The 57,671-nt window shown below is 34.7% G+C and carries 46 protein-coding genes, 6 tRNA genes and 1 rRNA gene (1 of these 53 running past the window's edge); 19 read left to right on the forward strand and 34 right to left on the reverse strand.

The features are described 5' to 3' along the window. From CF599_RS10940 to CF599_RS10955, 4 genes are all read right to left on the reverse strand, one after another. Positions 1 to 584, reverse strand: a 16S ribosomal RNA gene (locus CF599_RS10940); the annotation flags it as partial. 650 nt (positions 585 to 1,234) lie between these two features. Beyond that, positions 1,235 to 2,431: a porin gene (locus CF599_RS10945; protein WP_121966071.1), complete on the reverse strand. Its 1,197-nt coding sequence runs from the start codon at positions 2,429 to 2,431 to the stop codon at positions 1,235 to 1,237. 46 nt (positions 2,432 to 2,477) lie between these two features. Continuing rightward, positions 2,478 to 3,824, reverse strand: coding sequence for an anaerobic C4-dicarboxylate transporter family protein (locus CF599_RS10950; protein WP_121966072.1), 1,347 nt, complete (start codon positions 3,822 to 3,824; stop codon positions 2,478 to 2,480). Positions 3,825 to 3,931: 107 nt separating this feature from the next. After that, on the reverse strand, positions 3,932 to 5,002 hold the full coding sequence (locus CF599_RS10955) for a type II asparaginase (RefSeq protein ID WP_121966073.1): 1,071 nt from the start codon (positions 5,000 to 5,002) through the stop codon (positions 3,932 to 3,934). Positions 5,003 to 5,656: 654 nt separating this feature from the next. On the opposite strand from CF599_RS10955, the gene CF599_RS10960 reads away from it, so the two are divergent. Beyond that, the gene (locus tag CF599_RS10960) at positions 5,657 to 7,579 is read left to right on the forward strand and encodes a PQQ-binding-like beta-propeller repeat protein (RefSeq protein ID WP_121966074.1); all 1,923 of its coding nucleotides are present in this window, start codon (positions 5,657 to 5,659) and stop codon (positions 7,577 to 7,579) included. 53 nt (positions 7,580 to 7,632) lie between these two features. Here the strand turns inward: CF599_RS10960 and CF599_RS10965 are convergent, their stop codons facing one another. The 3 genes from CF599_RS10965 to CF599_RS10975 all read right to left on the reverse strand — a co-directional run bounded on the left by CF599_RS10965 (position 7,633) and on the right by CF599_RS10975 (position 9,160). Continuing rightward, positions 7,633 to 8,010, reverse strand: a complete 378-nt coding sequence (locus CF599_RS10965; RefSeq protein WP_121966075.1) for a DUF2752 domain-containing protein — start codon at positions 8,008 to 8,010, stop codon at positions 7,633 to 7,635. Positions 8,011 to 8,023: 13 nt separating this feature from the next. Continuing rightward, positions 8,024 to 8,371, reverse strand: coding sequence for a CD225/dispanin family protein (locus CF599_RS10970; protein ID WP_121966125.1), 348 nt, complete (start codon positions 8,369 to 8,371; stop codon positions 8,024 to 8,026). A gap of 204 nt (positions 8,372 to 8,575) precedes the next feature. After that, positions 8,576 to 9,160 (reverse strand): cell wall assembly protein, encoded by a 585-nt coding sequence (locus CF599_RS10975; protein ID WP_121966076.1) that lies wholly within the window; start codon positions 9,158 to 9,160, stop codon positions 8,576 to 8,578. Positions 9,161 to 9,573: 413 nt separating this feature from the next. Between CF599_RS10975 and CF599_RS10980 the strand changes: the two genes are divergently transcribed. Beyond that, positions 9,574 to 9,984, forward strand: a complete 411-nt coding sequence (locus CF599_RS10980; protein WP_121966077.1) for an NUDIX domain-containing protein — start codon at positions 9,574 to 9,576, stop codon at positions 9,982 to 9,984. 602 nt (positions 9,985 to 10,586) lie between these two features. Here CF599_RS10980 and CF599_RS10990 read toward each other — a convergent pair. Continuing rightward, positions 10,587 to 11,168, reverse strand: a complete 582-nt coding sequence (locus CF599_RS10990) for an alkylphosphonate utilization protein (protein ID WP_121966078.1) — start codon at positions 11,166 to 11,168, stop codon at positions 10,587 to 10,589. 324 nt (positions 11,169 to 11,492) lie between these two features. On the opposite strand from CF599_RS10990, the gene CF599_RS10995 reads away from it, so the two are divergent. The 8 genes from CF599_RS10995 (at position 11,493) to CF599_RS11035 (ending at position 24,535) form a co-directional block, all read left to right on the forward strand. Then, positions 11,493 to 12,137 (forward strand): hypothetical protein, encoded by a 645-nt coding sequence (locus CF599_RS10995; protein ID WP_121966079.1) that lies wholly within the window; start codon positions 11,493 to 11,495, stop codon positions 12,135 to 12,137. Positions 12,138 to 12,181: 44 nt separating this feature from the next. Further along, positions 12,182 to 13,849 (forward strand): formate--tetrahydrofolate ligase, encoded by a 1,668-nt coding sequence (locus CF599_RS11000; protein ID WP_121966080.1) that lies wholly within the window; start codon positions 12,182 to 12,184, stop codon positions 13,847 to 13,849. Positions 13,850 to 14,209: 360 nt separating this feature from the next. Continuing rightward, positions 14,210 to 14,932 carry an OB-fold-containig protein gene (locus CF599_RS11010; RefSeq protein WP_121966081.1) on the forward strand — a complete coding sequence of 241 codons (723 nt, stop codon included), beginning with the start codon at positions 14,210 to 14,212 and terminating at the stop codon, positions 14,930 to 14,932. A gap of 39 nt (positions 14,933 to 14,971) precedes the next feature. After that, complete coding sequence (locus tag CF599_RS11015; RefSeq protein ID WP_121966082.1) at positions 14,972 to 17,047, forward strand: flotillin family protein; 2,076 nt, start codon at positions 14,972 to 14,974, stop codon at positions 17,045 to 17,047. 173 nt (positions 17,048 to 17,220) lie between these two features. Next, positions 17,221 to 22,062 (forward strand): DNA repair ATPase, encoded by a 4,842-nt coding sequence (locus CF599_RS11020; protein ID WP_121966083.1) that lies wholly within the window; start codon positions 17,221 to 17,223, stop codon positions 22,060 to 22,062. 96 nt (positions 22,063 to 22,158) lie between these two features. Continuing rightward, positions 22,159 to 23,316: an MFS transporter gene (locus CF599_RS11025; RefSeq protein WP_121966084.1), complete on the forward strand. Its 1,158-nt coding sequence runs from the start codon at positions 22,159 to 22,161 to the stop codon at positions 23,314 to 23,316. Positions 23,317 to 23,448: 132 nt separating this feature from the next. Continuing rightward, entirely contained in the window at positions 23,449 to 24,150 is a 702-nt protein-coding gene (locus tag CF599_RS11030; protein WP_121966085.1) for a MotA/TolQ/ExbB proton channel family protein, read from the forward strand. Further along, positions 24,140 to 24,535, forward strand: a complete 396-nt coding sequence (locus CF599_RS11035; RefSeq protein WP_173835546.1) for a biopolymer transporter ExbD — start codon at positions 24,140 to 24,142, stop codon at positions 24,533 to 24,535. The genes CF599_RS11030 and CF599_RS11035 overlap by 11 nt, the downstream gene beginning before the upstream one ends. A 56-nt stretch (positions 24,536 to 24,591) precedes the next feature. On the opposite strand, the gene CF599_RS11040 is transcribed toward CF599_RS11035, so the two are convergent. The 7 genes from CF599_RS11040 to CF599_RS11070 form a co-directional block, all read right to left on the reverse strand. Further along, positions 24,592 to 25,518: an energy transducer TonB gene (locus CF599_RS11040; RefSeq protein ID WP_254050284.1), complete on the reverse strand. Its 927-nt coding sequence runs from the start codon at positions 25,516 to 25,518 to the stop codon at positions 24,592 to 24,594. A 169-nt stretch (positions 25,519 to 25,687) separates the two neighbouring features. Continuing rightward, complete coding sequence (locus CF599_RS19520) at positions 25,688 to 25,855, reverse strand: hypothetical protein (RefSeq protein WP_158221780.1); 168 nt, start codon at positions 25,853 to 25,855, stop codon at positions 25,688 to 25,690. 98 nt (positions 25,856 to 25,953) lie between these two features. Further along, positions 25,954 to 26,901, reverse strand: a complete 948-nt coding sequence (locus tag CF599_RS11045; RefSeq protein ID WP_121966088.1) for a hypothetical protein — start codon at positions 26,899 to 26,901, stop codon at positions 25,954 to 25,956. 252 nt (positions 26,902 to 27,153) lie between these two features. Continuing rightward, positions 27,154 to 30,198 carry an SbcC/MukB-like Walker B domain-containing protein gene (locus tag CF599_RS11055; protein WP_121966089.1) on the reverse strand — a complete coding sequence of 1,015 codons (3,045 nt, stop codon included), beginning with the start codon at positions 30,196 to 30,198 and terminating at the stop codon, positions 27,154 to 27,156. A gap of 6 nt (positions 30,199 to 30,204) precedes the next feature. Then, a complete protein-coding gene (locus tag CF599_RS11060) occupies positions 30,205 to 31,422 on the reverse strand; it encodes an exonuclease subunit SbcD (RefSeq protein WP_121966090.1) in 1,218 nt (405 codons plus the stop codon). A 202-nt stretch (positions 31,423 to 31,624) separates the two neighbouring features. Then, positions 31,625 to 32,329, reverse strand: coding sequence for a DsbA family oxidoreductase (locus CF599_RS11065; RefSeq protein WP_121966091.1), 705 nt, complete (start codon positions 32,327 to 32,329; stop codon positions 31,625 to 31,627). Positions 32,330 to 32,494: 165 nt separating this feature from the next. Next, positions 32,495 to 33,691 (reverse strand): MFS transporter, encoded by a 1,197-nt coding sequence (locus CF599_RS11070; protein ID WP_121966092.1) that lies wholly within the window; start codon positions 33,689 to 33,691, stop codon positions 32,495 to 32,497. A gap of 100 nt (positions 33,692 to 33,791) precedes the next feature. Here CF599_RS11070 and CF599_RS11075 point away from each other — a divergent pair, with 100 nt between their 5' ends. After that, positions 33,792 to 34,574: an AraC family transcriptional regulator gene (locus CF599_RS11075; protein ID WP_121966093.1), complete on the forward strand. Its 783-nt coding sequence runs from the start codon at positions 33,792 to 33,794 to the stop codon at positions 34,572 to 34,574. 98 nt (positions 34,575 to 34,672) lie between these two features. On the opposite strand, the gene CF599_RS11080 is transcribed toward CF599_RS11075, so the two are convergent. From CF599_RS11080 to CF599_RS11105, 6 genes are all read right to left on the reverse strand, one after another. Beyond that, a complete protein-coding gene (locus tag CF599_RS11080; protein ID WP_121966094.1) occupies positions 34,673 to 35,188 on the reverse strand; it encodes a hypothetical protein in 516 nt (171 codons plus the stop codon). A 132-nt stretch (positions 35,189 to 35,320) separates the two neighbouring features. Then, positions 35,321 to 37,357, reverse strand: a complete 2,037-nt coding sequence (locus CF599_RS11085) for a dihydrofolate reductase (protein WP_121966095.1) — start codon at positions 37,355 to 37,357, stop codon at positions 35,321 to 35,323. 87 nt (positions 37,358 to 37,444) lie between these two features. Next, positions 37,445 to 38,008 carry a DUF1572 family protein gene (locus tag CF599_RS11090; protein ID WP_121966096.1) on the reverse strand — a complete coding sequence of 188 codons (564 nt, stop codon included), beginning with the start codon at positions 38,006 to 38,008 and terminating at the stop codon, positions 37,445 to 37,447. A 358-nt stretch (positions 38,009 to 38,366) separates the two neighbouring features. Further along, positions 38,367 to 39,119, reverse strand: coding sequence for an NYN domain-containing protein (locus CF599_RS11095; protein WP_121966097.1), 753 nt, complete (start codon positions 39,117 to 39,119; stop codon positions 38,367 to 38,369). Between the two features lie 88 nt (positions 39,120 to 39,207). Next, positions 39,208 to 39,645 carry a MoaF N-terminal domain-containing protein gene (locus tag CF599_RS11100; protein WP_121966098.1) on the reverse strand — a complete coding sequence of 146 codons (438 nt, stop codon included), beginning with the start codon at positions 39,643 to 39,645 and terminating at the stop codon, positions 39,208 to 39,210. A 65-nt stretch (positions 39,646 to 39,710) separates the two neighbouring features. After that, a complete protein-coding gene (locus CF599_RS11105) occupies positions 39,711 to 40,292 on the reverse strand; it encodes a Crp/Fnr family transcriptional regulator (RefSeq protein ID WP_121966099.1) in 582 nt (193 codons plus the stop codon). A gap of 282 nt (positions 40,293 to 40,574) precedes the next feature. Here CF599_RS11105 and CF599_RS11110 point away from each other — a divergent pair, with 282 nt between their 5' ends. Continuing rightward, entirely contained in the window at positions 40,575 to 42,974 is a 2,400-nt protein-coding gene (locus CF599_RS11110) for an outer membrane beta-barrel family protein (RefSeq protein ID WP_121966126.1), read from the forward strand. 107 nt (positions 42,975 to 43,081) lie between these two features. Here the strand turns inward: CF599_RS11110 and CF599_RS11115 are convergent, their stop codons facing one another. From CF599_RS11115 to idi, 12 genes are all read right to left on the reverse strand, one after another. Further along, complete coding sequence (locus CF599_RS11115) at positions 43,082 to 44,029, reverse strand: alpha/beta hydrolase (RefSeq protein ID WP_121966100.1); 948 nt, start codon at positions 44,027 to 44,029, stop codon at positions 43,082 to 43,084. A gap of 20 nt (positions 44,030 to 44,049) precedes the next feature. Further along, entirely contained in the window at positions 44,050 to 45,528 is a 1,479-nt protein-coding gene (gene cls / locus CF599_RS11120) for a cardiolipin synthase (protein ID WP_121966101.1), read from the reverse strand. A 147-nt stretch (positions 45,529 to 45,675) separates the two neighbouring features. Beyond that, positions 45,676 to 45,749, reverse strand: a tRNA-Thr gene (locus CF599_RS11125). A gap of 36 nt (positions 45,750 to 45,785) precedes the next feature. Continuing rightward, a tRNA-Thr gene (locus CF599_RS11130) sits at positions 45,786 to 45,859 on the reverse strand. Positions 45,860 to 45,901: 42 nt separating this feature from the next. Further along, positions 45,902 to 45,975, reverse strand: a tRNA-Thr gene (locus CF599_RS11135). Positions 45,976 to 46,017: 42 nt separating this feature from the next. Then, positions 46,018 to 46,091, reverse strand: a tRNA-Thr gene (locus CF599_RS11140). Positions 46,092 to 46,134: 43 nt separating this feature from the next. After that, positions 46,135 to 46,208: transfer RNA gene (locus CF599_RS11145), tRNA-Thr, on the reverse strand. Between the two features lie 41 nt (positions 46,209 to 46,249). Next, positions 46,250 to 46,323, reverse strand: a tRNA-Thr gene (locus CF599_RS11150). Positions 46,324 to 46,404: 81 nt separating this feature from the next. After that, positions 46,405 to 46,668, reverse strand: coding sequence for a hypothetical protein (locus CF599_RS11155; RefSeq protein ID WP_121966102.1), 264 nt, complete (start codon positions 46,666 to 46,668; stop codon positions 46,405 to 46,407). A 65-nt stretch (positions 46,669 to 46,733) separates the two neighbouring features. After that, positions 46,734 to 47,702, reverse strand: coding sequence for a type I phosphomannose isomerase catalytic subunit (locus CF599_RS11160; protein WP_121966103.1), 969 nt, complete (start codon positions 47,700 to 47,702; stop codon positions 46,734 to 46,736). A 109-nt stretch (positions 47,703 to 47,811) separates the two neighbouring features. Further along, positions 47,812 to 48,225, reverse strand: coding sequence for a 6-carboxytetrahydropterin synthase (locus CF599_RS11165; protein WP_121966104.1), 414 nt, complete (start codon positions 48,223 to 48,225; stop codon positions 47,812 to 47,814). Positions 48,226 to 48,230: 5 nt separating this feature from the next. Beyond that, positions 48,231 to 48,758 carry an isopentenyl-diphosphate Delta-isomerase gene (gene idi, locus CF599_RS11170; RefSeq protein ID WP_121966105.1) on the reverse strand — a complete coding sequence of 176 codons (528 nt, stop codon included), beginning with the start codon at positions 48,756 to 48,758 and terminating at the stop codon, positions 48,231 to 48,233. Positions 48,759 to 49,066: 308 nt separating this feature from the next. On the opposite strand from idi, the gene CF599_RS11175 reads away from it, so the two are divergent. Then, positions 49,067 to 49,303: a hypothetical protein gene (locus CF599_RS11175; protein ID WP_121966106.1), complete on the forward strand. Its 237-nt coding sequence runs from the start codon at positions 49,067 to 49,069 to the stop codon at positions 49,301 to 49,303. Between the two features lie 1,089 nt (positions 49,304 to 50,392). Further along, positions 50,393 to 51,526, forward strand: a complete 1,134-nt coding sequence (locus CF599_RS11185; RefSeq protein WP_121966107.1) for a DUF6266 family protein — start codon at positions 50,393 to 50,395, stop codon at positions 51,524 to 51,526. Between the two features lie 210 nt (positions 51,527 to 51,736). Here CF599_RS11185 and CF599_RS11190 read toward each other — a convergent pair whose 3' ends face one another. Then, complete coding sequence (locus CF599_RS11190; protein ID WP_121966108.1) at positions 51,737 to 53,932, reverse strand: ATP-dependent DNA helicase RecQ; 2,196 nt, start codon at positions 53,930 to 53,932, stop codon at positions 51,737 to 51,739. An 89-nt stretch (positions 53,933 to 54,021) separates the two neighbouring features. On the opposite strand from CF599_RS11190, the gene CF599_RS11195 reads away from it, so the two are divergent. The 5 genes from CF599_RS11195 to CF599_RS11215 all read left to right on the forward strand — a co-directional run. Continuing rightward, the gene (locus CF599_RS11195) at positions 54,022 to 54,987 is read left to right on the forward strand and encodes an SIS domain-containing protein (protein WP_121966109.1); all 966 of its coding nucleotides are present in this window, start codon (positions 54,022 to 54,024) and stop codon (positions 54,985 to 54,987) included. A gap of 33 nt (positions 54,988 to 55,020) precedes the next feature. Next, the gene (gene tatC / locus CF599_RS11200; protein ID WP_121966127.1) at positions 55,021 to 55,830 is read left to right on the forward strand and encodes a twin-arginine translocase subunit TatC; all 810 of its coding nucleotides are present in this window, start codon (positions 55,021 to 55,023) and stop codon (positions 55,828 to 55,830) included. A gap of 18 nt (positions 55,831 to 55,848) precedes the next feature. Continuing rightward, positions 55,849 to 56,589, forward strand: a complete 741-nt coding sequence (lptB, locus tag CF599_RS11205) for an LPS export ABC transporter ATP-binding protein (RefSeq protein WP_121966110.1) — start codon at positions 55,849 to 55,851, stop codon at positions 56,587 to 56,589. A 232-nt stretch (positions 56,590 to 56,821) separates the two neighbouring features. After that, complete coding sequence (locus CF599_RS11210; protein WP_121966111.1) at positions 56,822 to 57,607, forward strand: polysaccharide biosynthesis/export family protein; 786 nt, start codon at positions 56,822 to 56,824, stop codon at positions 57,605 to 57,607. A 4-nt stretch (positions 57,608 to 57,611) separates the two neighbouring features. Beyond that, positions 57,612 to 57,671, forward strand: partial view of a polysaccharide biosynthesis tyrosine autokinase gene (locus tag CF599_RS11215; RefSeq protein ID WP_121966112.1) — the beginning only. It continues 2,340 nt past the right edge of the window; the window shows 60 of its 2,400 coding nt (coding positions 1-60); the start codon lies at positions 57,612 to 57,614; the stop codon falls past the right edge of the window.

Raw genomic sequence — 57,671 nt, forward strand, 5'->3', positions numbered from 1 at the left:
ATCAAACCGCCTACGAACCCTTTAAACCCAATAATTCCGGATAACGCTCGGATCCTCCGTATTACCGCGGCTGCTGGCACGGAGTTAGCCGATCCTTATTCTTACAGTACCGTCAAGTCTCTACACGTAGAGAGGTTTCTTCCTGTACAAAAGCAGTTTACAATCCATAGGACCGTCATCCTGCACGCGGCATGGCTGGTTCAGAGTTGCCTCCATTGACCAATATTCCTCACTGCTGCCTCCCGTAGGAGTCTGGTCCGTGTCTCAGTACCAGTGTGGGGGATCTCCCTCTCAGGACCCCTAATCATCGTCGCCTTGGTATGCCGTTACCATACCAACTAGCTAATGATACGCATGCCCATCTTATACCGATAAATCTTTATTAATTAAATGATGCCATTCAATTAAACCATGGAGCATTAATCCGAATTTCTTCGGGCTATTCCCCTGTATAAGGTAGGTTGCATACGCGTTACTCACCCGTGCGCCGGTCTCTAGAAAGCAAGCTCTCTATACCCCTCGACTTGCATGTGTTAGGCCTGCCGCTAGCGTTCATCCTGAGCCAGGATCAAACTCTTCATCGTATATTTTTAATTTCGTAAATTAAAAACTATAATCCAAATCTTCCGATTTGCCTTACTCTCTTATTTGTATGCTGTCAATCCAATATGTTTATGAACGTTGTCTTCTATTCCTTATCTCACTTGTTTTTCAAAGCGAGTGCAAAAGTAAATAACTTATCTTGATTAGCCAAATTTATTTTGAGAAATTTTACTTTCTCTTTTTTCGCTAACCCTGCGTATTTACTGAAGCGGAGTGCAAAGATACTACCTTATTTTCTACTTATCCAAATTTATTTTTATAAATTTTTAAAAGCTTATTTTTAAGTAATACTTGCTTCACTTTTGTTTATGATCGTCTGCTTTTTGATTCGTTGTTACCGTGGCAACTACTTCTCTAATGCGGATGCAAAAGTAGCATCTTTTCCCTTACTTGCAAACTTTATATTGCCTTTTTTTGAAAGTATTTTCTAACTTACTATTATCAGTAGTTTTAGCTATGAAAATTTTTTTAGTCTTTTTAGTTTTTATCTTGTGGATGTACTTCTGACAGGGGTTTGGGGGTTTTAGTCTATATATAAGTTTGTATTCTTATATATAGAAGAGCACATCCCAATAAAAAAGAGGTACCTATTAAATAAATAGATACCTCTTTATATAAGGAGTGTATATTATTATAAAACTAATAAAGGAGCTACTAATCCTATAGATATACGCCCTGTATTATAATTCTCTAACCCAAATTTATCTTTAGCCAAAGAAGAATAATTATAATACTTACCTATATAAGATACATAGAACCTAACATTAATATCCTTAAATGGGATATACTGTACAGTTGGAATAAATCCATAACTAGTTCTCATACGATCCATACCACTGTTATCGCTTTCTAAATTCTTTCCGTAAGCATTACTAGTCATCAAAGTAAGAGATAGATTAACCTTAGGTGAAACCAAATAGTCAGCTCTAATCCAGTTATCCATATAAGCAACATTCTCGCTTACCATCCCCTTGTTCCCATCATCATCAACAACTATTTTATTATTAACCATACTCGTAATCATCCCTTTTCTATCTAGATCTTCTTTACTATATTGGAAGTCATACATTAAAGTCAACTTATCATCTTGGTATTTATTACCAAGAGATATATAGTTCATTGCTTTATTCTTTGCTTCTTGGAAATAGCTATAACTATAGTTTGTTTCAAACTTACCATCAAAGAAAGTACCTCTCCAGTTCCCCACTAAAGCTAATGGCATCTTTGCTTTCTCTAGATTAGAAATATCATATCCTACATATTGCTCTTCAAATGTCTTTGTACGAGAATTCAATGCTTGAAATCCAAATGAATGACCATTTTTCAATTTATGTGTAATACCTACCCCTGTCAAAAAATTATCTGCATGATTAAGTAGATCATTATACTCTAAGATGTCAATAGGATTCATATCAAACTCGTATCCACCCCAATCAGCACTCATCTTACCCATATCTAATCTAGTATTAGGTGTAAGATAAATACCAATAAATGCCATATCTGTTCCTCTAGTAATATGATCACGACTACCTATCTCAGATTGTTGTGTATATCTATCACGGAATCTAAAATAAACTCTCTCGTGAATCTTACCTTTAATCTCTAAACGAAACTGATTATTATTAAACTCCGAATTAGTGAAAGTTCCATTATCGAAATAATTATCAAATCCAAAACGGGTATTAAAAATAACATCTACATCCTTTAATAAGTTTTGTTTATTAAGAGGGATAATTGGTTTAGATATAGAATCTAAAGTTGTCTGAGGTTCTTGAGCAAAAACTCCGACTTGCGTACATAGCATTAATGCTAAAATAACTCTCTTCATTGCGCTTTTTTATAATTATTTATTTGTCTTTCATTTTATTTAAAACCTATAACAGTACAGCACCAAGTAAAAAACCTGCAGCAACGGCTGTACCTATAGCTACTAATCCCGGAATCATAAAACTGTGGTTTACCACAAACTTTCCTATCTTAGTACTTCCTGTTCTATCAAAGTTGATAGCCGCTAATAATGTTGGATAACCTGGCAACACGAAATCCGAGTTCACAGCAGGGAATATTGCTATCAACGCCGGATGAGGCAACCCTAATGCTATCCCTAACGGCATCATCGTCTTCGTAGTAGCCGCCTGACTAAACATCAAAGCTCCTAGTATAAAAACTGCTATTGCGAAAGTCCAAGGATGAGCAGATACTATCTCAGTCATAAATCCTTTAATCACCACTTCATTATGCCCCATAAATGTTGAACTCATCCACACCACACCAAAAACAGATACAACTGCTGTTGCCATTGATGTAAACAAACTCATTTTAGTAACTTCTATAGCGCTCGTTTTAGTAATAAGCATCATTAATGCAGAAGCCGTAAGAGTAACCATACTAATCACACCTACCATTTGCAATTCTCCATTTGCCTTTAAAACTAAACTTGCTGTACCGGCTTCAAATGTTGGTAACAACTGTGGAAATGCTCCTGCTAATACAATCATCAGTACAGCAATAGAAAAAATCACAACAGAAGTCTTTGCTCCTTTTCGAAGAACTTTCTCTTCACCAATATCTTCTGAATCTAAGCTTCTAGCGAACTCAGGATCTTTCATCTTCTCGATAAATATTGGATCGTCTACTAATTCTTTTCCTTTCTTTAGAACAACTAAACAACCTATAAATATTCCAATAAGACATGCTGGAATACATATTTTCATAATATCAATCAGAGCCCCTGGATAAGCTAAGATAGTCGCCCCGGCAAAAGCAGCAGTTGCTGCACTCATCGGACTACCCGTTATAGCTAAGTGAGAGGCTATAACAGATATACTCAATGGACGCTCAGGTCTAATTCTTTTCTTAGCAGCTACCTCTGAAATAATCGGCAATAACGAATAAAGTAAATGAGCCGTCCCTGCGAACAAACAGAAAAAATAAACTGTAAAAGGGGCTATAAAAACAATATTCGAAGGATTACTACGAATCACTTTTTCGGCTAACTTTACCAAATAGTCTAATCCTCCACAGGCCTGTAGCGTAGCAGCGGTAGAAACTATCGCCATAATAACTAGCATTACGTCTATAGGAGGATCACCTGGTTTCATACCAAAAACGAATACGAAAATACTCAGTCCCAGCATTCCCATAACTCCTAACCCAATCCCTTTCATCTGTGATCCGATAAGAATCATTCCTATCAGGATACTAAATTCAAGTAATAACATAACTAAACTGTATTAGTTGAGATTTTATAAATAACTAAAAAAGGAGCTCAAACTGCAAAAAGTCAGTAGCGCTCCTCTTATATTTAGTTACTACAATCCATATTTACTTAATATTTGAAAAACATATCTTGAATAACACCACTATCTTGTGTCTGTGTTAATGCAAGCATTAGAAGAATTCTCGCTTTTTGCGGATTCAAATCATCAGCTACTACAAAACCTAATGCTTTATCGTCAACTTCATTAAATAAAGTCACTCTACCTGCACCAGCTCTAGCTGCTCTACATACAATAATACCTGACTTAGCAGCATCAGCTAAAGCCTCTCCTACTGGAGCATTAAAGTTTCCATTCCCCATACCTGCATACACGATACCTTTTACTCCTTCTTCTTTAGCTGCTTTAACAGCTCTAGGGCTAGCATCAGCATATCCATAAACGATCTCTACTTGAGGTAATTTAGTTAATCCCTTAACATCAAATTTTTTATCTGGAGATCTTAATGACTTGTAATAATAACTTACTTTACCATCAAAGATTAAACCGATAGGTCCGAAGTTTCTAGATTGGAAAGTAGCCATATTAGTAGTTATCGTTTTAGTAACATCTCTAGCTGCAAATACAGCTTCATTCATAGCTATCACTACTCCTGCTTCCTTACTATTAGGAGATGCAGCTACCATAACAGCATCTAACAAGTTTCTATTACCATCTTGACTCATTGCTGTAGCAGGTCTCATTGCTCCAACTAATACAACAGGTTTTTTTGAGTTAACTGTTAATTCTAAAAAATATGCAGTCTCTTCTTGTGTATCTGTACCATGAGTAATCACAACTCCATCAGCTTCATTCTTCTCAAAAATTTCATTGATACGGTTACTTAATTTTAACCAAGTCTCTACATTCATATCTTGGCTTCCTATCTGTGCAATTTGCTCTCCTTTTATTTTACCAAGCTTATGCATTTCTGGTACAGCATTCAAAAGGTTCTCTATCGGAATTTTACCCGCAGTATATGCTGCCTTAGTAGAAGATTCACCAGAACCGGCTATTGTACCACCTGTAGCTAAAATAATCACACGTGGCTCATCTTTCGAACTATTTGTTGTCCCTTTTGATTGTGCTTGTACCTGGAATCCTAACAATACCACGAATACTAAACTAAATACCTTTTTCATTGTTTGTTGTTTATATTAAATTAAAATTCAATCATTTAAATTAACTAGATAACACATTAATCATACCAAGAAATAAATCTTCTTTTTGCCACTTACTCTTAATTCATAAAAGAAGCATATTTTGTCTAAATACTTCTCTAAACAGAAACTTTAAACAAATCAGTTATAAATTGACTACTTAACTAAATTCTTAAACCTCTGTTAAGAAATAATTTCAATAATCTAGCTTACTCATACCAAAATTCATACAATCAAATGACTCTAAATATGATATTTATCTTGTTTTTTATTTAACCTTTTTTGTAAACTAAGTACATTAAACTGTTTATTAGACAAATCAATCAACCACTCTACAAAGATTATAAAAATACAAAACTGACATAAAAATGCAGTTTTAAATACAATATTTCAGAAGAATATATAAATCTACAATAATAATTAACAATACAAAATAATAACAAACAAATCTATCACATTTACAAAAACACAATAAATACACTTTTATCCCCCCTTCAATTAAAGATATCACAATCCGGAATATTCTAGTTTCTACTAACTAAAAGCTACTACTTCCCTTCGTAATCCAAATCTATTTTTTTTATACAAATCGTAACGCATATCTTTTTTTAAGTTAATTTTGTTAAAAAATATAATATGAAGAAAATACTTTTAAGTGCTTTTGTCTTAGCAACAACTTTGACCTATGCACAACGTCAAGCTGATGTCGTTACCAAATTTGGTAACAATATTGAATCTATCGGTTTAGTACCCGCTACTGGAGATATCATTGTAAAAGACAAAGATGTTATTTCAAGTTACAATCCAACAAAGAACAAAACAACCTGGCAAATTACCAAAAAAGATTATCAAAGTGACTTTAAGTCAACTACCTTAGGTAGTATACTTACATATTTTGAAGAGGTAGCTACAGAAATAGAGGTATTACCTAACTCTCCTTATGCAAGAATAACTTTAGATAACAACGACTTAATTATAAACATCATTGATGGTACTGTTATTTACAACTCTAAAGAAGCAAAGGCTAGAATTATAAAAACAGACTTTATTGTAGAAGACAATGCTATCTTAATGCTAACAGCTAACGAGACTGCTTTTAATTTTATGTACCTTACTCCTATCGATAAAACTGTAAAATGGACAACAGAAGTCGGTACACAAGAGAAAATGTCAGCTTTTAAATCCCTATTCTCTGCTGGTACCGAATCAGAAGATCAAATATTAAAGGTAGAAAATGATCTTTACTTAACTGTCAAAGGTTTCTTGTTTCACTTAAAGACTGATACAGGAGATATCGTATGGAGAACAGATTATAAAATAAACAGTTTCATCTTATCACAAAATTTACAGAACATTATCACTATCACAAATTCATCCTCACTATTAAGTACTAAGACTGCATTAAACATAATCAGTACGAGTACGGGAGAGAAACTATGGAAAAGTGACGTCTCTACTAAATTTTTATCATACTTAGAAGACTGGAATGATCGTATCTTGGTTGCTCATAACTCAGGATTTAACTTCTACTCTTATGCAGACGGAAAGAAGATGTGGAAAAAAGATGCTAAAGGAAAATCTATTAAACGTGTTATCCCGATTGATAACAACTATCTATATATCGCAGACGTAGAGATGAACTTAGTAAATAATGAAGGCAATCTATTATGGAAGAAGTTTGTTGAAATAGCAGACAACTCCGAAGATCAAATATACTTCTTAGATAAAGTAGATAATAATAGAGTACTTTATCTGACCGATACCTATGGAAATATGGTAGACTACACTAGTGGTAAAAAGATATGGAAACGCAATATCAAATTTAATAAGAATAGACCACTAGCAGTAGGAGAAGATACTAAAACAAATGTATTCTTAGCTTATAACAATCGTAAAATATACAAATTTGATCCTAATTCAGCAGATGCACCAGAACCGATAGGAGATAAAATAGATGTACAGAATGATAAAACGATTACTAGTCTAGAAGTAATAGATGGAGTAATCTGTATCGTAGGTCAAAATGACGTTATTGGAGTTGGACAAGATGGTAATGTTATTTATGCAAATACTTATAAAGAACCTGGAGAAGCAGGTAGACGCTTATTAAAATCAGCTGCTATAGCTACTAAAACTTTTGCTAGTATTAGTAATGCAAAGCAAAGTATAACTGCTAACAGCACTTACTCTGTAACATATCGAGACAATAACGGTAAAGTCGTTGAAAGTAAAGATTATATATTCAGTGAGAAAGACAGAGAGAAAGCTAAAAAAACTATGGATGCTCAAAATTCCGTTATAACAGGAATAGACAGTGATATCATGCCTATGGTACAAAAAAGGTACAATGCTTTAAAACAAACTGCTGAATATGCTTATGTATTCGCAAGAGGTACTGATGGAGAGACTACACAGTTAGTAAAAGTTAGAAAGAAAGATGGTAAAGAAGTAGATAAGATATCTATTAGCAATAATAAACCAATCTACGAAATAGACCCTGCCACAGGAAATATCTATTATGTGTACAACAATGAATTAAGAACATTCAATGTAAAGTAATCCATATTTACAAATAAAATAAAGCCCTTAAGTCTAAGACTTAAGGGCTTTGTTTATAATATGTTTCTCAATATAAAGAAAACTAAAATAGCTACTATAAAAAAATAGGCAAACCAATTAGGTAAAGCATACTTTGCTAAGAAACTACTATTTTTTACTATATAAACCTCTACTAATGCTATATACATAAAAGCAAGTAAGGGAAAATATAAAATAATCATCACATTATACTGTAAAGCTTCTAAAATATTACCATGTAATAACGCATGAAGAGCCCGCTGTCCTCCACAGCCTGGACATAACCATCCTGTATCTTTATAGAACGTACAAGACAATCCCTCATTATTACTACTTCCAAAAAAATGGTAGTAATAGTATAAGCCCATTAATGCAATGAGTAGAAATAAAAACCTAAGTACCCATTTCTTCATTAACGAAGTCTATTTATTTTTGAGCAGAATTATATCCTTGCATAAAAGCCTCGTAAATTGCATCAACACCTCCTGTTACTAAAGAATATGCTATGTAAATCCAAGATATTAATATTATCCCAAAAGCTACCAAAGCTAACATTTTAGCGTTTTTAGCAGATTTAACAGCTGCGTCATAATCTCCTGTATTATACTTACTAGTAGATTGACTTGACATTACGATTGCAATAATACCTAAAACAAGTCCAATACACCAAATAGAGCACATCCCTAATACTGTAGCAGTAATAGATAACCCCATATAGTTATTAGGTTTTTCACGCATTTCTTGCGGTTGATTTTCAAATTGATTAAATTCCATAATATTTCTTTTAAGGCGCAAGATAATTATTTTTTTTAACATTACTGTAACAAAATAAGATACAATCCAAAACCTTATTGTAATCAAATAGACTTACACTTACTTATATAATGAATTATCTAATTCATTATCAAAAGCTTTAAAAAACTATAGAACAAAAAAAGAGAGGAACAAGTCCTCTCTTAATATCTATATAAAATAATACTATTTTACAAACTTGCTTACAAATTGTTCTAATGCCTCTCCATATTGATCTTGAGCATCTGCAAGAATATTATCCACCGCTTCTACTGTAAGAATAGGTTTTAACTTAGCCTCTGTACGAAGCCAATCTAAATACTCTTTATTAAACTCTGATGCCTCAAACTCTCCTTCATCTATTAACTCCACTAAATCAGGGAAGTAAAACTCATCCATAAATACCACAGGTTCTACGTCATAAGCAGCTATCTGTAATAATTCCTTCACATTTTTTGAAACGACAAAAGCTCCTCCTTCATCTCCAAAAACTACAACTGGGCAATTACTTAAATCTTTATTTTGTTTATCCTGTACCCAAAAAGCATAAATACTACCAGTACTGTTTGCTTCAGCAAAAGGGATAAATGAATTAACAAACTCTTCTTCTTCCGAAATAGATTCTATAATACCCGGATCTTCATCTATTAAATAAATAGCATTCGAATAATAAGATGGAACTGTCTCAGATACTTGTAGTTCTAACAGACTCTTAATTTCACTAGGTACTTTATTCCCCTTAAATAATGCAGTAAATTCTTCTTTTACCATTGTGATGTCATTTTCGCCTATTATCAGGCTTACGGATTTTAAAAAATTAAACTAATGTAATACTCTATTTCTCTATTTTGAATCACAGTACTACTTTGATACAATAAAGATAAAATATTTTTTTAATGAAAAACATATTTTAAAAACAATCTTATACTTTTTTTAAAGTTTTATATTGCTCTAATACTTAATTCATCTATTTGGCAGTAAAAATAGTAAACTTCATTAAATATAACGCTAATTATTTAAATATAAATAACTCTATATTTCACTTTTATACAAAATACTCATCCTTATAACGAAATTACACAACCAAAATCAGTACTTGAGAAGCTATTCTACTAATTAACACCTCTATAAGTCTAAATGTCTAATCACAAGAATGTATATTTGTCTACCAAAAACACACATTAATGACTAAACCTAATATCCTATATCTAGCTTCTGCCCTAATCACAGATAAAGACAATCGCTTATTAACAGTTCGTAAAACTGCATCTACCTATTATATGATGGCTGGTGGCAAGATAGAAAAGGGAGAATCACCCGAGCAGACATTAATCAGAGAGCTAAATGAAGAATTAAACCTTACTATAACTTCTGAAGACATTATACTATTAGGAACACATAGCACCACAGCCGTCAATGAGCCTGACACAATAGTCACTGCTCACATCTATCATTTAATAGTAAGTAACACAGATCTACAACCTGCAGCTGAAATAGCAGAAGTCAAATGGCTAACAAAAGACACCTATAAAAACACCAAACTGGCGCATCTATTAGAAGAATTTAGCATTCCTAAATGGCTTGATTTGCAATAAAATATATTATTCTAATCAACGAATTTATCCTTACTACACCCTGTTTTAGAATAGCTAAACTATATGTAACTTTATCACCTATTATAAGTATTGTTCTTATATATAGTGAAACACCACATTAGCATACTTTCTACCTAAGATTATACTACTAAATTACTGATCAATATTTAACCCAGAATCCGCATTAGTCAAATACTACAAAGCAATTCTACTTTATAGTTCTTTCATTAGCTCTACAACCATACTATAGTATGCTTTTATCACTAATTCAGATCTATTTTGTATAATTACTTTTCGTTTATTTGTCTATCGCTGATTTTGGGTTTAATTCAATAGCAAATTCACCACCTTTTCTTGCTACTTATCCATAATTCACCAAATATACCATAGTACTAACAGTAGTAGTGGACCTGTTTACACATACATTATTCACGTTAGCAAATTGACAGCATCGTGTATCCATAGTGACTCCATTAAAATAACCTTTTTAATGGAGTCACTATGGACTCATTATGGACTCACTATGGACTCACCCAAACCAAAATACAAATAAAAAACCTCTTAGCTTAACACTAAGAGGTTTATATATCGTTGGTAATTAACTATGCTTGCTTCTTTACAAATTTGGTTAAGATTACGATTTGTTGACCGTCTATCTTTCCTTCTATTTGCTCTGTATTATCGTGTACTAAACGGATATTACGAACCGCAGTACCTATTTTTGCGTTAAGGGTAGATCCTTTTACATCTAGATCCTTGATTAAAGTTACTGTATCACCACCTACTAAGATATTCCCATTACAGTCTTTGTGTAAGTCTACACTTCCATCACCTGTATGGTCTCCTGTAAGCTTAGCGAACTCTAATAATTCATCGTCTAAATACATCATCTCTAAACTATCTGCTGCCCAACTCTCATTGCGGAAACGGTTAAGCATACGCCAAGCTACTACCTGTACAGCTGAGAACTCACTCCACATCGAAGTAGTTAGACATTGCCAATGTGCTGGATCTAACTCTGCTCTCTTCTCGATTTGTTCTAAACAAGTATCACAAATATAAATCTCCTTATCTGCTTCATTAGCCGCTGCTGGTGGTACATCATAAACATTTAAATGCCCTGTTGCCTCACATAATTCGCACTTATTACCACTTCTTTCTTTTAATTGCGCTTCAGTTTTCATTTATAAAATAATCTATTATTATAGTTACAAAGATATATGTTATTATTTAGATATAAAAAATAATAAAACACTTCAGTTATTAAATCAATTTCAACGCATAGCTATCAATTTAATAAATTACTTAATTTTTTAGAAGCAATGTAAAATTAGGTGTTGCAAATTATCTTAAACTTTAAAAGACCTGTTTTTCATTACACATTTCCTTATAATTTATACCACACGGTTTCATATTAGTAATAAGTTCATCAAATAAACAAAATAGATGTCATTTTTATAAAAATCTTATCTTTACTCTTCAATAACCTACTCTTAAAGAATCAACTTATGAAAAACATAATTTTATGTCTATTATTCTCTTTGTTCTTATTTAGTTGCAAAAACAAAGAAGAGCAATCAGATAAGAAACCAATAGAAACATATATTCCTTACGAAATAATTAATTCTGATATTACGGAATATGGAAACAAAATACGTTACAAATTAGATTTAGTTGTATTAGGAGATGAGCAAGCTAGTGAAGAAGAATTGAGACATCTACTTTACTTTTTTTACAACTCATCTATTGAAAACAATAGTGATAATCCAGCTAAAACACCTAATGTTTTTGATATAAAAATATATGAGAGCAAGGAACATCTACAAAGTGGAATGGCTCAATGGATAGGGTGGCTTTCTAAAGCCAAAAACGATACATCGCCAGATATATATATTCACTTACCAAAAATAGTTGCTGAGCAAAACATCGTTACACGCTTAGAAGAAAGTCAAAGGAAAACAATTTGGTATGAATTAATAAACAGTCAAGACAAGGCAATTGAAGAAACTGAAAAGAAAAATCTTTCACTTGACGCCGAAAAAAGATTAATGAAGCAATATAGGGAAAAACTAATCAATCGTTATAAAATTACAGAAGAAGAACTTTCGAAAATAAGTACGGAAGCTGCTGATAAAAACTGGCCTTTCCCATAAAGAAAAAAATCAATCACACATAATAACACAAACTATCCGTATAAATGAAAACAGATATCGAAATCGCTCGCGAAAGTGAGTTGAAAAAAATACAAGATGTAGCACAGTCTATCGGTGTGAATGAAGAGTCTCTAATTCCTTATGGGAAATATATGGCTAAAGTTCCATTAGAAGAGATGCATACAGAGAATATCAACAAGTCTAACCTTATATTAGTTACCTCTATCACGCCTACTAAAGCAGGTATTGGTAAGACTACTGTATCTATAGGACTGGCATTAGGATTAAATAAAATAGGTAAAAAAGCAATCGTAGCACTACGAGAACCATCTTTAGGTCCGTGTTTTGGAATGAAAGGTGGTGCTGCAGGTGGTGGATATGCACAAGTATTACCGATGGAGAATATTAATCTTCACTTCACAGGTGACTTTCACGCCATCACTTCAGCTCATAATACGATCAGTGCCTTATTTGATAACTATATCTATCAGAATAGATCTGCTGAAAACGGAATCAAAGAGGTGCTATGGAAAAGAGTACTTGATGTAAATGATAGAAGTTTAAGATACATCAATACAGGTCTAAGAGGAAGCGCTAATGGGGTACCTCAAGAATCGGGATTTGATATTACTCCTGCGTCAGAGATTATGGCTATCCTATGTCTATCTACAGATATTAACGACTTAAGACGTCGTATTGAAAATATCCTATTAGGATACAGATATGACGGAAGTATGTTTACTGTAAAGGATTTAGGTGTAGCAGGTGCTATCACTGTGTTATTAAAAGATGCACTTAATCCAAATTTAGTACAGACTACGGAGAATACAGCTGCCTTTATACACGGAGGCCCATTCGCTAATATCGCCCACGGCTGTAACTCTGTTATAGCTACTAAGATGGCGATGAGTTATGGGGATTATGTGATTACTGAAGCAGGGTTCGGGGCTGATCTTGGAGCTGAGAAGTTCTTTGATATCAAGTGTCGCAAATCAGGTTTACAACCAAAACTTACTGTAATCGTTGCTACTGCACAAGGTTTAAAAATGCATGGTGGTATAGCTATCGAAGAGATTAAACAGAAGCACGTAGAAGGTATCCGCAAAGGGCTGGAGAACTTAGCGAAGCACGTAGAGAATATCAAATCTTATGGGCAGAGCATAGTAGTTGCTTTTAATAAGTACGCGACTGATGATGCAGAAGAATTACAAATAGTAGAGCAATACTGTAAAGATAATCATATTGGTTTTGCGATAAACAACGCTTTCGCAGAAGGTGGTGAAGGTGCTAAAGCATTAGCTGAAGTAGTGGTCAACACTATTGCCAACAATCCAAGTAAAGCACTTCAATTCCCTTATCAAGACAGTGACACGATAGCAGTGAAGATAGAGCACATCACAAAAAAGATATATGGCACAGCTCACGTAGAATTTGCTCCTATGGCTAAGAAAAAATTAGCACAGCTTAAAAACACGCCTATGGATCACTACCCTGTGTGTATAGCTAAGACACAATATTCCTTCTCATCTGATGCGACAGCTTACGGAGTAGCAAAAGACTTCACTATAACAATCAATGATATCGTTATTAACAGAGGAGCAGAATTTATCGTAGCTATAGCAGGAGACATTATGCGTATGCCTGGGCTTCCAAAAATGCCTCAAGCTACTAAAATAGCTCTAGTAGATGGATTAATAGAAGGACTTAGTTAACAACTAACTTAAACCCAAAATCTACATTAGCCAAATACGACAAAGCAATTCTACTTCATAGCTCTTTCATTAGCTCTAAAACCATACTATAGTATGCTTGTATCGCCTAATTCAGACCTATCTTGTATAATTACTTTTCGTTTATATGTCTATCGCGGATTTTGGGTTAAATATACAGTTTAAAGCGAAACAGCAATGTTTCGCTTTTTTTGTTAATACGCGTATCCAAAAGAGATAAAATTACACGAACACACTATAATCCATAACTTTTATACATAACAATAAATTATTTTAAACTATCTTTGGTTAGATAATTTATCTGAATTTTATATTAAATAACACTATACGTTAAGACAAATAATGACAGAAATTATTCATCATTTATTTAATCCCTTGCCTAACGCTATAATGAGTGTTCTTATGGGGATAAGCTTCGTTTATTGGATAATGTCAGCTGTATTAGGAGGTTTTGATGGTTTTGATATTGACATGGATGTCAATCCTGAGATAGATATCGATGTAGACATTGACGCTGATGTAGACACAGATTTTGATTTACAACAGAATCACATAGATGTCATTCACGATAAGGAAGTAGATGTAGCTGATCACATAGATATAAGACAACCTAGCTTCTTTATGCAGATACTTGAGTTTATGAATGTCGGTAAGATTCCCTTTATGATAATCCTTACCATTTTTAAGTTCTTTACTTGGGCAGGTACTCTATTAACGACAACAATACCTAAGGTAGTCAATATGGGCTTTTGGTCTGTAGTCATTCTTATTCCTCTTTCATTCTTAGCGATCATACTTACACATTATGCTACACTACCGCTAGTGAAGTTCCTAAAAAACACAGGATATCACGGCGAGCTTGCTATTGATTTTATAGGGAGAGAAGGAATAATGTTATCAAGTATTGCTGAGAGTAAACACGGTAATATGGAGATTGTAGTCGATCAAGATCCAATAAAAATATTAGTTACAAGTCTAGACGGTAGTCAAATAAAATATGGAGACAGAGTCATTATCACAAAAAAATCAGATACAGACAATGTATTCCAAGTAAGAAAAACATAATAACACAATATCATTATTAACTATAAACATTAAAAAGCGATGGGAGAGTTTGGTTTTGGAACCTTAATAGCTATTATTATTGGTGCACTTTTTCTATTAGTATTATTATTTTTTGCAATTCTTGCATCATTCTATAAGAAAATACCACAGGGTAAAACAATCGTTAGAACAGGGGTTGGGGGAACAAAAGTTGCTTTTAATAAAGGGATTTATGTAGTACCTGTATTTCATAAAATGGAGATTATGGATATCTCTGTAAAAAAACTACAAATCGATAGAATGCAGAATGAAGGTCTTATCTGTAAAGATAATATCCGTGCAGATATAAAAGTAGCTTTCTTTATCCGAGTAAATAAATCTATGGAGGATGTGATCAACGTAGCTCAAACATTAGGATGTGAGCGTGCAAGTGATGTAGAAACGTTGCGTAACATATTCGAAGCAAAGTTCTCAGAAGCTTTAAAAACAGTAGGTAAGAAATTTGAGTTTATCGAATTATATGAGGCTCGTAGAGAGTTTAGAGAAGAGATTCTTAATATCATTGGCAAGGATTTAAATGGATATATCCTTGATGACTGTGCTATTGACTACTTAGAACAAACTAATATTTCGTTCTTAGACCCTCAAAATATTTTAGATTCTGAAGGTATTAAGAAGATTACAGAGCTTACAGCATTACAAAACATCAATGCTAACCTTATCCGTAGAGATGAGCAAAAAGTGATTAAGAAGCAAGACGTAGAAGCACGTGAGGCTATCTTAGAACTTGAAAGACAGTTATCTGAGAAAGAAGAAAAACAACGTAGAGAAGTAGATAATATTCGCTCTCGTGAAGAAGCTGAAATTCAAAAAGTACGCGAAGAGGAACGTCTTAAATCAGAGAGTGTACGCATCGCTACTGAAGAAAGCTTAGCTATATTAGAAGAGAATAAACTTCGTCAAGTAATCATCGCTGCTAAAAATAAGGAGCGTACTGATGCTGTAGAGACAGAAAGAGTAGAAAAAGACAGAGCTTTAGAACAGACTGAGAGAGAGCGTATCGTAACGTTAGCTCAGATCAATAAAGAAAGAGCTGTAGAGGAAGAGAGAAAAACGATACAAGATGTTATCCGCGAAAGAGTACAACTAGAAAAAGGTGTGGTAGAGGAACAACAAGGTATAAAAGATATAGAGGCATTCCGTGCTGTAGATAGAGAGAAACAAGTAGGTATCACACAAGCAAGCAGAATAGCAGAAGAGAACTTAATCAGAACTGTAAAAGATGCTGAAGCGAAAAAAGCTGCTCAAGAGCAAATCTCTCAACAAATGCTGATAGAAGCTGAAGCAGAGAAAGAAGCATCTATTAAACAAGCAGAGGCTCGTAAGATTCTTGCAGATGCGAAAGCTCGTGAGGATGCGACTATCGGTCTTGCAGAAGCTGAAGTAATCAAAGCAAAAGCAGAAGCTATCGAGCAACAAAGTATCGTAGATGCGGCTAAAATACAACGTATCGCTACTGCTGAAGCTGTTGGTATCGAGGCAAAAGCTGAAGCAAAGAGAAAAGAAGGATTAGCGGAAGCAGAAGTTATCAAAGAAAAAGCGATAGCAGATGCTCAAGGATTAAAAGAAAAAGCAAATGCTATGAAGCAAATGGATGGTGTAGGTAAAGAACACGAAGAGTTCAAACTACAACTTCAGAAAGAAAAAGAAGTTGAACTTGCTGCTATTAATATCCAAAAAGATATTGCTAAGTCACAAGCTGATGTACTGTCTTCTGCGCTTCAAACAGCTAAGATTGATATCGTAGGTGGAGAAACAATGTTCTTCGAGAATATAATTAACCAAGTAAGTCGTGCGAAAGGATTTGACCAATTAATTGACAAGAGTCAGAATGCTCAAGATATTAAAATGGCTCTATTAGGTGATGGATCTTCTATTAGTCAAGGGGAGTTATTTAACAATATTAAATACTACGCTGAACAATTTAATATCACAACTGAAGATTTAAAGAATCTTAGTATCGCTTCATTAGTTTTCAAAATGCAACAAAACGCTACTGAAGATAATATGGGACTACTTGGCACTATTGCTAATGCAGTACAGACATTAGGCATAGGTAACAAGAAATTATCATAAATAATATAGGTCACTCTTCTCATAGGAGAAGAGTGACTTTATCTAATACCTTAAATAGGCAAAAGAAGGATTTATTCAGTAAATCACAATTGCAGTTTGAGGTAATATACTTATCCCATTTTTAATTTACCTGCGTATTAGATGTTATTTCTAATACAAAGTATCCTTTATATATGGCTGAATTAGAAAACCAACATATAGAATCACTTGATTCTAATACTTATGAGATAATACAGAGAAGGCTTCAGGCACAAAAAGGAGATTTAATCACACGATTAAATGCACTTAATGATAACCGTAAAGAGGTATTTACTTCTGTAGATCTAAAGCTTATCGCTAATCAACGTATTACGACAGAGAACAACTGTACTGCTAGAGGTATTATCGCCTTTGACAACATTTGTATCTTCGCGTATAACGTACACTTTGGGCTTAAAACAGACATTCAACTAAGTGATGTATTTAGTATCTATCGCTTCGAAGACAATCAATTCTTACCGCACTCTTTAGACTTTATCAATGATGCTAACTTCGTTGATGATTATAAAAACCTATATAAATACTACAGAGACTCTATCTTCAGCAGATTTAAGAAGACAGAGAATTACCTTTATATGGTGTTCCAAACAAGTAAGAATGCTGATAGTTTAAAGGCTTTTAAATGGCTGATTAAAGATGGACAATTAATCTATCAAGATGACAGAAGCATTCACGAGGTAGTTAAAAGTCCTCAGTTTGAATTTAATTGGATTAAGACTAATCTTGAGAACAGACGCCTAGGGGTACACCCACATATCTCTATACAAGATAAAGTATTTATAGAAGCTGTCGGAGGAGATATTACTTTTAAAATAGAAGATAATACAGATAAAGGACAAGGAATTTACTCTGAGCCTGTACTAAATATAGATCAGCAATTAGATGATGCGGACTATTTTTATGCAGATTTAGGTAACTTCATCGCGATACGTATCAAACCGTATCAAGAAGACTTCCGTGCTTTTATCTTTAACAATAGAACCAAACAGGTTATCAATGTACCTGCTCTAAATGAGACAGGAATACTGCTACCTGATGGGCAAGGTATCATCTTCTCTAATGGATATTACTTGCAGAATGGAGACTATAAGATATTTGATAACAGTGTCAAGAATCTTGAGTTCGTTAGAATGATTCCATCTCATAATGGAGAAGACTTCTTATACCTATTCTATCAAGCAGAGAATAATATCTACACACTGATGTCATATAACATCATTAAACAGTCTGTCGAAACACCTATCATATGTAGTGGTTTCACCTTGTTTAACGATGGTAAACTGATTTACTTCCGCTCAGAGAATGAAGCAGTCAGACATCATGTAGTACAAATATGGGAAACTCCATATACGGCTACTTTAGTTGAGAATAAAGAGCAAAAAGAGAATCACCTATACAAAATAGGGAATAAAGACATCGTGAAAGCGATGGCTGAATGTCAAGAAATCATCCACCTCATCGATAAAGAAGATTCATATGAGGGATTATATGGTGACATCGCTAAAAAAGCGAATGACATTATAGATGCTTATTTCTGGATTAAAACCAAAGAAACTAAGAACTTAAACGAACCACTTGATCAGATTAGAAATATCGCTAATACTGCAATAGATGAGTTTGAAAAAGTACAGGAGCAACGCAAAAGGGCCTCTAGCCTACTTACTGAATTACAGGAAAAGGTAGACAAGCAACTCTTTAATGTAAAGAATGCTAAGAGTGATACACTTGAGGGATTAGTACATTTATTAGCTGAGAACAGAAAGCTATTAGGTGAGGTCATCAGTGCACGTCAAACAAAATATGTAGACTTAACGATCTTAGATAAATACCAAGAGCAGTTAGGCAAAACCAATGAATCTCTATCTGCTAAGACAATAGCCTTCTTACTACAAGAGCAGGCCTTAGTCCCATATGAACAAAAAGTAGTTGATCAGAAAGCTAAAGTAGGCGAAGTAACCAAGGTTATAGATGCTAATGTTATAGATGAGAACTGTAAGGCTATCTCAGGAGAGTTAGAATTGCTAATTGATATCTTAAACAGTTTAAAGATAGAGGACACTACTCAAGCGACAAAGATTATAGAGAAGATCTCTGTCATCTTTGCATCACTTAATGAGGTGCGTTCACAGCTAAAGAGAAAGATAGACTCACTGCGTACCAATGAATCTATCGCAGAGTTTCACGCGCAATTGACCTTACTTGATCAGAGTATTATCAACTTCTTAGAGCTGTCTAACTCACCTGAGAAGTGTGATGAGTATCACTCTAAGGTAAGTGTACAGGTAGAAGAACTTGAGAGTAAGTTTGCAGACTTTGATGATTTCATCTTAAAGATTGCAGATAAACGCGAGGAAGTCTCTAAGGCTTTTGATACTCGTAAGACACAGTTAGTCGAACAGATCAACAGACGTACAAGTTCATTAGAACAGATCGGTCTTCGTATCTTAAAGAACATAGAAAACAAATCAGCTTCTTTTAAATCAAAAGAAGAGATACTAGCGTTCTTCTCTACTGACTTGATGGTTGATAAAGTACGTCAGTTAGTTATAGAGTTGAAAGATTTAGGCGATGTATCTAAGTCAGAGAACTTAGAGAACAGTGTAAAAACAAGTCAAGAAGATGCACTGCGTACCCTTAGAGATAAGCAAGATTTATTCGCTGATGGAGAGAATATCATTAGCTTAGGTACACATAAATTCTTAGTCAATAAACAACCATTAGACTTAACGATCGTTAGACGTAATGATATTCTATATTATCACTTGACAGGTACGAGTTTCTCCTACCCTATTACTGATGATAAAATATACTCGTATAGAGCAATATGGAATCAAGATATCATCTCTGAAAACAATCAAGTCTATAGAGCTGAATACTTAGCGTATCAAATCTACAAGGAGCTTCAAAAAGATCCTGCATTAGATATAGCTGAGGCAATTAAATACAGAACAGAACAGAACTACTCAGAGGGATACCTTAAAGGAGTACACGACTTCGATGGGCAAGAAATTACTCAAGCTCTATTAAAATTAAAAGTAGACTTAGGCATTCTTACCTATGCTCCTGCAATACGTGTATCTGCACAGATATTCTGGTATAAATTAGAGACTGAGCTTAGAGAGTCTATCCTGAAAAGTATTAATAGTGCAAGTGCTGTACAGAAAGTATTCCCTAATAGCGCAAACTATCAGTACATCCTAAATCAGTTAGAAGAACTATACGCGCAGTGGGAATCTCCTATGCGTACAATGGCTTATAAGAAAGACATCGCGAAGTATTTATTCGATGAGTTTGCTGGTGGAGTATTCTTTACTAAAGCAGGACAGGCTTCTCAATTAAAGAAACAGTTCGTTACTTTCTTGCAACAAAAGAATGCCAATGTAACCTTTGAGAATGATATAAACGATGCTAATTTAAGTACACTTGATGCATTCTATTTGATTCAAAACTGGTTATATTCCTACCTTGACAATGAACCTAAGGTAGCCGAATACAAGAAGTACATCGATGAGACTTGTTGTTTGTTGTTATTTGAGAAACAGTATAACTATACTTTAAAAGAAAGTAATGACAGCATCGTCTTAAAGAACCTAAAAGGTAACCACGCTCTAATCATCAATGATATCTATACTTTAGATTATCACGAGTATATGCGTAAGTTGGATATATTTGAGACAGAGAGTGTACCGATGTTCACTGACTTTATCGCTACTAAGGATATGCTACTTAGTGAATATAAGAAATCACTAAAAGTAAATGAGTTAAAACCACGTGTACTAACTTCATTTGTACGTAATAAGCTGATTAATGAGGTGTACTTCCCCTTAATCGGCAACAACTTAGCGAAGCAGATCGGTGTACATGGAGATAGTAAGCGTACTGCCCGTATGGGAATGCTATTATTAGTATCTCCTCCTGGATACGGTAAGACTACTCTAATGGAGTACTTAGCCAATGCATTAGGTCTTCACTTTGTGAAGATTAACGGACCGACTATCGGACACTCGATAACTTCTATTGACCCAACAGAAGCGAAGACTTCGGGGGCTAGAGAAGAGCTGAAGAAAATCAACTTGTCATTTGAGATGGCAGATAACGTGATGCTTTACTTAGACGATATACAGCACTGTAGCTCTGAATTCTTACAGAAGTTTATTTCGCTTGCTGATGGACAGCGTAAGATGGATGGTATCTTCGAAGGAGAAAGTAAAACGTATGATTTAAGAGGTAAGCGATTCTGTATTATTATGGCAGGTAACCCTTATACAGAGTCAGGAGAGAAGTTTCAGATACCTGATATGTTAGCTAACCGTGCTGACACCTATAACTTAGGAGATGTAATCGGTAGTACAGAACATTTATTTAAATTGAGTTTATTAGAGAATGCTATAGCAGAGAACACTTACTTACAGAAGTTGAGTAGTAACTCTCTTGATGATTTCTATAAGTTAATCAATCACATTGAGACTAAGTCAGAAGAGTCACTACACTTAGAAGGCAACTTCAGTGGACAAGAGATAGAAGAGTTCACTGCTGTGTTGAAAAAAGCCATAAGTGTAAGGGATATCGTGTTAAAGGTAAACCAACAGTATATCTTAAGTGCAAGTATGGACAATGCGTATAGAGTCGAACCTGCCTTTAAATTACAAGGTTCGTACCGTGATATGAATAAGATGATGAGTCGCATAGTCCCGTTGATGAACGACAGCGAGATAGACGAGTTAATCTTAACGCACTATGAGAACGAGTCACAGACTTTAACTTCTGATACAGAAGCAAACTTGCTGAAGTTAAAAGAGCTTGCAAATAGGTTATCTGATACAGAGCGTAAACGTTGGGAAGCTATTAAAGATATCTTCCTTAAACAAAACAAGCTAGGAATGGCTGGCAAGGACAATCAAACGGCTCAAGTGCTAAGTCAACTGATGGACTTCAACCACAACTTAGAAAGCATTGCTAAGGCAATAAAGAAATAAATAATACCTCAACGGTCTGTAGCGAATACAGACCGTTTTTTTTATTAATATCTTTGTACCTTATTAAACAATACACCATACAATCAATAAAACCTTATGCCAAAACACTTAGCCCGTATAGCAGTCACTGTATTATTCTTTATCTTCGGAGGTATATCAGCTTCTTGGGCATCTCGTATTCCTACTATTAAAGAAGCTTTTGGAGTGAATGACTCTGCGTGGGGCTTCGTATTATTATATATTTCTATAGGTACATTAATCACGCTTCCGATAGCGGGTAAGATTATCGAGTTATTAGGAAGTAAGAAAGCAACACTTTTCTTCTTGCTAACTTACTTAGTACTATTAGTCGGTATTGGTTATTGGGATGTATTGTGGCAACTAAAAGTCAACTTAGTTTTATTCGGAGCAATCAGTAATATCACTAATATTTCTATCAATACACAGGCTATTAAAGTCTCAAAACTATACAAAGGGCAAATCATTGGTTCACTACACGGTACTTGGAGTATAGGAGGTTTTGCTGCTTCTTGGTTAGGTGCTGAAATGATTAGTAGCTATGTTCCTCCTTTAGAACACTTCATTTATTACTCTGCTGTAGGAATAGTAGTCTCACTTTTGTTGTTTAAATATCTTATTCCTGAAACAACAGAAGTACAAAGCACAAGCCCTATAAAAGAAGAAAAGAAAGGCTTTCAATTACCTGATAAGAACTTAACAATGCTTGGGTTATTAGCCTTCTTTGCGATGGTAGCAGAAGGAACAATGACAGATTGGTCTAGTGAGTATATGAAGCATATCACGCATGCACCTGTACACCTTATCGGATATGGGCTGACAGCTTATATGTTTGCGATGGCAAGTGGTCGTTTTATATCTGACTTTACGGTTAGAAGATTTGGAGAACAGAAGACACTACTTATATGTGGCATCCTACTCTTTATAGGTTTAGGATCCTCAGTAATGTTCCCTGGCGTGTATTCTACTATTATAGCCTTTATGGTGGTAGGTTTAGGAGTATCAGCTGTCGTGCCGATGTGTTATAACCTTGCAGGACATAATAAATCTATGCCACCTCAGCAAGCGTTAACATTAGTCACTAGTATTGGTTTTCTTGGTTTTTTCTTAGGCCCTCCTATCATAGGTTTTATCGCACAACAATATTCATTGAAGACTGCCTTTGCCATTATTGCTTTATTTGGGTTGGCTATTTCTATTCTTAGTAGATTCATTAGTATAGATCAGAAAGACTAATAAGTGGGCTAAGAGATATTCTTTTCGCAATAGACTGTTATACTTTGTATAAATTTAAGCATAGAATAAAAACATTCTTACAGTAAGTTAATTTTATCTCTATATTTGATGCGATTATAAAACGTACAAATAATGTTTACATTCTTACAAGTCCCTGTTAACGCTGTTACAGAAGCAGCAACTAATCTTGCTGAAACTACTACTCAACAATCTGAAATATCAGCTTTAGACTTTGTCTTAAAAGGAGGGGTATTTATGATTCCTATTGTCCTATTACTATTATATACAATCTATGTATCTATAGAGCGCTATTTATATATCTCTAAAGAGACTAAGTCAAATAAGAACTTAATGGGTAACGTCGTTGCTCTATTACAAACAGGACAACTTGACTCTGTAAAAATGACGCTTGACAACGAAGACAGTGCATTATCACGTGTGATTAAAGAAGGTACCTTGTCTATCGGAAGACCTATCTCTGAGATAGAGTCTAATATGGAACGCGTAGCGACTATTGAGATTGGTACGATGGAGAAAAAGTTAAGCCACTTAGGTCTTATCGCAGGTATAGCACCTACTTTAGGTTTCGTAGGAACTATCTTAGGAGTTATCAAGATCTTCTATAATATCTCTATCTCTGAAGACATCAGTATCGCTAATATCTCTGGAGGTCTATATGAAAAGATGATTAGTAGTGGTTCTGGTCTTGTCGTGGGGATTATAGCGTATGCTATCTATCACCTTCTAAACTCATCTATTGACAATTATTTATTAAAGACTCAGAAGGCTATTCTTGAATTTATAAATGCAATACAACGACCAAATGGCAATTAAAAGAAACAAACGATTCCAAGCAGAAGTAGCGACTTCTTCACTTAGTGATATTATGTTCTTCTTACTGCTGTTCTTTTTGATTATTTCTACTTTAGCTAATCCTAATGTTATTAAGATGATGTTACCGAAGGCTGCAAATAACGAGAAGACGACAACACAACATATCAGTATCTCTGTCACAGAAGATAAGCGTTACTTCATCAATAAAAAAGAAGTAGCCCTATCAGAACTAGAAGGAGAGTTATTAGCACAGATGGGAACGCACACTGACCAAGCTGTAGTCGTAAGAATACCTTTTGACTCACAGATACAAGAGTTAGTAGATGTACTCCAAATAGGAGTTAAGAACAACCTTAAATTTGTTATCGCAACACAAGCGAAATAATAATACGCAAAAAGGGATGAACATCAGTTCATCCCTTTTTTTATCTCAATACTCTCTTAGTTTAAAGAGAAGTTATATACTATCTGACCTACTTGCTTGTCTGGAGCTTTAGGATTAGGTTGCCACTTAGTTTGCATAGCTGCTATCCTCGCTTGATCTAACAGACACTTCACTGTATTAGTTGATCCTTTTACACCTGCGCGAGCCTCTATCGTATTCCCTGATTGGTCTACCCAAACTTCCACGACCACCTTACCTACCTCATTACACAAATACTTTGGCACTGGCTTTACTAATGCAGCTCTACCTTCTAAAGAATAACCTATTCCACCACCTACACCTGTGCCTGTTCCGCTTCCCGTGCCACCGCCTGTTCCGCTTCCGCTACCTGGACCTACACCACTACCATTTCCTGAGCCTGTACCACTACCGTTACCTACTCCATAATATCCACCACTACCTGATAGTCCACCATTCGCATTGTTACTATTACCTCCGTTACCCGTACCACCTTTGCTACCATTCATCAGACTACTTAGCGCATCCTTAGTGGCATTAGATACATCAGGCTTCTTCGCTACAGGTTCTGCTTTCTTAACTTCTTTTACCTCTGTCTTTTTAACGACAGGCTTATCAGTTACTACTACTTTTTTATCAGTCTTAGTCTTATCTACTTTATTTACTATTACAGGTGCCTCATCATTCTTCTCATAAGCGATTACCTGCTCTTCTTTTACCGTTTCTACAGGTTGTACCACTTCTTTCACAGGCTCTACTATAGGCGTATGATCTTCTGTAGCTAAGGGAGCAGGACTACCTTCTAAAGCGATAGATACACCTGTACCTCCACCTCCTCCACCTCCGAAGTAGTTATGAGCGGTCTGCGTCTCTATAAATCGTATAAAGTATAGCATAACAAATAATAACACTGCTACACCTACTGTAATATATATCGACGTTCTCTCTTCTTTTGAATAATTCATACTCATAATGGTATCCCTATAATTCTATATTGTAATACAGCAAATGTATATTATTTATGACTTAATATTTTTATAAAATTGACTTTCCACGTGATTTAACTATAATTTACTAATATAGAGAGCCTATAACAACAAAAAAGCCTAGTCATCACTGACTGGGCTTTATATATTATTCTGCTAAATGCTTATTCTTTGCTTTTCTCTTTAGTAGTTGTTCTCTAAATATCGCTACCTCTTTTTCTAGCTCATCTCTTCTTGGTTCTCCTATTATACCGAATACCTCATCCTTTACTTGAGTCCAAGTCTTTAAATATCTAACGTTCTTACTTTCTTCCATAATGCCGTTTATTGCTTTAATAATCTTTATGTGTGATTATTCTCTCCGCCAAAATAATGCCATAAGTATAACCAACACTACTTTATTATTTTAGATTTCTATTTATAAGTACGGCTAACCTCAACAGACTTGCCATTGACTACTTTATATTTGACTTCTAACACCTTATCACTATCCTCTGTACTTTCCCAATACTTTATCTTATAAGGTTTATTATCCTCTACGCTATATGTTGTCTCTGTTTCATTTCCATTTCCATCTGCAGTAAAGGTAGATAAAGTTTGATTCAACGGATTTAACGTCATTAGTGAACTATAATCTGTATTAAAATTCTTATCATATTTAAACTTCTTCGTAGTTGGGTTATAGATCAAATAATATTCTCCATAATCCCCTTTACTCACGAATGGGTAATAATGCGACACTATGATATCTAAATAGCCATCGAAGTTATAATCACCCATGCTCACCTCTACACCTGATTTCTTATCAGAGTAAGAGTCAGGCAGTGTTATCTCCTGAATAAACTGCTTATGCTCATCATAAAGCTTCACTGAATTAAAAGCTACATAATACTCATTATAACTCTCCTCCTCACACTTCCCTACATTGACTTTATAATAGAACACTGCATCGGCATTCTTCTCTACAGCATTAAACTGAAAGTTCATTACCTTGTTATTAGACTTATTTGTCCACTTACCTTCTAACACCTTATGTGTAGTAAAGTCCCCTGCTTGGAATATCCCTGTCGTTTTACGTTCCCTACTCTTGACATCATACACTTCTTCACTAAAGCTAAATGTTTTCACAGGCATATCGCCTACTAATGTTATAGGCTCATTAGTAGGATATTTTGCATAGATATATTTTCCATAAACCCAATTGCCATTCTCTTTATATTCCATATACGCCTTGATAGGATACTTGTCTATCATCCCATCATAAGCGATAGTTCTACTTATTATTTTCTTTTGTCCCAACATTGATAAGTTAATCCCTAATATCAACAGTAACATTAACAATTGACTCTTATCTAATTTCATAGCAATGACTTTTAAACAAAAATAGATAATATCCCTCTACCAATCGCTCATACCATAAAAAAACCCAATCATCACTGACTGGGCTGTATAATCCCAGAATCAGCGCTAGCCAAATACTACAAAGCAATTCTACTTCATAGCTCTTTCATTAGCTCCTCAACCATACTATAGTATGCTTTCGTCACTAATTCAGATCTATTTTGTATAATTACTTTTCGTTTATATGTCTATCACTTATTCTGCGATAATCTTTTAATAGTTTATCACTACCTCGCTACCTCGTTCTTCATCTTTAATGACAGACAGAGACATTGGGATGCGCTCTTGTAGTTCATCCACGTGAGAGATAATCCCTACTATTCTATTCTCTTTATGTAAATTACTCAATGTCTCGAAGACTATGTTTACAGACTCGCTATCCTGAGTACCGAACCCCTCATCGATAAAGAAGAAGTTCTTATCTGACTTAGACAGACTCTGTACACTCTCTGCTAACGCTAAGGCTAACGACAGTGACACCTGAAAGCTCTGTCCTCCTGATAGTGTCTTCACACTTCTCGCCTTACCATTATTAAGGTAATCGATAATCTCAAACTCATTCGCTTCGTTAAGCTGTAAACTAAGCTGATTATTCGTCAATCTATGGAATCTAGCATTTGCCATATCACATAGGTTCTTTAGATAGATAGAAGACACATAATTTACAAATCCCGCTCCACTAAACATATTCATCAGTGTACCTAAGTTAGTCACACGCTTATCTATCACATCGTATTGTTTCTGTAAGGTTTGTTTCTTCGCATAGTCTTTCTCTAGTCGCTCTACCTCACCTGCTAACTTAGCTACTGCCTCCGTTATCTCCTTTACCTGTGCTTCTAGCTGAGTAATGACCTCCTGCTGCTTAGCGAACTTCTCTTGATCAAAAGCAATATCTTTCAGTTTATCAACTAACGTATTCACTGCATTTCTAACTACTTCTAACTGCACTTCGAATGCCTGTATAGCTTCTCTCTGTTGCTCTACATTAATATTCTTACTTAGTACAACGATCACTTCTTCTACAGCAGTCAACTGATGCGTACTTAATAATGAATTAATAGTAGTATTATTCTGTTCTAACGCTTGTTTTAACTCTGCTAACTCCGCTTGTACATTCTTTACATCTGCCTGTAAACTTGCTAGTTTAGGAGACATTATACTATACTGAGCTGTCAAGTCTTTATAGCGCTGTTCTACTAACGTTACATTAGCCTCACGCTGCTGTACCTGCTGTGCTAATATTGTTTCTTCTAAGTTTAGATATGTATCTATCTGAAGTCTGATGATCTGCTCACTCTTAGACTTGACATCACTTTCTAGACTTGCGCCTTCTAGTTCTATACTTCCTAATTCTTTAGTGAACTTCTCTACTTGACCACGGTGTAGTTCTACTTCTTTAGTGACTACAGTTAACTTATTCTCAAGTGTTTCTACTTGCTTACTGATTATCTCAGCTTGTTTCTTAAGATTGGAAAATTGCTCTGCATTTCCTTTTTCTATTATCGTCCATACGAAGTTAAGCTGATGAAATTCTACTTGTTGTCTAAGGTTTTGTTCCCTTTGTTGGTTCTCTTGCCCTTGACCTAACAGTAGCTTCTTCTTATCAAATAGACTAACAGCCTTGCGTTCGTATTTCTTTAATCTGTCTTGCTTATCCTTTACCTCCTTTAAGCGATTCTCACACTGCTGTACAGATATAGTCACATCGTCTCCCTGTAGAATATGAGGATGGTGTGCCGATCCACATAATGGACAGGCTTGCCCATCGTGTAATTCGTTAGCATAACGTGCCAACTCCTGCGCCACCTTAAGATTTTGTAACTCTACTTCTATATCATTAATCTCCTTATCGAAAACATTTCTATAGTTCTCTATCTCCTGTTCCCACTGATTAATATCCTTTAATTTCAGTCCTGCGATATCACTATCTACTGCTTGTATCTCAGTATTTAATGAAGCCATAGACTGCTGTACCTCTTGCATACTCTTCTCAAAAAAAGACTGCTGCGTAAACCACGCATCTAAAGACATCAGCATAGTGGTATCTATTCGATTACCCTTAGCGATATTTAGTTCATTTTCTTGATGAGTTAAAGCTTTTTTGCTTGCCTTAAAAGCTTGCTCTGCCTCCTCTACAAAAGCCTTTCCCTTCTTATGACGCTCTAATAGAATAGCCTTAGCATTATGCGCTTTTTTGATTTCCTTAATTAAGTTTAGCTCATACAGTTCAGCCTTTAAGTGTTCTAACCCTGCATATTGTTGCTCCGCTACCTTAAGCTCATTGCTAACTTTAGTGAATTGTTCTTGTAGATCAGTTGCTTCTTTAGTGACAGTATTTAATCTTGTCTCACGAGTAGCTACTTTCTCAGTTACATTCTTCTGCTCTACTAACACAGCAGAGAATGCCTTATCTAGCTGTTCATACTGAATCAGCTCATTCTTTTGAGTAGTTATTTGTGGTACCTTCTCTTCTAATAGTGCTAATTCGGTCTTCTTCGTTGCCAATGTCTCGAAGTCATCCTTCACTGCTTTGAGCTGTTGATAGCTCTCACTTTCTTGCTTATATGTCTTGTTTAGCTCGTTACTCTTCTCACTCTCCTGAAGATGTAATGTCTTCTTTTGTGTAATTTCGTCAGTGGTAACTTGGCTAAAACTCTTTAATTCTCCTTCTATTACGTTTAGACTCTCCTTAGTTGTACCATATAGACGCTTCGCCTTATCTGCCAAATCAAAACGGTCTAAACCGAATATCTCCTGCATCATCTTGGTTCTATCCTTACCGCCTAATTCGATAAACTCTCTAAACTTCCCTTGTGGGATAATGATCGTACGTTTAAAGTTCTCATAACTCAGCCCAATGATATCAGGCATATTAAGTTCCTTCTGTGGTACCCATATTCCATCTTCATCTTTATATAGAGTAGTATCACCTCTCTTCACATCATCAAATTTTTTAGAATTTCTTCTAAACTCTCTGTAGATGCGATACTTCTCCTCTTTAAAATTATAGAACTCAAAGTCAATCACCGAGCGGTCTGACTTTAGGTTCATCATATTATAAGCACGCTTATCGTTCTTATTCATACGCTCCGTCTCTCCATATAGTCCGAAAGAGATTGCCTCTAATATCGACGACTTACCCGATCCGACCTTACCGAATATACCGAATAACCCTGCCTCTATCAGACTCGTAAAATCTATAACCTGCTTCTCTTGATATGAATACAGTCCTTCTATCGTTAACTTAATTGGTATCATACTGTACTACTCTAATATCTCTTTAAACAAATCCATTAACTCCTCATTAGGCTCTTGCCCTTTATTTCTCTCTTTAAAGTAATCTCTAAACAGCCCTTGCATATCTTGATCTAGATTGACTTGCTTCACATTAGCTTGATCACCTTTATCACTCAGTGTGACCTGAGGAATAATAGTGATAATCCCATCGTGAGCAGAGTATAACCTCTTCATATCATCCGCATTTAAGAACGTATCACTAACGATAGTTAATTCTACTAATTGATACGGATTAGCGACTAGCCACTCCACTGCGTCATCTACACTGCTAAACTTCATACGAGACAGCTGACGTCCACTTTCTAGAGATACTTGCGTATAGGTAATCGGTTTGCCTGCCTCTGCATCTAATATCATCACACACTTCTGCTGTCCTGCCTCACTAAAACTATAACTAAGCGGACTACCCGAGTACACCACTGGTCTATCCTCTGGACCTACCTGATGTGCTCTGTGTAAATGCCCAAGAGCAGTATACTGCACTTGCTCCGGGATGATATCACTATAGATAATATCAGCATTACCGACTTTTAGAGGTTTCTCTCCATCGGGTTCATCTAACAGCTCCCCATTGCGATTCATCATATATAGGTGTGATATCAGTAGATTCACCCCCTTAGTCTTACAATATTTATCTGCTAATGCTTGCCAATTCTCCCCTAGTACTTCATTAAGAGCAGTCCCCTTATCCTCCGTATCTAAGGCTTTCTTAAGTCTAATCTCGTTAGCATAAGGAGTATGTAGTATGCGTATCGGCTGTTTAAATCGATCTAACTTCAATTCAAAAAAGCCATTTGCTGACTTCGATATTTTAAATTGGTTCTCGATCTCGAATGGTGTCACAGCAGCATTAGGTAATCCTACCAAGATAATCCCACACTCACGTGCTAATGGATCCGGAGCATCTATGCGCTCAGGGCTATCGTGGTTACCTGCTATAGCGATGACAGGACGCTCACCATTTTTGGCAAGGCGTTTCAATGTTTTATAAAATAACTCTACAGCCTCTACGGGTGGGTTAAAAGCATCAAATAAATCACCTGCTACTAAGACTACATCCACTGCCTCACGCTCTGCTATTTCACAGATCTCGTCAAGCACTTTGCGCTGTTCCTCTAAGCGACTAAAGTTATCTAATCTCTTTCCTAAGTGCCAATCGGCTGTATGTAGAATCTTCAATCCCATTTATCTTTCTTTGTTTTCTAGTGGCTCAAAGATACTAACTATATCAGGGTTTATACGTCACTTTTAAGATTAGCTTAATCATTTTTTTAGCAATAAACACCTCAACAATGAACTTATTTTCGCTTTACAATTATAAATGACAACACCCCATTAATACACTGTACTAATGGGGTGTTCTTATTTATAAATCAACTATGGTCTCTTATATCTCGCATCCATCAGGACCACAAGCTCCTGCATCACTACCACCTTTCATTTCAAATTTAGGTTGGCTTTCTTGGTATGCTTGTGTTAACGCTTCTACGAATGCTTCAGTAGGTTGTGCTCCTGACACACCGTATTTTCTATCCAATACAAAGAATGGCACTCCTGATACCCCAAGAGTACGTGCCTCTGCGATATCTGCATGTACCTCTTCTAACTGTGCATCAGAGATTAAGAATGTTCTTGCTTCTTCTGCGTTTAATCCTATCTCCTGTGCGATAGCAACTAATACCTCTATATCACCTACGTTCTTTCCGTTAGTGAAGTGCGCTAAGAATAATGCTTCTTCTGCTTCGTTCCCTTTACCTTGCGCTTGAGCAAAGTGAATAAGGCGATGAGCTCTGATAGTATTCACTGGGATAGATTGATCTTGTTTAAAGTCTATTCCAACCGCATTACCTGCTTGTTGCAGATTATCCATCATCCCTTGTATTTGTGCAGCAGGCATACCTTTGCGTTGAGCTAAATAGTCTTTCGTTGACATATCTAACCCCTCTACAGGCAAGTCCGGATCTAGCTGAAAGCTTTTCCACTCTACTTCTATCTTATCTGCGAAAGGCAACTGTACCAACGCATTCTCAAAATTCTTCTTTCCAACGTAACAAAAAGGACACATTACGTCCGACCATATTTCTACTTTCATATCTTATCTATTTAAATGAGGAGCTAACTAAATAGCTCTATACCCAAAGATAAAACTAATCCAACTGAGTACTTCTCTTCTTAACAATAATTAAATAGTATCCTAAAGGGAAGTGCCTGTGGTAAAACATATAACTTTTGCCATATTCCGAAGAATTAAAAGTTATTACTTCACCCAATTATTCTTACCTGCGATACCTCCTGATATAATCAGTGTACCTGACATCACTAATAAAAATACAAGTGATAATGACCACGCCTGTGATAGATCAAATAAAGCTCCAAATATAGGTGGTCCACATGCCGCAATCAGATATCCGATAGACTGTGCCATACCTGATAACTCTGCTGCCTGTGTAGTTGTACTCGTGCGCAAAACGAAGAATAACATCGACAAACTAAATGCTAATCCACTTGCTGTACCTATCAGTACACACCACAGGGCGATAAGATTAACCTTAAATATTAAAAGCCCTGCTATCCCTACTGTAAACAAGACTCCTGTAGCTATTGCTAATAGCTTCTGATTAGGAAGTTTACTTGCTATAATAGCTCCAATAAACGTCATCGGCAACTGTGCGAACTGCATATATGATAATAACCATCCTGCTTCTTCTCTCGGAATCCCCCAAGTAATAGCCATCTTAGGTAACCATGCTGCTAGACAGTAAAACAGTAATGACTGCACTCCCATAAATATAGTAACTGCCCACGCTGTCTTAGACTTGTACATATTGACTTTTACTTCGTCCTGTCCTAATGAAGCTGTTGATTGTACTGCTTTATGTTTCTTTACTTGTGGTAGCCAAACCACGATAGTCACAACACTTAGTACTATCCATATTCCGATAGATCCCTTCCATCCCATCTCGGTGAACTTACCTAAGCTAATGCTAAACCCTGCTGCTAATGCCGCTGTTAGGTTCATCGCTACGGAGTATATTCCCATCATCGTACCAACGTTCTTCTGATAGTTGTTTTTGATGTATGCAGGCATTAATACGTTTCCTACTGTGATAGCGATACCTACTAAAGCAGCACCTAGAAACAGAGTAACTAAGCTCCCATAAGGTCTAATAACTAATCCAATACTCAATAAGATTAATGAGACTAATAAGACTATCTCCATCCCATAACGACGTGATATCCTTGGCACCATACTTGACAAAAATCCAAATGCCATCAGTGGTATAGTAGTCACTAAACCCGCTGTAGTATTAGACAAAGCAAGAGACTTGCTTATCTCACTGATCACAGGTCCTACAGAAGTTAGTGGGGCTCTAAGATTAGAAGCGATGAATATTATCCCTAATAACATCAGTATTTTCTTCATCTTAGAAGTTTCTTCTATATAATTTTCCATTGTTGTTTGTTTTAAAAAATGCGTATTGTTATTCTAGAGTACAAAAATAAAAGGTAATAAATGATTATATTCGCCATATATCATAACTAAAACGACAAGTATGAGTACACCACAGTTAGTTGATCAAGTTGAAAAGAAAGGTTTCTCTTGGCATGCAGAACTTTGGAAGCACAACAATGAGTTTCACCATCACAAGAAAGCCCAACTCGTATATGTAGAATCAGGATACCAATATCTACATGTAGAGTCGTGCCAATTCTTGTTGCCTCAAAACCACGTAGCCTATATTCCATCAAATATGCCACATAAGACTACACATGCTTCTGAACACGTATCACTGCGTACGCTATACTTCGATGTGGATGACTTACCTCCGTTTTACGATAAATTATATCTGTTCTCTATCCCAAGTGTATTAAGAGAAATGATTATGTATACTGAAAAGTGGTCTATGAATATGGAATACGAGGAGAGTGAACAGACTTTCTTAAGAGCCATCTTATTAGAGCTTCCCTCTTTCGTGCAAAATGCTGTACCACTTATCACTCCTGTACCGCGTACAAAAGTATTACTTGATGCTACGGCATATATTCACAAACATTATCAAGCAACTATAACCATCAATGAATTAGCAGAGTTATGCTTTATGAGTGTGCGTACCTTAGAACGCCAATTCAAAAAAGAAACAGGCATAAGCATCGCTAAATATATACAGATGATGCGTATCATTAAATCAATAGAATTACTCAGTGAAGGACAACATACTATCAGTGAAATAGCATTATCTGTAGGGTATAATAGTGCACAATCATATAGTAATGTTTTCACTAAACTTATAGGTCAACGTCCCACTGAATTTATGCAACAAAGTCTTACTCTATAATCAAACTGCTATTCTAAATGAACGGATAGTCTGAGATTACTACCAATAAAAAAGTCGGTTTAGAACAAACCGACTTATATATTTTAAGATATTGCTCCTTAATAATCTAAAGAGTCTTGTGGAGCATTAGGTGTTTTAACAAAAGCAAGCTCTGGATATTTTAATAAGAAGTCATTCTTAAGAGCATATCCTATAGACTGTCTAGTCCCAGAGTTTCCATTAAAGAAAGTTGGTTTACCTCTAGTCCATTTTGTTTCATATACTAGAGTATTCGTTTTAGCATCTTTAACAATGATCTTAGCATCGCGCTTAGACTTACTATACTTATAGACTCTTATTTCTAATACGAAATCAGCATCATCTTTCATACTTACTAATTTACAGTAAGAAAACCTTCTAAACTCAGATAACGCCATATTACGTGCATCGTGACCATCTACATTTATTTTATTTTCGGTATCTATGAACTCAATATAAAACTTAGAGTCTTTAGTCAAAGTAGGTGTAGTACTCGTAATCACGTCTACCTTATCTATACTAATAGGTGAATACATAGCATACGAAAGTGTACCTGTAAGTAGTAATGCTGTACTTAATAATAGTATTTTTTTCATAGTGTCTAAATAATTATGTTAACTATAATATCTCCTCTATCAAAGTAAACACATTTTCAGAGAACTATAACAATAGTATTCAAATAATAAAAAAGCCAATCTCTCGATTGGCTTTGTATTATAAATTTCAAATTAGTTTACAAGTGGTAAGAATCCGTATTCTTTAGCATAACGCAACATTTGCTCTTCGAATGATTTAGGTTGTTCTACTTTATAATCAGTAACTTCTCCTTTATCGTTCTTCACAGGCACGATGTATGGGTTAACAAATCCTCTGTATGGAGCAGATTTAAACTTAGCATTACGAGCTAATACCTCTTTGTGGATCGCTTGATCTACTTTCACACCATAAGTTTCGACTAAAGCTTTACCAGCGTTATAATCTCCCTCAGACTTGATACGTTGTGTCTCTTTTAAAAGTTGTCCAAACAAGTCGTGTAATTTATCATAGTCAGTGATGTTATAATATGTTTTACCATCTCTAACTACTTTCTCTATTACATTGTCTTTCTTTCCTTTTTCGAATACCCAAGCACTCACCCATTGGCGATTTCTCATGTGTGCTTCTTCTATATCAGCTCCTGGCTCTAAACGCACTAACTGAGTCATCAACCCATTGCGGATATAACCATCATAAGCAGCTTTACCTACAGCTTTCCAATCTTCTACTAATCCTAACTCTTGTAGTTTAGGATTGTATAAATAGTATAGACCTACTAAGTCAGCACGCCCTTCTTCTAAAGTAGAAGCATAACTTTTTAAAGTTTCTTTTGGTTGTCCTACTCCTTTGTTAATTTGCCCAGATGCATGCCCGATTACTTCGTGAAGTGCAGTGTGTAACTTATCTGCTAACTCACCGTATTTCTCTTCTAATTGTAATTCCTCCTCATCGTGAACGAACTCTTTTAATTTGTCGGAACCACCTGCATGATTATAAGAATCGATAATATTACCTAATGAGATAGACTTAGAACCATGTTCTGCTCTAATCCAATCCGCGTTCGGTAAGTTCACTCCGATAGGTGTACTTGGAGATGCGTCACCTGCTTCTGATGCTACGATAACAGTCTTATAAGTAACTCCTTTAACGTTTTTCTTTTTGTGAGCATCCATTAATGGAGAGTTATCCTCAAACCACTGTGCTGATTGAGAGATCACAGCCATCTTTTTAGACATATCAAAGTCATTGATTTGCACCACGCTTTCATAAGATCCTTTATGTCCTAATGGATCTGCATATACTTCTATAAATCCATTGTTATAATCGATATTTCCTTTAGTAGCCTTTACCCAAGCGATGTTATAATCATCCCAAGTCTTCAAATCTCCAGTTTGGTAATATTTGATTAATAATTTAAGTGCATCTCCTTGTTCTTTATTCTCTGCTACAGTTACCGCTTTTTCTAACCAAAAGATAATTTGATCAATTGCTTTACCATACATTCCTCCACTCTTCCACACTTTCTCTACTAACTTACCGTTCTCTTTAACTACTTTAGAGTTCAAACCTGTAGATAATGGACGGTCTGGATCTGGGCTTTTCATCGCTCCATAAAACGCTTCTACTTCATCTTCAGTAATACCTTCCCCATAGAAATTAACAGCAGAACCTTTCACAAGACCTTTCGCCAAGTCAAGGTTTACTTTCTTATTATCTACGTTATTAAATAAAATGTTAGAGATATTCTGATCTAATTCCGTATTCGTTTCTTTCAATAAAATAGAGAAATATGCTTGTGCAAAACCAGGTTTAATCTTCTCATTAGAATAATGGTGGTGAATACCATTAGAGAACCATACGCGTTTAACATAAGTAACGAACTCTTTCCAATCTTCAGACTCTTTATCACCTTTATAGTTTTCGTAAACATTCTCTAATGCTTTACGAATAGTCAAGTTGTGCTTATAGTTTTGATCCCAAATGATATCACGTCCAGCATATCCTGCCTGGCTTAGATAATAAACTAACTCTTTCTCTTTTAATGTCAAGTTCTCCCATCCTGGTATCTGGTATTTTAATACCTCGATATCTCCAAACTGGTCAATACTATATTCAAATTGTTCTGTATCTACCACTCCTTCAGTTCCTTTTTCAGTTTCTTTCTTTTCGCCACATGATAGTGCCATAGCAGAAGCTATCACAATACACGCCATTGTGTTTAATTTCATATTATAGTTTTTATATTGTGTTTAGACAAATATATACATATTGCCTATAACGAATCTATTAAATCTTGTTCAAAGTTATATACAAGCCTACTTATTTAGAAAATCATCAGCAAAATGAGTGTCTGAATTAGGATTGTCAAACTTGGTTTGGTTGTAAGCATTTGACTTATTCCTAGGAATACTAAGTGATTGCCATTCAGCATTGCGAATCATTTTACCAATAAATATAATCTGACCTATGTGATAAGGATAATGTGCTAACTGTCTATAAAATGCTTCTGCTACCGTATGATCTTGATTGCGAATCTTAATAATACACTTTATATTCTCTTCATCGATACTGTCAATAGTTGTAAACAATACATTCCATGCCTTATCCCAATTAGTAATTAATTCATGTCTATCATATATTCCATCTGCAAACTCTTCATCTCTATTTCTCCAAGTTTTCTCACCATCTTCAGTAAAGAAATTAGTAAAACGCGAAAGCAGATTACCTGTGATATGACGCATGATCATAGCTACCGAATTACTTTCCTCATTTAACTTGAGATTCAATTCGTCTTGAGATAAGAGTAAGACGGTCTTATCCACCATCTGTCTGTAATATTCGAATTGCTTGCGAATACCCGCTAATTCTTGTAATGTCATAATAGTTATTTTTTGGTTGTCTTTTTTTTATTTATAAAAATGTAAAGATTGAATACTTGAATTAAACTAAAGTAAAGTACGGAATTTACTTGCAAAACTACTGGTATTACTTAGGTAGAGCGATCTTTATACAACTCCTTCAAGACTTCTTCAACATTATCACAACATTGTTCTGTTATAAGTCCTTTTTATTGAAGAATTCTTGACTCAATTTTGATGAGCTCTTGTCTCAAATAAATTGCTTAGTCCTCAACTTTTGACTATAATCCTTTTTTGGTCTCTTGACTAAGATTACTTGCAATGTACTATATTATAGTAGAGATACTTCGATGAAGGGCAAAAAAAAATAACCCGAAGGTTATTTTTTCTTTACTAAAGGATGATTAAGCCCTTTTACATTATTGTTTATAACATCATATGTTTTTAGATGTTTAAATAGCTCTGTTAGGTTTCTAAAGCCATAGTCTCTAGCATCAAAACTAGGATTAAGCTTACGAAGGTTACCTCCTACAGTTGCGATATATGCTTCCACCTCTTCATCTACAGACATATCGAAAGCTTTATCTATCAATCTATATTCTTTCTTTGTTAATGCCTTAGTATCGTCATCATCGTCAGACTCCGCTTTCTTAGCAGTTCCACTTGTTCCTTTACTAACGACAACCTCTTTAGGCATCAGCGTCTCACAGTAAGTAAAGATCTCACATGATTGAACGAAAGCATTTGGTGTTTTTTTCTCTCCTACTCCCATCACGAAGATTCCTTCTTCTCTAATTCGCTTTGCTAACCCTGTATAATCACTATCACTTGATACGATACAGAATCCATCTACCATCTTATCATGTAGAATATCCATCGCATCTATAATTAATGAACTATCAGTAGAGTTCTTTCCACTAGTATAATTAAACTTCTGTATAGGCGAAAATGATAAGTCATTTAATAAATCCTTCCAGCTATTCATTTGCGGTGTTGTCCAATCTCCATAAATACGACGGACAGTCACCTTCCCATATTTAGAAACTTCTTCTAAAATCTTATCTAACAACTTAGCTTGTGCATTATCCCCATCCACTAAGATTGCTATGTTATTGTTTTGTTTTTCCATCATATTTTCCTTTTCGAAAGCTCTAAAATACGAAAATAGACTTATTTAATAAAGAGTAATAACAAAAACATAACTAAATAGATTCAAAAACTTAATCTATCAAGCTAAAACTCCCTGTAACATACTGACTCTCTCGGTTGCCATCTTTACCATCATAAGACCAAAACGCAGTGACTTCACCCGTTTTAGTATTAATTATTTGGCTTACTGTGAAACCGTCTTTTTCTATCCAGTTTAAAAAATGTAGATCGTTAGATAGCTGTTTATAACTCATCTTTTCATCTCCTTCATTTTTCACTCCATCTTCTCCTATAGTACTCCAGTGTAAAGTTTCTGCATCTGCATAAGTAATCGTAGCTTTCATCTCTGGGAATTGGATTTCTGCTTTATGTCCGATAAGAGTACTAGTGTGGCTAGCACTAGTACTTGGTACTGTTTCTGAAGTAATAGATTTTTTTTCAGTGTTCGACTGACAAGCTCCAGCTATTAAAACAATAGCTAATGAAGCAATTATTACTTGGTGTTTCATTGTTCTATATTCAAGCCCAAAAATACATTGTACCAACTTAAAAAACATTGAACTACTTCAATAAATTACAGTTTTTTCTTACTGCGTATTTTACTTAAAAACTCTTGTGATATTCCTAGATAAGAAGCTATCTGGATATTGGTCAATCGCTGTAGTAGCGTAGGGTAACGCATACAGAAATACTCATACTCTTCTGTAGCATTTAGCGATAGTTTATTAATGATACGTCGTTGAAGTGCAGCGCATTCTTGTTGGGTCATACGTCTATATATTCTTTCTAATATAGGTATCTCTTCATATAGAGCCTCTTTTCTTTCTTTTGTAATATAGAGAATCTCACTGTCTTCTAAAGCCTGAATACTTGTTCTAGATGGTTCATTCGTATTATAGCTTTCTAAATCTGCTATCCACCAATCTTCTATAGAAAAATGTATAATACGCTCATCCCCTTTATCATCTAAACAGTATTTCTTAAAACACCCTTGTATAACAAAGGCTTCAAAATCGCATACCTCTCCCGCCTTTAACAGATACTCTTTCTTCTTAACATGCACTGTCTTAAAAGCAGAAAAAATAATATCTTTCTCTTTTTGAGAAAGGGTTACTCCTTTGCGTTCATAATTGTCTATTAAAGAGGCTTTATTCATTGATTTCCTTTTACTTAATAACTTTTTAATACTAGGTCAATATGTTCTTTTAATATACTTACTAACTATTATTATTCTCTGAATTTAAACTGAAAAAGGTAATAACACCTCATTTATAACAATTTTAAATTAGGCCATACACTACTGAAATACAATCAATTAAAAACAAATATAAAATATTTTTTAAAAACGATTAATTAATGTTGTAACATTTTAATCAAAAGTATGACTATTATAGTAACCTCAAACAGAATCAAAAATAAACTTAACGAAATAACGATTATGAAATTTAAATTAAGTGTCATCCTTTTCCTTACGATGGTTTGCTCTATATATGCGCAACAAAAAGGAAAGATAACAGGTATCATATTTGATAACACTGTTAATCAGAGTGTTCCTTACGCTACTATTTCTCTTAAATCAGGAGAAAATATAGTGACTGGAGTGATGTCTGAAGACAACGGTAAGTTCGAATTAACTGCTCCTTTAAGTAAATATACTTTAGAAGTACAGTTTATCGGATACCAAACATATACAAAAGAATTTGAGCTAAAAGAAGCTACTCATAACTTCGGTACGATTAACTTAACTCCTGAAGCTACTACTTTAGAAGGAGTCAATATTATCGCTGAACAGTCTACAATAGAACAAAAAATAGATAGAAAAGTAATCAATGTAGGTAGAGACCTTACTACTGCAGGTGCTACAGCAGGAGAGATTATGAATAATATCCCTTCTGTAAACGTAGACAAAGATGGTAAAATATCTCTTAGAGGAAATGAGAATGTACGTATCCTAATCGATGGACGTCCTACTAATATGTCTTCTGAGCAGGTATTAAAACAAATCCCTTCTACTTCTATTAAGAGTATAGAGCTAATCACTAACCCTAGTGCAAAGTATAATCCTGAGGGTATGTCTGGTATCATCAATATCGTATTACACAAAAATACAATGGATGGTTTTAACGGATCTATAGATACAGGAGTGACTTTCGCTCATTATACGAAGAATTCTAATTCTGTTAACTTAAACTACAGACAAGGAAAACTGAACTTCTTCGGTAACGGTAGTTATTCTTATTCTCAAGGTAAGAACCAAGGAGATATGATGCGTGAGGATCTTTTATCTCCATCAGAGATACGCGTAAAATCTATCAATAAGAACTACTTATATAAAGTAGGTATGGATTACTATATCGATGATAATAATACTGTATCATTCTATACTAACCAAAGTACTAATGATGGAAATACAAAGTTAGGAAATGCTACACTTTATCCTGGTCAACAATTTGAAGACATCAATCAGTTCACTAGATATAAAGGTCAGAACAGATTTAGTTCTTATAACTTAGTGTATAAACACTTATTCGAGAAGAAAGGACATACTTTAGATATCGAAAGTAACTTTAGTCGTAACAAATCTGACAATAATGGTGATTACAATACGAAGTATGGTAAGAATCCTAATCAATTCTATCAAGACAACAGTGACAATACAAATAACCTAACGACAGTTAACGTTGATTATGTAAACCCACTAAACGATCATACTAAATTAGAAGTAGGGGCTGAAGCTAGAATATCTAGAGCTGACAACTCATTTAATTCTAACAATTCACTGTCAGCAGTAGATGCTCGTAGTATTAATAATAAATATGATCAAGATATTTACTCTGCTTATGTAACGTTTGGTCAGACTTATGGGAAATTTAACTACCAATTAGGAACTAGATTAGAGAGCTATAAAGTAGAATCTACTTTAAATGGTAAAAGTAATTTTAAAGATGATTATTTGACATTATACCCTTCTGTTTATTTAGGATATACGATGACTGATAATGATATGTTTAACTTAAGTTACAGCAGACGTGTAGACAGACCTAGTATTAATCAAACTAACCCTGTAAGACAATTTTCAACTCCATTAATGACAATGGTGGGTAACCCTGAGTTAAAACCTCAATTCACTAATTCTGTTGAGCTAAACTACACTAGAATGTTTACAAACAAAAGTAGCGTAACTGCAGGTGTATACTACAGAAAAATTAATAAAGAGATTAATCAAGTAATCTATGATGATCCGGAAAATGATAACCCTAATGCATTATTAATGACATTTGACAACTACAAATCAAATGATGCTTATGGATTTGAACTTTCTGCTAATATAAAATTAACTGCTTGGTGGGATATGCAACCTGCTATTGACTTCTCAAGTATTAAACAATCTGGTTACGCTTCTCTATTTAATAATGCTACATCTACAATGGATTTAGTAGAGCGCAATATTACTGCTAATGCCTTCAATGCTCGTTTAAACAGTAACTTTAAAGCAACTAAGAATTTGCGTTTTAATCTATTCGGATTCTATAGAGGTGGTGTTGATGGAATAACAATGGATTCTAAAGAAATGTATAAGATCGATGCAGGTGCTAGATATGCTTTATTAGATAATAAACTAAGCATCAGTGCTAGATTCAGTGATATCTTCAATACAATGAAATTTAAATATACTTCTATATATCCTTACCCTTCTTCTGGAGAGTTTTCATGGGAAAGTAGATCTGTATATCTAGGTGTGAATTACACTTTCGGAGGTGGAAAAGGACGTGCTATACAACGTAAAAACAGAGATTCTAATACAAAACAAAGTGGTGGTTCTGGAGGTTTATTCTAAAAACCAACAATACCACACTAAACAATATTTTTTCAATTATTACTAAAAAAAAGCTGTTGTCTCAATTGAGATAACAGCTTTTTTGTTTAAGTGAGATGTACTCTCCTTTATTTTTTATGTTTACTAAGAAACGCTGTCACAGCTGACAAGGCATTTTCTCTTACTTCTTGACGTGATAAAAACAAATCGTGTATTCCATCCTTGATACATACTTTCTCAACATTAGCACCTAGTTTCTCTCCTATCTTCTCGATATCCTTAACATTGAGAACAATATCAGAAGATTTAGAAATAGCTGTCCATTTAGAAGTACTTCCTGATTGATCACTATACATCAGTAAGATAGGAAAATCCTCGTGTAGTGCTACTTCCTGTATCAATTCCTGAGCATGCTGCACCGCTAATATCCAAGCATAGAACACAGGAAAGGGTTTGACAGGTTTCCACTGTGTATTATACTCCCATTCCCCACTATGCTCTTTTAAGAGTGACTTGCCATATATATCAGACATCTGATCATTAGATGCATATACATCTTTTGCTACTTTCTTTTTTGCCACTACCCCGATAAAAGGTTTCATATAAAAAGGAACATTAAAATCTAAGAAAGGTGAATTAAGCATAAGTCCACTTAATCGTTCTTTTAAAAGGCCAAACATACTGTAATATGTAGCTAATAGACCTCCTGTACTATGTCCTAACAAATATAGTTCAGTATTAGGCTTGGCTTTTAAGATAAACTCTATACTATAATCTATATCAGGAAAATACTCACGTAGTGATTTACAATAATTAGGATGTTGATGTCCTAGTAACGAACGACCATATTTACGCAAATCAACAGCATAAAAGTCTATTCCATGCTCATTCAGATAATCCATTAGATGATACTGAAAGAAGTAATCACAGAACCCGTGTATATATAACACAGTCTGTCTATTCTCTATCTTATTTTTTCTAGATTCTATTAGTGTCGTTACTACCTTTCCCTCATAATCATTCTCAAAGGGATGTTGGTGAGTAATATATTCATCAAAAGTTAAATGCAAATTCATAGTACACTATTTTAACTTGTTTATAGCAGAGGCGAAAACAAGCGTATAAAACTATTTTTAAGGCGTTGTTTCCACGACCTTTTATTCCATCTATGCAATTCTAGTTTAATCGAATCCTTACAGTCTCTATCAAACATACGTCTCATCTTACGCGCAAAGGCTTCGTCATACACCACGACATTCACTTCGAAATTCAAGTCAAAGCTTCTATGATCTAGATTACACGTCCCGATAGAACTAATCCCTGAGTCTGTCACAAAAGTCTTGGCATGAATAAAACCTTTTTTATAAAGATATATCTCCACACCAAATTCTAACAACTCTTGAAAATAAGACTCTGATGCCCACTTCACGATGTTTGAATCAGTGATACCAGGTAAGATCATCTTTACTTTTTTTCCACTAAGAGACGCCATTTTCATTGCTAGCTGTAGGGATTCATCAGGTATGTAGTAAGGAGTGGTAATACAGATCTCTTTATCCGCAGTTTGAATAGCTTTTAAGACACTATATAAGATCGATGGCACATCAGAGTCTGGTCCTGATGAGATAACCTGTAATGGAACATCTCCTATCACTTCATCCTCCAATATAGGAAAGTACTTTTCATCAAAAGCCAAGTCCTGCTTACTACAAAAATTCCAATCTGCTAAAAAGACATATTGTAACCCATAAGCCCCTGACCCTTCTATGCGCATATGCGTATCTCGCCAAAAGTATTCATTAGATTCTTTCTTGCGATTATCATATCTATCAGAGATATTTATCCCCCCTGTATAGCCTAACCTACCATCTATAACAACGATCTTACGGTGATTGCGATAATTCATACGATTAGCAAAAGCTAATAAGATAATTTCATTAAAAGGAAAGGCTTCTACCCCATTCGCTCTAAGATTGCGAACGATATTCTTGCGAATACCTTTACATCCATAATCATCATAAATAAACCGAACTTCCACACCCTCTTTTGCTTTCTCTATCAAGATAGCCTCTATCTCTTTACCGATGCTATTATTCTCATAAATGTAGTATTCGATATGAATAGTGCTTTTAGCTGCTCTAAGATCTTCTAGCAGTCTAGGAAAGAATACTTCACCATTCTCTAGTATTTCGGCCTTATTATCTACTAGCAGTCCACCTTCTCCTATCATAGAACTCGAAAGCATCTTAATGTATGAGCGGTTTCTCTCTATCACTTTATTGCCATACTGCTTTTGATCTAGATGAATATCATCTAAACGCTTTGTCAGTTTAGTACTATATTCATCGTTGACCTTTAGCTTCTTTGAATACATCTTTCTTTTGCGGTAATTGATACCAAATGAGAAATAGAACATAATCCCAAAAACAGGAACAAAGAAAACCAATAAAAGATAGGCTAAAGTTTTAGAGATTGAGTCTGTATCATAGATCACCCGTACCGCTACAGCTATAGCAATAATAAAATAAACGATCTCCAGATAGACAAACCAATCTGCTTGAACTCTCAAAAACATAAGGTATAACTCTTTTTAGTACTCTCTAGGGCCGTTCTTTAACGACGACTAGAATATCTAAAAGTAAAAAATAAAAAGGAGTTAAAAGAGGAATTGACTAACAAAGTGTATAAAAGCAAAAAAGTCTCCCTTATGAGGAGACTTTTGAGCCAGTGGAGGGACTCGAACCCACGACCTGCTGATTACAAATCAGCTGCTCTAGCCAGCTGAGCTACACCGGCAAATTAATGCCTTGCAATACAATATTAAAACATTTGAGCCAGTGGAGGGACTCGAACCCACGACCTGCTGATTACAAATCAGCTGCTCTAGCCAGCTGAGCTACACCGGCGACTCAATGTATTGCAATATTTAATCTTCTAAAAAATTATTGAGCCAATGGAGGGACTCGAACCCACGACCTGCTGATTACAAATCAGCTGCTCTAGCCAGCTGAGCTACACCGGCGACTCAATATTATTGTAATATTAATTTTTAAAGAAGTTATTGAGCCAGTGGAGGGACTCGAACCCACGACCTGCTGATTACAAATCAGCTGCTCTAGCCAGCTGAGCTACACCGGCAACTCTTTGTATTATAAAAATACTAACTTCTTTAAAAATTTTGAGCCAGTGGAGGGACTCGAACCCACGACCTGCTGATTACAAATCAGCTGCTCTAGCCAGCTGAGCTACACCGGCGACTCAAAATATTACAATATCAATTTTTCAAAAAACATTTGAGCCAGTGGAGGGACTCGAACCCACGACCTGCTGATTACAAATCAGCTGCTCTAGCCAGCTGAGCTACACCGGCGACTCATTTTGCGAGTGCAAAGATAGCATGGTTTTTCAATCTCGCAACACAAAAAGCATGTTTTTTAAAACTTTTTTTCGCTTACATCGCGTTGATTTTCTCAACTAATTGACCAGCAACATTTTCAAGTTTTGCATAAACTCCTTTAAAATGTGCTTTTTTATTTTCAACATTTTTTTCATTAACTGCTCCGATTAATTCATCGAATGATACGAACGCTTCTTCAAGTAATGCATTAGTTTCTGCAGTTGGTCCTCCAGTAGTCATTTCTTGAATATAAATTGCTTGAATAATATCACCTAATACATAGTGAATATCTTTCTTAAGGTTTTTAACGCTTGCCATAATTTCCTTTATTTAATATTAATTTGACGCAAATCTACAATTTAAAAATGGGGTAAACTACTCTTTTAAGAAACAAATATTTCTAATATAGTAGCCTCTCCTTTTAAGATTATCTCAGATACAGCAGCAGGTATAAGCACTGTGTCACCACAATTTAAGAAGTATGTCTCACCTCCTATTATAATCTCTGCCTTCCCCTCAGTACACACATAAAGATAAAATCTACTCGTATCTTTTATTTTAGTATAAGTGCCTGATAATGGGATATAGTTAACCGAAAAGAATGGACATTCTACTACATGATTATTAGTATTGACTACTTTATTATAGGTCAACTCAACTGTTTTCTCTTCATAGTTAATAGCTTCTAACGCCATATCTATATGAAGCTCTCTAGAATTACCTTGTGCATCTAGTCGATCCCAATCATACACTCTATACGTTATATCTGAAGTCTGCTGAATCTCTGCTAACAAAACTCCAGCACCAATAGCATGAACCGTACCTGTCTCAATAAAAAAGACATCCCCTTTCTTAACAGGAATCTCCTTTAATATAGATGGAAGTGTTTTAGACTCTAGATGTTCTAAATAATCCTCTTGTTGCACTCCCTCTTTAAAATCTACTACTACTTTAGCTCCTTCATCTGCCTGCATCACATACCACATCTCTGTTTTACCAAAAGAGCTATGGCGTCGTTGTGCTAACGTATCATTAGGGTGTAGCTGTATTGACAAATCTTCTTTAGCATCTAAAAACTTAAATAACAAAGGAAACTGTCTATCAAAACGAGCAATAATTGACTCACCTAAAATATCAACAGGGTACTTATCGATTAACTCATTTAAGTTTAATCCCTCGTACTCACCGTTAGCAACAATACTTATATCAGAAGATATCCCTGATATCTCCCAACTTTCTCCAACTTCATCTGAATCAATATCTTTTCCTAATATTGACTTTAACTTAGTCCCTCCCCATATTCTATCTTTAAGAATCGGGCGAAATAGTATCGGATATTGTTTAAAACTCATATATTAATCACTTCAATTAAAAATAAGCATACGCCTATTTATCTTTCCCTTCTCGTCTTAAAAAAACGAGGGTGCAAGTTACAACTTTTCCTATTAGCAATCCCTATATTTAGTTTTCTCCTTTGAAAGAAACAAAATTTCTTGCCGTTTCATACAAGATTATTTCTAACTCTTTATCACTAGGGATAAAAGGTCTTAGCTTTTGCCATATTACTACTGCTATATTTTCTGCTGTAGGAATTAATGCTAAGAACTCAGGTACATCTAAATTTAAGTTTTTATGGTCAAAACACTCTTCTATCTCTGATTTTATCAAATCTGAAAGTACTTTTAAATCCATAACGAATCCTGTTTCTTCATCCAACTCCCCCGTCACTTGAACAATCAATTCATAGTTATGCCCATGAAAATTAGGATTATTACATTTACCGAAGATTAGTTCATTCTTCTCATCAGACCATTCTTTTCTATGCAGACGATGTGCTGCATTAAAATGAGCTTTTCTACTAACAGTTAATCTCATAATTATTACTTTTTTTGAGCTTCTATAAAATGGTAAAACTTAGAGAAGATAATCTTAAACCACTCAGTATATACCTCCGGATGTTGCTCCATATCAAGCTTTATACCTTCTATAGACATCCACTTCCAAGATTCTACTTCTTCTAAATTAATAGTAGGTTCGCCATCATAATAACCTATCATCACATGATCAAACTCATGCTCTGTTAATCCATTATCAAAAGGCGCTTTATAGATAAAACTAAATACATCACTTAATTCTACTTCGAACCCCATCTCTTCCATTAAACGGCGACGACCAGCTTCTATATTTGTCTCACCTACACGTTGATGGCTACAGCAAGTATTAGTCCATAATAAAGGAGAGTGATATTTCTCAGAAGCACGTTGTTGTAACATTACTTCATTGTTTTCATTTAATATAAAAACAGAAAATGCACGGTGTAACAAAGCTTTCTCATGCGCCTCCATTTTCCCCATTACTCCTACTTGCTCATCTTGTTCATTTACTAATATCACTAACTCTTCTTTCATGCCTATAATTTTATATCAACCTCAAAAATACAAAAAACTTATGGTTTTACTAACCTCTTTCGCACACTCCCCCTCTCTTTTTAAATACTAACGCTATAATATATAATTTCTTATGACTAATGTATCTTTAAGCCTTTTATAGCTAACTTATTACCTTAAATCTACAAAAAACTTTCAATCTAGAATATTTTACAAAGACAGATACTAAACACTCTTATAATAACACTTTATTCTATTAATTAACTTTCTATAATCGCTAGTGACTCCCCTCTTTTTTAAGTACTTTTGTACTAACAATGACAATAAAAATGGAAAGACAGATAAAACTAATTTGGGACTTTAGAGGTCCTGCTGCACAAAAAACAGCAGAACATCATGTAATACATCTCAAAGAATATGTAGCTATCGAAAAACTACCTATCACTATTATAGAGTACAAAATACTAGCTCCAGAACACACTATCGCCTATATGGTAGTCAATGATGAACAAATGAAACAACTTAGAGATGTTTTAAAACCACATCGCGGTGAACTATACGAGTAAAAAAACATACTTATTATATCGAGATTTAATTTCGAATAACTAAATCTCGATATAATAATATAGTTTACAAAACCCTCCATTTATACTCACTGTATCTCATAAACAGTAGTAAACAAAACATCCTTTTCTCTCTATATCATTCTTTACTTCAACCCAGAATCAGCATTAACCAAATACTACAAAGCAATTCTACTTCATAGCTCTTTCATTTGCTCTAAAATCATACTATTGTATACTTTCCTCACTAATTCAGACCTGCTTTGTATAATTACTTTTCGTTTATATGTCTATCGCTCATTCTACGTTCAAAAGAATTTGATCTCACTATTCTCACACCACATTTCATCAATCCCTCAATAGTGATCTCTAACCCCAATCAACGACTCTTTCTTCTCTATCAATAATACAGACTTGCAGTCCATTTTCAACTCTATAAATCTCTTCAAGTTTTATAGATTTTTTTCACTTTCTTCCATCCTAATAACCTAAAAAATGATTTTGACTATCCCCTAACACAGCTTTTATCTTCAATTTCTACCTTAATAGACAATCTAAAGGTTATTCTAAATAGTTTTATCTCATTTTTTTTTCAAACAAAAAAACACAACAAACTAATAAACAAGCAATTACCCCTAAAACAAACTTAACCACCTATATCACCGACCTCCACTCATCTCAGTATACCACTGTCTTAATACTTCTTACTAGGACAATTTTAGGATAATAATTGGGTATAGATCCTAATTCTCCAAGAATCCTGCTTTCATTCTACTCTTATTCTGCTTCAATGCGCAATTCTATTTTAATTGAATTATCACAAGTCTAAGATGAAATCCGACTAAAAAAGTAAAGTTCCCACTCATTTTGAATACCTATTTAACTCATATTCAACCATCAACATAGAGTAGCAAAGGGCTGAACAGCCTATGAATTTTTCTTACTACTTATGCACTAGGTATGCTGATTTTTTTATATTACAAAACAAGAAACGGTACGGGCGAATTGCAATTCACCCCAACAAAAAACGTCATCACAACATCACGAAATCACAAAAAACCAAAATCACGAAAACACAAAAAAACATAAGTTATGGCAGAAATCAAACAGGGTATACTAGGTCCAGTAAATGGTAAAGTAGGAACAGTAGTTGGAGCAACATGGAGAGGAGTAAATTACATCCGTGCTAAACCTCGCAAATCAAGAAAAAAACCATCAATGAAGCAATTACTTCAATGGGATAAGATGAGTCTAGTATCAACGTTTGCTAGTAAATTCAAGGATTTTGTCAATACTAACTGCCCAAATGTCTATAATGGCAAAAAATGGATAACGGGTAAAGAACAGATGATCTCTAGACTTATGACGCAAGGCATCAATCTAATCAATGGAGAACAACACATCAAAGTTGAAGAAGCTCTATTATCTATCGGCAACCTTGCCCCTGCAGTAATCAAGAAGATCAATCGTCTAAAGACAGGTAAGTTTAAAGTGCAATGGGAAAACGGGTTAGTTAACGCACTCACACTTAATACAGATCAACTGACGATGATGCTGTATAATGAGACCTTAGACCAATTCATCGCTATAGCCAATGTAGGAAATCGCATAGATAAATACGCTCATTTCAGCATACCTACCGATTGGGATAAGGGTACTGTTTACTTTTGGAGTATGTGGAAAGCCGCTGATGGCAGTGTTACTAGTACAAGCTGCTTTCACGGAATAATAGAATTAGACAATATAGAAGAGGAAATAGAGAACGGAGAGCAGAAAACAAAAATCAGAGAAAAGGAACAGGAAACAGGGAACGGGGAGTTAGAAGCAGAAAAAAAGGAGCAAGAAGCAGAGAACAGAAATCAGGAAATATCGGAGGTTATCCCTATCGAACAAGCTCGAGAAATAGCCCTAAAACAACATCTAGAAGAAATAGACACAAGTACTGAAGTAGAAATTACACCTTCTTTAAAAGAAGATACTATCCCTCCTTTAAACCAACAACAAAAAGATGGAGAAACTACTGCACCTCCGATTAATACTTCCGAAGATAAGAAAGTAAAAAGGTGGACTCCTCCAGGCTATATTCGTAAAGTAAACAAAAAGATTATCAAGCAGGCTAAAACATCCGAAAATGAACTCCAGACTGATCAAATGGATCAAAAAACAAATAATGAACCACGTTCTATTCTAGAGTTTAACTCTATAACAGAAGAGCAGAGAGAGTGAGATAACAAAAATATTAGTATCTCTTTTTGGATGAGTTTTAAACCCAGAATCAGCACTAGCCAAATTACTACAAGGAAATTCTTTGAAGATAAACACAGTCTTTCCCAATTAGTTTATACTATTGGGCTAGGCTCCCTTTGGAATAAAATGAGAAATAAAAAAATCCCCAGTTAAGACAACTGAGGATTCGTTCTTTATATAGTATTAAGATTAGTTCGCTTCTTTAGTCATAAACTGAATACGCATTAATCTCAATTCTTCTGTATCATAATCTCCATCAAACTCCGCCATAGCAGACTTGATATTATCTGTCTCAGAGTCCATAAAGTAATCATAGATTTCTTCTTGCTGATCTTCGTCTAATACATCATCTATCCAATATGATATATTCAGTTTAGTACCAGAATAGACTATCTGTTCCATCTCTTTTAACAGACCATCCATATCTAATCCTTTAGCACTAGCGATATCAGATAAAGATAATTTTCTATCGACGTTTTGGATAATATATAGTTTCAAGGCAGAATTAGCTCCAGTAGACTTAACGACTAAGTCATCTGGTCTGATAATATCATTCTCTTCTACATATTTACTAATAACATCTACGAAATCCTTACCATACTTCTTCGCTTTTCCTTCACTAACACCTATAATATTAGACATCTCTTCTAAAGTAACAGGATACTTAAGTCCCATTTCTTCTAACGAAGGATCTTGAAAAACTACAAAAGGTGGCACACTATGTTTCTTCGCTACTTTCTTACGCAGATCTTTCAGTATTCCGATTAGAACCTCGTCTATCACTAAGCTTGCTTTACTACCTGCTGTATCTAAATCATTATCCGCACTAGAATATTCATGATCTTCTGTCATCATAAATGACTTTGGATTAGCAATAAAATCAATCCCAGCCTCTGTAAGTTTTAAAACTCCGTAAGCTTCAATATCTTTACGCAATAAATCTGCTACTAAAACCTGTCTTAACAGTGCTATCCAGTATTTCTCATCATGAGATTTACCACAGCCAAAAAACGGTAACGTATCTGTTTTATTCACTTTTAGTAAAGCATTAATCTTACCTAATAAAGTAAAGACAACCTCTTTCGTTTTATATGCTTGTTTAGTATCTCGAACTACTTTTAGCAATTCTACAACACTATCTTTCGCTTCCACTTTAGTTTTGGGGTTTCGAATATTATCATCCATATCTGCTCCATCACCATTCACTTCATCAAATTCTTCTCCGAAATAGTGTAGGATAAACTTTCTTCTAGACATAGATGTTTCAGCATACGCTACTACTTCTTGTAATAAAGCGTATCCAATCTCTTGTTCAGCTATAGGCTTCCCTGCCATAAACTTCTCAAGTTTCTCTATATCTTTATATGAGTAATATGCAAGACAATGTCCTTCACCTCCATCACGTCCAGCTCTACCAGTCTCTTGATAATAGCTCTCTAACGACTTAGGAATATCATGGTGAATAACAAATCTAACATCTGGCTTGTCAATTCCCATACCGAATGCAATAGTAGCCACTACTACATCAACATCTTCCATTAGGAACATATCTTGATGCCTCGCACGAGTTTTAGCATCTAGACCTGCATGATAAGGTACAGCGCTAATTCCATTTACTTGAAGTACATTCGCTATTTCTTCTACTTTTTTTCTACTTAAACAATAAATCACACCTGATTTACCTGAATGCTGTTTAATAAAACGAATAATATCACTTTCGATATTTTTAGTTTTAGGGCGTATTTCATAAAATAGATTAGGTCTATTAAATGAAGCTTTAAACGTATTGGCATTAGGGATCTCAAGGTTCTTTAAGATATCCTCTTGTACTTTAGGAGTAGCAGTAGCTGTTAGTCCAATGATGGGGATGTCACCTAGACTTCTAATAATGTTACGCAGATTACGATACTCTGGTCTAAAGTCATGTCCCCATTCAGAAATACAATGGGCCTCGTCAATAGCTACAAAAGATAATTTCTCTCCTTGTAAAAAGCTAACATACTCTTCTTTAGTTAAAGATTCCGGTGCTACGTATAATAGCTTAGTTAGCCCACTTTTAATATCCTCCTTTACCTGTGCTATTTCAGTCTTAGTAAGTGAAGAATTAAGTACATGCGCTACACCATGCTCTGAAGACAAGCTTCTGATAGCATCTACTTGATTTTTCATCAATGCAATTAATGGTGAAACCACAATAGCCGTTCCCTCTAATACTAAAGCAGGTAATTGATAACAAAGAGACTTTCCTCCTCCAGTCGGCATAATCACAAAAGTATTGTGTCCTGAGATAATACTTTTGACCACATCTTCCTGAAGACCTTTGAACTGTGAAAATCCAAAATATCTCTTTAACTCTTTGTGTAAGTCAATTTCAGTTGATTTCATTATTTTTGTATGGTATTTTACATAAATTTGCAGTACATAAAGGTACAAAATTTCTTTAGTCCAATCATAATATTTAACATTCGCTAATTTTGAACAAAGCAATTAATATATTAGACACCGCAAAAAACACTTTACTATCTGAAAGTGAAAGCATTAAAAAACTAATCAACTATCTAACTGAAGATTTTGAAAAAGCTGTCGAGGCGATTTTGCACTGCAAGGGGCGACTAATCGTGACAGGAATAGGCAAAAGTGCACTAATTGGAGCGAAGATTGTAGCAACTTTTAACTCTACAGGTACACCTTCTATTTATATGCATGCAGCAGAAGCTATGCATGGAGATCTTGGTTTAATTCAACCTGGAGATTGTATTATCTGTATTTCTAACAGTGGAAATAGTCCTGAAATTAAGGTATTAGCTCCTATATTAAAAAGACATAATAATAAACTTATCGCTATAACTGCTAATGAAAACTCTTTCTTAGCGAAAAGTTCTGATTATATCCTACTATCTAAAGTAGATAGAGAAGCAGAACTAAATAACTTAGCACCAATGAACAGCACTACGGCACAATTAGTATTAGGTGATGCTCTAGCGGCATGTTTAATCCAATTGCGTCAATTCACAGCAGAAGATTTCGCTATGTACCATCCAGGGGGTGCATTAGGTAAAAAATTACTACTTTTGGTCAGAAACATATTAAAAAGCGAAAACAAACCTTCTGTATCACCTGAATCTAGTATTCAAGATGTAATCGTAGAAATATCTGAAAAGAGATTAGGTGTAACAGCAGTAGTTGAAAACGACAAATTAATAGGTATTATTACAGATGGAGACTTACGTCGTATGCTTCAAAAAAGCAATAGCTTAAATGATTATAAAGCAAAAGATATTATGTCTATCAATCCAAAACACATTGATAGTAATGAACATGTATCTAAAGCTTTATCAATATTAGAAGATAATTCTATCACACAATTACTAGTAACAGAAGACGATAAATATGTAGGCGTTATACACCTACACGATATATTAAAAGAAGGTATAGTATAATTTATGGCAAACTCAAAAAAAACAATCAAGGAGATGTCTTTCCTTGATCACTTAGAAGAATTAAGATGGTTATTGGTTAGATCCTCAGCTTTCATCTTAGGTGGAGGTGTGGTCGCTTTTATCTTTAGTGATTTTATCTTTGATAAGATAATATTCGCTCCAAAGAAAAGTGATTTCGTTACTTATCAATTCTTTTGTAAACTAGCCCAACGATTTAATTTTGACCGTAGTTTCTGTTTAGAAGAATTACCATTCGAAATACAAAACAGAACGATGGACGGACAGTTCTCTGTCTTAATTTGGACTTGTATTTCAGCAGGTTTTATTATAGCAGTACCATTCATTTTATGGGAAATATGGAAATTCATTAGTCCAGCATTATATACTAAAGAGAAAAAATATGCTAAACTATTCATCGTAGTTTCATCTTTATTATTCTTTATGGGAGTTATATTTGGATACTATGTAATCACACCTTTATCTATCAACTTCTTAGCTAACTTACAAGTAAGTGATATCGTTAAGAATCAGATTGATATAAACTCATACATAGGATTAGTAAAGACTACTTCTATTGCCTGTGGTTTAGTGTTTGAGTTACCTATTATTATATACTTCTTATCAGTCTTAGATTTGGTTACCCCTAAATTCTTAAGAGACTATAGAAAATATGCTATCGTGTTAATTCTTATTATAGCTGCAGTTATTACCCCTCCAGATGTAGTAAGCCAAATCATTGTTTCTATTCCTTTATTAATTTTATACGAAGTGAGTATTTACATCTCTCATTTTGTTCAAAAGAAGAATAAAATAGAAAACAAGACAGTTAAACAAGTAGAATAACCTTATTACAGATTAGTTATGAAATTAAGAGCAGAGAATCTTATCAAGATGTATAAGAAAAGAAAGGTAGTTAAAGGAATATCTGTAGAAGTGAATCAAGGAGAGATCGTAGGACTTCTAGGACCTAATGGTGCTGGTAAGACTACTTCTTTTTATATGATCGTAGGATTAGTAAAACCAAATAGTGGTAATATTTATCTAGACAATACTAATATCACTGATTTCCCGATGTATAAACGTGCACAACACGGTATAGGATATCTAGCTCAAGAAGCTTCTATATTTAGAAAACTGAGTATAGAAGACAATATCTTAAGTGTGCTACAACTAACTAATCTTTCAAAAAAAGAACAAGTTGCTAAGATGGAGTCATTAATCAGTGAGTTTAACTTAGGTCACGTACGTACTAACCGAGGAGATGTATTATCAGGAGGAGAAAGAAGACGTACAGAGATTGCAAGAGCACTTGCTACAGATCCAAAGTTTATCTTATTAGATGAGCCATTTGCAGGAGTTGACCCTGTAGCCGTAGAAGATATTCAAAAGATCGTAGCTAACTTAAAAAACAAAAATATTGGAATCTTAATCACTGACCACAATGTACAAGAGACCTTAGCGATCACAGATAAAACATACCTTATGTTCGAAGGAGGTATTCTAAAGGCAGGTGTCCCTGAAGAATTAGCAGCTGACGAAATGGTAAGAAAAGTTTATTTAGGACAAAACTTTGAACTACGTAAGAAAAAAATAGTTTTTTAATTCAAATAAGGCGTCACTTTTACAGAATATACAAACAAATGCTAAAGTTATCTGTAAATAATCTCTTATTGTGTTTTTTATAAACAAAAAGACAGCAATAACTGACCAAACACTTTAGTTTTATCTATAGTAAGCTTTTGTCTCTACTCAGAAAAAACTATATTTGACACTTTTAATAGGAAAACCCTTTTTTTACACTACTTAGAAACTCTATATTTGCAAAAAAATAACAATGAAAAATAAAATTGCACTAAAGTTATCTCTTTTTTTAGGGTGTATGTTCCTTTTAGGTTCATGTGCTAATAAAAAAGACATTATATACTACCAAAACGTTGAAGATATTCTTTTGAAAGAATCAAATGAGAACAAGTTTGAGACACGTTTAAGAGCAGATGATTTATTAATGATTATTGTATCTGCTCAGGATCCTGAAGCAGCTGCACCATTCAATTTAATAAATACAATGACTGCTACTCCTAATAATCCTGCTGCAGGAGGTACTATGACACAACAACTATATCTAATAGATAGTCATGGTAACATTCAATTTCCTGTATTAGGGACAATAAAACTAGGTGGTAAGAGTAAAGAAGAAGCCATAGCGTTACTATCTAACCAAATAAGCCAATATATCACGAACCCAATCGTTAACTTAAGAATCATGAACTACAAAGTAACGGTTCAAGGAGAGGTTAACAATCCTGGTGTACATAAGATTGATAGCGAAAGATTAACTTTAGCAGAAGCAATCGCTTTATCAGGAGATCTAACTGTATATGGTAAACGTGATAATATTCTATTAATAAGAGAAATAGATGGTAGAAGAGTACCTATTCGTGTAGATATGACAAAGGCAGACTTTATGGTATCTCCATACTACTACCTTAATCAAAATGACATCGTATATGTAGAACCTAATAAAACTAAAGTTAACTCATCTGTAGTAGGTCCTAACTTAAGTTTAGCAATCTCTGCATTATCACTTTTAGTAACTATTATAGCTCTATCAATCAAATAAATAAATGGAAAACAAATTTGACAATCAAGAGAATTCTAATATAAACATCAGAGAAGAACTAGAA

This window comes from Myroides sp. N17-2, from assembly GCF_002286775.1.
Taxonomy (GTDB): Bacteria; Bacteroidota; Bacteroidia; order Flavobacteriales; family Flavobacteriaceae; genus Flavobacterium.

Coding starts and splice junctions, on each gene's coding strand:
- CF599_RS10945 (WP_121966071.1), bottom strand. CDS start 2,431: ATGAAGAGAGTTATTTTAGCATTAATGCTATGTACGCAAGTCGGAGTT.
- CF599_RS10950 (WP_121966072.1), bottom strand. CDS start 3,824: ATGTTATTACTTGAATTTAGTATCCTGATAGGAATGATTCTTATCGGA.
- CF599_RS10955 (WP_121966073.1), bottom strand. CDS start 5,002: ATGAAAAAGGTATTTAGTTTAGTATTCGTGGTATTGTTAGGATTCCAG.
- CF599_RS10960 (WP_121966074.1), top strand. CDS start 5,657: ATGAAGAAAATACTTTTAAGTGCTTTTGTCTTAGCAACAACTTTGACC.
- CF599_RS10965 (WP_121966075.1), bottom strand. CDS start 8,010: ATGAAGAAATGGGTACTTAGGTTTTTATTTCTACTCATTGCATTAATG.
- CF599_RS10970 (WP_121966125.1), bottom strand. CDS start 8,371: ATGGAATTTAATCAATTTGAAAATCAACCGCAAGAAATGCGTGAAAAA.
- CF599_RS10975 (WP_121966076.1), bottom strand. CDS start 9,160: ATGGTAAAAGAAGAATTTACTGCATTATTTAAGGGGAATAAAGTACCT.
- CF599_RS10980 (WP_121966077.1), top strand. CDS start 9,574: ATGACTAAACCTAATATCCTATATCTAGCTTCTGCCCTAATCACAGAT.
- CF599_RS10990 (WP_121966078.1), bottom strand. CDS start 11,168: ATGAAAACTGAAGCGCAATTAAAAGAAAGAAGTGGTAATAAGTGCGAA.
- CF599_RS10995 (WP_121966079.1), top strand. CDS start 11,493: ATGAAAAACATAATTTTATGTCTATTATTCTCTTTGTTCTTATTTAGT.
- CF599_RS11000 (WP_121966080.1), top strand. CDS start 12,182: ATGAAAACAGATATCGAAATCGCTCGCGAAAGTGAGTTGAAAAAAATA.
- CF599_RS11010 (WP_121966081.1), top strand. CDS start 14,210: ATGACAGAAATTATTCATCATTTATTTAATCCCTTGCCTAACGCTATA.
- CF599_RS11015 (WP_121966082.1), top strand. CDS start 14,972: ATGGGAGAGTTTGGTTTTGGAACCTTAATAGCTATTATTATTGGTGCA.
- CF599_RS11020 (WP_121966083.1), top strand. CDS start 17,221: ATGGCTGAATTAGAAAACCAACATATAGAATCACTTGATTCTAATACT.
- CF599_RS11025 (WP_121966084.1), top strand. CDS start 22,159: ATGCCAAAACACTTAGCCCGTATAGCAGTCACTGTATTATTCTTTATC.
- CF599_RS11030 (WP_121966085.1), top strand. CDS start 23,449: ATGTTTACATTCTTACAAGTCCCTGTTAACGCTGTTACAGAAGCAGCA.
- CF599_RS11035 (WP_173835546.1), top strand. CDS start 24,140: ATGGCAATTAAAAGAAACAAACGATTCCAAGCAGAAGTAGCGACTTCT.
- CF599_RS11040 (WP_254050284.1), bottom strand. CDS start 25,518: ATGAATTATTCAAAAGAAGAGAGAACGTCGATATATATTACAGTAGGT.
- CF599_RS19520 (WP_158221780.1), bottom strand. CDS start 25,855: ATGGAAGAAAGTAAGAACGTTAGATATTTAAAGACTTGGACTCAAGTA.
- CF599_RS11045 (WP_121966088.1), bottom strand. CDS start 26,901: ATGAAATTAGATAAGAGTCAATTGTTAATGTTACTGTTGATATTAGGG.
- CF599_RS11055 (WP_121966089.1), bottom strand. CDS start 30,198: ATGATACCAATTAAGTTAACGATAGAAGGACTGTATTCATATCAAGAG.
- CF599_RS11060 (WP_121966090.1), bottom strand. CDS start 31,422: ATGGGATTGAAGATTCTACATACAGCCGATTGGCACTTAGGAAAGAGA.
- CF599_RS11065 (WP_121966091.1), bottom strand. CDS start 32,329: ATGAAAGTAGAAATATGGTCGGACGTAATGTGTCCTTTTTGTTACGTT.
- CF599_RS11070 (WP_121966092.1), bottom strand. CDS start 33,691: ATGGAAAATTATATAGAAGAAACTTCTAAGATGAAGAAAATACTGATG.
- CF599_RS11075 (WP_121966093.1), top strand. CDS start 33,792: ATGAGTACACCACAGTTAGTTGATCAAGTTGAAAAGAAAGGTTTCTCT.
- CF599_RS11080 (WP_121966094.1), bottom strand. CDS start 35,188: ATGAAAAAAATACTATTATTAAGTACAGCATTACTACTTACAGGTACA.
- CF599_RS11085 (WP_121966095.1), bottom strand. CDS start 37,357: ATGAAATTAAACACAATGGCGTGTATTGTGATAGCTTCTGCTATGGCA.
- CF599_RS11090 (WP_121966096.1), bottom strand. CDS start 38,008: ATGACATTACAAGAATTAGCGGGTATTCGCAAGCAATTCGAATATTAC.
- CF599_RS11095 (WP_121966097.1), bottom strand. CDS start 39,119: ATGATGGAAAAACAAAACAATAACATAGCAATCTTAGTGGATGGGGAT.
- CF599_RS11100 (WP_121966098.1), bottom strand. CDS start 39,645: ATGAAACACCAAGTAATAATTGCTTCATTAGCTATTGTTTTAATAGCT.
- CF599_RS11105 (WP_121966099.1), bottom strand. CDS start 40,292: ATGAATAAAGCCTCTTTAATAGACAATTATGAACGCAAAGGAGTAACC.
- CF599_RS11110 (WP_121966126.1), top strand. CDS start 40,575: ATGAAATTTAAATTAAGTGTCATCCTTTTCCTTACGATGGTTTGCTCT.
- CF599_RS11115 (WP_121966100.1), bottom strand. CDS start 44,029: ATGAATTTGCATTTAACTTTTGATGAATATATTACTCACCAACATCCC.
- cls (WP_121966101.1), bottom strand. CDS start 45,528: ATGTTTTTGAGAGTTCAAGCAGATTGGTTTGTCTATCTGGAGATCGTT.
- CF599_RS11155 (WP_121966102.1), bottom strand. CDS start 46,668: ATGGCAAGCGTTAAAAACCTTAAGAAAGATATTCACTATGTATTAGGT.
- CF599_RS11160 (WP_121966103.1), bottom strand. CDS start 47,702: ATGAGTTTTAAACAATATCCGATACTATTTCGCCCGATTCTTAAAGAT.
- CF599_RS11165 (WP_121966104.1), bottom strand. CDS start 48,225: ATGAGATTAACTGTTAGTAGAAAAGCTCATTTTAATGCAGCACATCGT.
- idi (WP_121966105.1), bottom strand. CDS start 48,758: ATGAAAGAAGAGTTAGTGATATTAGTAAATGAACAAGATGAGCAAGTA.
- CF599_RS11175 (WP_121966106.1), top strand. CDS start 49,067: ATGGAAAGACAGATAAAACTAATTTGGGACTTTAGAGGTCCTGCTGCA.
- CF599_RS11185 (WP_121966107.1), top strand. CDS start 50,393: ATGGCAGAAATCAAACAGGGTATACTAGGTCCAGTAAATGGTAAAGTA.
- CF599_RS11190 (WP_121966108.1), bottom strand. CDS start 53,932: ATGAAATCAACTGAAATTGACTTACACAAAGAGTTAAAGAGATATTTT.
- tatC (WP_121966127.1), top strand. CDS start 55,021: ATGTCTTTCCTTGATCACTTAGAAGAATTAAGATGGTTATTGGTTAGA.
- lptB (WP_121966110.1), top strand. CDS start 55,849: ATGAAATTAAGAGCAGAGAATCTTATCAAGATGTATAAGAAAAGAAAG.
- CF599_RS11210 (WP_121966111.1), top strand. CDS start 56,822: ATGAAAAATAAAATTGCACTAAAGTTATCTCTTTTTTTAGGGTGTATG.